Genomic DNA, 57,671 nt, shown 5'->3' with positions numbered 1-57,671 from the left:
TCCAATTCCCTAATATTGGAATTTATTCTGTCGGCGATAAAAGTAATGACATCGTCTTGGACATTATAGTTTTCCATGTTCGCTTTTTTTTGCAGAATAGCGATTCTGGTTTCATAATCAGGCGGTTGAATATCTGTTATTAATCCCCATTCAAACCGGGAGCGTAATCTGTCTTCAAGAGTTGGTATTTCCTTGGGAGGACGGTCACTTGAAATAATTATCTGCTTACTTGCCTCATACAGGGTGTTAAAAGTGTGGAAAAATTCTTCCTGTGTTCTCTCCTTACCAGCTAGAAACTGAATGTCGTCAATTAACAATGTATCAATACTCCGGTATTTTTCTTTAAATTCAACGGTTTTTTCCTCACGTATGGCACTAATCAAATCATTGGTGAATTTTTCCGAAGTTACATAGGCAACCTGGAGTTTGTTGGTTTCACTAATAAAGTGGCCTATGGCATGCATTAGGTGAGTTTTACCAAGACCTACCCCCCCGTATATGAATAAGGGGTTATAAGCTTTAGCTGGTGAATCAGCCACAGCCAGACAGGCAGCATGGGCAAATCTGTTGCTGTCTCCCACTACAAAATTATCAAAAGTGTATTTTGGGTTCAAGGGGGTGATTCTAAGCTCATAACTGGTATTTCGGTATTTTACTGCAGAATTGTCTTGGATTATTTCATCTTGCATAATAAACTGAACATCCATTATTGAGTTATCTATTTTGCTGATAATGTCTTTAAACAAAGGGGCATAACTATTATTGAGCCAGTCCCTGGAAAATTGATCTTGCACAATGATATAAAAAACGTTGTTTCTTATGGAAACAGGTTTCATTGTTTTGATCCAAGTCTCATATGATTGAGAATTTAGATGGTTTTTTAACTCTTTTACTGTTTTTCCCCAGATGGTCGTTACGTCGGCACTAATCAAAAATTGTTCCCCCTCAAACGATTTTATCTAAAAACGAAACTTTAATTAACAATTTATACACAAAGTTACCCACAGGGTGTGGATAAATAAAAAAGGGGCTAACCAAAATAATACCAAATTTTACTGATGTATTCAACAAAGACAGGGCTAAATGGAGTTAAGCAAAGCAAAATATATGCTTGACTCTAAAACAGGGCATACTATATAATGTACTACGTACGCCTAGTATTTTCCAAACAAAATAAGATCATATTAAGCTGGTTAGGGTTAACAGGGGGTGTTTAGGTGAAAAGGACATACCAGCCAAAAAATAGACAAAGAAAAAAAGTTCATGGCTTTTTAAAAAGAATGTCTACAAAAGCGGGACGTAATGTAATCAAAAATAGAAGGTTAAAAGGTAGAAAAAGACTTACAGCATAAGGCCGCTACGGGTGGCCTTTTGCTAATTGTGGAAGGTTACTGAACTGGCAGTATGAAAAAAAAATATTTGCTTAGAAAAAATAAGGAATATAGAAAAGTCTATAATAAGGGCATATCGCTGGCTAACCGACATGCAGTTATTTTTGCTATGGAAAATCATCTAGGCTATAGCAGATTCGGATATTCGGTAAGTAAGAAGATTGGTAAGGCGGTAGTGAGAAATAAGGTAAGAAGAAGGTTAAAAGACGTTTGTAAGAGATGCGAAAATAAGTTAGCCAGCGGATATGACTATATTATTATAGCTCGTAAGGGAATTGAGAAATTAGAATTTAATTCCGTCAGGGATACAATGGAAAATCTGGTGTACAGAATAAACAAGAAAACTGCAAGGAAGAATTAATGTATGAAATATTTGTTAATTAAAATGCTTAGATTTTATCAGAAGTTTATTTCGCCCTTGAAAGGTCAAACTTGCAGATTTTATCCTACGTGCTCGGAATATGCCATACAAGCATTATCCAAATATGGCATTTGTAAAGGTTTAATAAAGACTATCATTAGAATATCAAAATGTCATCCTTTTCATCCCGGCGGTTATGATCCTGTTTAAAACCCTAATTAAAATCTGTAAATTTGGATTAAACGTTTTGCAATGGGAGGCGATGGTTTGGTAGAACTATGGAATACACTGGTTAATGGCATGACCGCTTTGATTAACTGGCTTTATCATGTTACAATTATAATAGGATTGCCAAATTATGGTTTAGCTATTATATTACTCACAATATTGATTAAAGTTGTGTTATTTCCACTTACCCAGAAACAGATGGTCTCTATGAAACGTATGGCGGAAATCCAGCCGAAAATTAAGGCAATTCAGGACAAGTATAAAGGAAAAGACCCGCAAAAAATGCAGCAAAAAATTATGGAAATGTATAAGGAGCACAACGTTAATCCAATGGCTGGGTGTTTGCCGATATTGGTTCAAATGCCGATTCTTATAGCTTTGTACAGAGCGCTATACCACTTTGATTTCATTAATCACGCCCATGCCACATTTTTTTGGGTTAGTGATTTAAGTAAAGTATATCCTTTATTTCCGTTATCGGCTTCAACTATACCAAACCTGATTTTCCCTTTGTTGGCGGGAGCATCAACCTATTTACAATCAAAATTAACTACTTCTACAACCGACCAAACTCAGCGGATGATGCTTTATACAATGCCTGTTTTTATTGGATGGATATGTACTACCGTACCGGCCGGGCTGGCGTTATATTGGACAATGTTTAATCTACTGGGTTTCGCGCAGCAATATCTGGTAAATAAACAAATTGGACAGGTAAAGGAGGGTGCTCCTTCGAAGTGAATTGTGTTGAAAAAAGCGCTAAAACGATAAATGAGGCTGTAGAGAATGCTTTAAGGGAACTTAATCTTAATAAAGATCAGGTTGAAATAGTGGTTTTAGAGGAACCCACTAAAGGACTGTTTGGCATAATAGGGGGTAAACCTGCGAGAGTAAAAGTAAGTCAAAAAGAAAATCCTTCGATCAGAGCTAAAAATTTTTTAGAAAATATTATGAAAGCAATGAAACTTGATGTAGAAATTAATATTGATGAAAATGAGGAAAAAGTAAAGGTTAATATCAACGGCCCGGACTTGGGTATACTAATCGGGAGAAGGGGAGAGACACTGGATGCACTCCAGTATCTAGTAAACCTGTCGGCTAACAAAAGCTTTGAAAAAAGAAAAAGAGTATTGCTTGACATTGAGGGCTACAGAAAACGCCGGGAAGAAACATTAAAAAAATTGGCATACAGACTTGCTGATAAAGCAAAGCAGCGTGGTAGGAATGTAGTGTTGGAACCAATGAATTCGATGGAGAGAAGAATTATACACACGGCACTTCAAGATCGAGTTGATATCTACACTTTTAGTGAAGGCGATGAACCATATCGCAAAATAATAATATCACCAAAAAAATAGTGAAAGAATAAGCCCAGCGGAAGAATTAAATTCTACGCTGGGCTTTTTAAGAAGATTGGGGGAGCGACATGATTGACGACACCATTGCCGCAATTTCAACTCCATTAGGAGAAGGTGGTATAGGTATTGTCAGAATCAGTGGACCAGATGCCATTAATATAGTCAAAGCTATATTTAAACCTGTTAAAGATAGGGATCTAGATAACGAAAATTTTAAGATTATCTACGGGCATATCTATAATAACAATAATAATTCTGATACCGTAAACAGAGAAATTATTGATGAAGTTTTAGTGAGTGTAATGCGGGCACCAAATACTTACACGAAGGAAGACATTATTGAAATAAATTGTCATGGTGGATCTTTACCCGTAAGGGAAATACTAGAACTTGTTTTATCAAAGGGTGCACGATTGGCTGAACCGGGAGAGTTTAGTAAACGCGCTTTTCTAAATGGAAGATTGGATATGGCCCAGGCTGAGGCAATTATTGATATAATCAGGTCAACAACTGGAGATGCTCTTAAACTGGCTGTGGGGCAGTTAAAAGGTGGTTTATCACGGAAAATAGATTTTATACAAAATGAATTATTGGAGATTACAGCCTTTATTGAGGCTAATATTGATTTTCCAGAAGATGAAATTGAAGAGTATAATTTAACAACCATAAAGACTAAGGTAAAGAAGGTAAAGGAAGAAATAAAAAATCTGCTGGATACTGCAGATACAGGCAGAATCTACCGTAATGGTCTAAAAACTGTAATAACGGGCAAGCCTAATGTGGGAAAATCATCTTTATTAAATGTATTACTTAAAGAAAAGAGAGCTATTGTTACTGATATACCTGGCACAACCAGGGATGTTATTGAGGAAATTCTTAATTTAGGTGGTGTGCCGGTTAAAATTATTGATACAGCCGGAATAAGAGATACTGATGATATGATAGAAAAAATAGGGGTAGAAAAATCAAAATCTGCTATAGAAGAAGCTGAAATGATTCTTATGGTTTTTGATTCCAATGAAGAGTATGATTATGAAGACGAAAAAATTGTTAAGATGGTAGAAAAAAAATGCGGAATTAAAGTGTTAAATAAAATTGATTTAAAAAATAATAGAAAAAATATTAATTATAAAATAAAAGAGGTATTACCAAATTGGCCTTTAATTGAGATATCAGCTATAAAAGAAAAGGGAATTGAAAAATTAGAAAAAAAAATAGTTGATATGGTGACAGGTGGAAAGTCAATAACTAGCGACACTGCTATAATTAGTAATATTAGGCATAAAAACCAATTAAAGAAGGCGTTAATACATTTAGAGGATGTTTTAGTGGCTGTAGATAAAGGAATGCCGCTTGATATTATAGCAATTGATATCAGGGGAGCATGGGAAGCAGTTGGGGAAATTAACGGAACAGCAGTAACAGAAAATATCATTGATAAAATTTTTGCAGAATTTTGTATTGGAAAGTGAGGAAATCGTATGGAATACCTGGCCGGAAAATACGATGTTATAGTTGTGGGAGCCGGTCACGCAGGTTGTGAGGCTGGATTGGCATCAGCGAGAATGGGCCTAAAAACACTTGTTTTAACTATTAATATAGAAAATATTGCTATGATGCCATGTAATCCTGCTATGGGTGGTCCGGCCAAAGGCCAGTTGATTAGGGAAATTGATGCTCTGGGTGGAGAAATTGGAATAAATACAGACCGGTCATCAATTCAAATGCGTATGTTAAATACAGCTAAGGGACCGGCTGTTCAAGCATTGCGTGCTCAAGCTGATAAGAAATTATATCAAATTAATATGATTTGGGTTTTGGAAAATCAGCCTAACTTGGATGTTAAACAAGTAATGGTAGAAAAAATAATAGTTAAAGGAGATAAAGTTGCCGGTATTATTGGACAAACTGGTGCTGTTTTTGAGGCTGATGCTGTTATCATTACCACTGGAACTTTTTTAAAAGGTCGTATCGTCATTGGTGATTTAGCTTACCCTGGTGGGCCCAGTGGCAATTTTCCGTCGGTTAAACTGTCAGATAGTTTAAAAGGGATCGGCTTGCAATTAGATAGATTTAAAACTGGAACACCGGCACGAGTTGACAAGAGAAGCATTGATTTTAGTAAAATGGCTGTTCAACCCGGTGACGAAAAACTTTTAAATTTTTCTTTTATTTCAGATGTTCGTGCAAGAGAGCAAATACCTTGTTGGCTTACCTACAGTAATGAAAAAACTCACGGCATCATCAAAGAAAACTTGCATCGATCTCCTTTATACAGTGGTTTTATTCAAGGAGTAGGCCCAAGATATTGTCCATCCATTGAAGATAAAGTAGTTCGTTTTTCCGATAGACCTGCGCATCAGGTATTTGTGGAACCCGAAGGAAAGAAAACTACAGAAATGTATGTGCAGGGCATGTCAACAAGTTTACCTGAAGATGTACAGTTGCGCATGTTAAGATCATTACCGGGATTGGAGAATGTTGAAATTGTTCGGCCTGGTTATGCCATTGAATATGATTATGTGTTGCCGAATCAATTGAAATTAACATTAGAAACCAAAGGGATCAAAGGATTATTCACGGCCGGGCAAATAAATGGAACTTCGGGTTATGAGGAAGCTGCCGCCCAGGGTATTATTGCGGGTATCAATGCAGCCATGTACATAAAAAATAAAGAACCTTTTATATTGTCAAGATCGGAAGGATATATTGGCGTTCTGATCGATGATTTGGTTACCAAAAGTGTCACTGAACCTTACAGATTACTAACATCAAGGGCTGAATATAGATTAATGTTGAGACAAGATAATGCCGATTTAAGGTTGACAGAAAAAGGTTTTCAAATTGGACTGGTAACGCCGGAAAGATATCAAAAATATAAAAATAAGAAGAAAGCTGTTGCAGAAGAAATTGAAAGATTAAATAAAATGATGGTTACAGTTGGACCGGAATTAAAGGAAATATTAGCCAGGAAAAATTCAGCTGAGGTTCAGGGCAGTATTTTGATGGCTAACCTATTAAGGAGGCCGGAAATCCAATATAATGATTTACTAAAAATTCCAGCTGAACACCCCGGTATTGATGAAGAAATTATGGAACAAGTAGAAATACAAATAAAATATGAAGGATACATTAAAAAACAGGAAGCGCAGGTTAGAAAATTTGAGAAACTGGAAAATATGAAAATATCGCAGGAAATTGATTATAGAAAAATACAGGGATTAGCAGTTGAAGCAATGCAAAAATTAGAAAAAATAAGACCGGTTTCTATAGGACAGGCTTCAAGAATATCTGGAGTAAACCCGGCTGACATATCTGTTTTATTGGTTTACCTTGAAAAAGAAAAAAGGAAAAATGCGAGCGAGGCTTAAATGAACAAATTTAAAGAGGAGCTAATAAGAGGTTCTTTAAAAATTGAAGTTTTTTTAAATGAAGCTATGCTGGAACTTTTTTATAAACATTATCAAATAATGATTAAGGAGAACAGTAAATATAATTTAACTTCTATAACCGAAGAAATTGAGGCAGCGGAAAAGCATTTTATAGATTCATTAATGCTTTATAAAGAAATAGAAAAATATAATTATGTATATATGGTAGATATAGGAAGTGGAGCAGGTTTTCCTGGTTTGCCGTTAAAGGTATATCGTACAGAAAAAATAAATTTAGTATTAGTTGATGCAGTAAATAAAAAAGTTAATTTTATTAAAAAAGTTATAGCTGAACTAAATTTGGAAAATACCAAAGCCATTCATGCCAGAGCTGAAGAAATGGCGGTAGATTACAGAGAAAAGTTCGATGTTGCCGTGACCAGGGCTGTTGGGGAAATAAGATTACTGGCTGAATATTGTTTGCCTCTTATTAAACAAGGTGGAATTTTTATTGCGGCTAAAGGACCAAATGTCAAGGCAGAATTAAAAAAGGCCGATAAGGCGATAAAAATATTGGGCGGGAAAATTCAAACAGTAAGAGAAGAAAAACTACCTATCAGTGGTGAAGGCAGAACTATAGTGACAATAGAAAAAATCAGAAAAACTCCGCCGCAATATCCTCGACGACCGGGTATACCAAAAAAAGATCCATTATAACAAGCAGGTGTAAAATCCTGTTTGTTTTTATTTTGAACCGAAAAGCACGTAATATTTATATAATATGTATTGGAAGGAAGAAAAGATGCTAACGTGGAATTAAATATCAATTAAAGCACATCAAATTGGGGACATACCTCAGACCCCAAATTCATCATTCAAGGGGAGGTGTGTCCCCTTTCCTATAAGGGGTGCATATTGTGGGTAAAATTATTGCCATAGCCAATCAGAAGGGAGGAGTGGGTAAAACCACAACAGCTGTTAACCTTTCTGCATGGTTAGCAATACTGGGAAATAAAGTATTACTTGTTGATATCGACCCACAGGGTAACGCTACCAGCGGTCTGGGTATCAATAAGGATGCGCTGGAAAAGTGTATCTATGATTTAATTCTCGGTGGTTGTAACTTTAATGATGTTATAGTTAGTAATGTAATAGACGGCTTGGATTTAATACCTTCCTCTATTGAACTGGCGGGTTCAGAAATTGAAATGGTTGGAATAGAGGGAAGAGAAAATTTACTAAAAAATATATTAAGAAAAAATAGTGACAGATATCAATACATAATCATCGATTGTCCTCCATCCCTGGGATTGCTAACCATTAATGCGTTAGTCGCTGCTAATTCGGTCATGGTGCCAATTCAGTGTGAATATTATGCTTTGGAGGGATTAGGGCAGTTAATGAATACATTGCGTCTTGTTCAGCAGAGGATGAATCAGCAATTGGAAATTGAAGGAGTACTTTTAACCATGTTTGACGGTAGAACCAACCTTTCTATCCAGGTAGTTGATGAAGTTAAAAAGTATTTTAAAAATAAAGTTTATAGTAGCATTATACCGAGAAATGTAAGGCTGAGTGAGGCACCAAGTCATGGTAAACCAGTAATGATCTATGATAAAAGATCGAGAGGTGCAGAGCTGTATCACGAACTGGCTCAAGAGGTGATGGGCATTGAATAAAAAACGCGGGCTTGGTAAAGGACTATCTGCGCTTATACCTGAGCAGGACAATCAAAAAAATTCTGAAAATCAATTAATAGAAGTATTATTAATTGATATCTACCCCAATCCGAAACAACCAAGACAGAGAATAGATGAAAAAAATCTTAATGAATTAATGGAATCAATCAAAACACATGGCCTGATACAGCCGATTATTGTAAGGCCTGGTCAAAACAATAAATATGAAATTATTGCAGGAGAGAGAAGATGGCAGGCTTGTAAGATGCTTAAGATGGAAACAGTACCAGTCATTATCAAAAAATATTCTGACCTTGAAGCATCAGCAGCTGCTCTAATTGAAAATATCCAAAGGGAAGATTTAAATGCTATTGAAGAAGCCAGCGCTTATAAAAATTTAATGGAAAATTATAATTTAACCCAGGAAGAATTATCAATCAGGGTTGGCAAGAGCAGGCCTTTTATAGCTAACATGGTGCGTATATTGGGTTTGCCAAAGGAAATAAAAGATATGCTGGCTGAGGAATTAATTACTGCAGGGCATGCCAGGGCCCTTATACCAGTACAGGATAGCGAAATTCAGGTAAAATTAACTTTAAAAATATTAAAGCAACAATTAAGCGTAAGAAAAACTGAAGAAATGGTTAAAAAATATATAGAAAACACAGGCAAGGAAATAGGTAAGGCAGAAAACGGTAATGAAAAAAATAATAAAATAAGAAATTTAGAGCAATTTTTAAGTCAGAAAATAGGAAAGATGGTTCAAATTAAGGTAAATGTTAATGGCAGCGGTAAACTGATTATAAACTATAATAGCCAGGTAGAACTAATTAATATCATTGAAAATATAAAAATCAGTTAATTGTTTCACGTGAAACATTTTGGGAGAAAAAAATGACAGGAACAATTGTAAATGCGGTAGCCATAATCACCGGAGCTGTAATAGGTATCTCTCTAAAAAGGGGTATCTCAAACTCAATTAAAAATACAGTAATGCAGGGCATTGGCCTGGCAGTGTTATTGGTTGGTGCACAAATGTCACTTCAGGGCTCGCATCTTCTGGTTATAATTATAAGTTTGGCTTTGGGTGGAATTTGCGGTGAAGTCTTTAAAATAGAGTACAGGTTGGAACAACTTGGTATCTGGTTGGAAAATAAAGTAGGAGGGAATGGGGGAGATGTTGCCCGGGCTTTTGTTACCACAAGTCTTATTTATTGTGTTGGTGCAATGGCAGTGGTCGGTGCCATTGAAGACGGTATTCAAAGTAATCCCGATACTTTATTTGCTAAATCCATGCTTGACGGTGTAAGCGCAATTTTTTTTGCCTCAACTATGGGTATAGGAGTTTTATTTTCAAGTGTTCCAGTATTTATCTATCAGGGGACTATTACATTGCTGGCCTCAACAGTAAAAACTATATTAAATCCTTATGTGATTAATCAATTAACTGCGACAGGTGGTTTATTAATCATCGGTATAGCATTTAATATTCTTGAAATTAAAAAGATTAAGATAGGAAATCTTTTACCAGCCATACTCTTTGTCATACCACTTGCTTACTTTGCACAAAAATATAATTGGATGTAACTAAAAAATACTGAGGTTTTTTCTCAGTATTTTTTAGTTACATCCCTAAAAAAATATACAGTGCTCCGCTTGCTTTGGTAAATGTAAAAAATAAGTATAGATGAAATAAAGTAAGCGCACCTTATAGAATATTTTAAAAAGAAAAACGGGGTGATTTTGTGTGGAAAACAAAATATATAAGGACAGAGCTGATGCAGGAAGAGTTCTTGCGCGAGAGATAAAGAAAAAAGAAATTACAGACGGCGTAGTTATAGCCATACCCAGGGGAGGTGTGGTTACGGCTGCTCAGGCGGCCGAGGTACTAGAACTGCCAATTGATATTATTATTCCCAGGAAAATAGGTGCTCCCTTTAATCCGGAAGTTGCCATAGGAGCAGTGACGCAAGATGGATCAGTTATTTTAACTGATAACAAACATCTGGTGCAATTTATCAGCAAAGATGAGATAAAAGAAATAGCTCAGAAAGAAATAAATGAGATAAAAAGAAGAATGGTTAAATATCGCGGTGATGCAAATTATCCAAATTATATAGGAAAAACAGTGATTATCATAGATGACGGAATAGCAACAGGTTTCACCACCCGGGCTGCAATCATGTCAATTAAAAAAATATTAAATCCTAAAAAGACTATATTGGCGGTACCGGTTGCGCCTGTAGAGGTAATACAAACACTTAGTGCAGATGTTGATGAAATAATTTGTCCATTGGTTCCGGAGACGTTTTACGCTGTTGGACAATTCTACGAAAATTTTGATCAGGTTTCCGATGAAGAAGTAATAAATCTTTTGCATAAAAGCAGAAAAAAATAGAAAACTTAATAACGGAGGTGTTGAAATTGCTAACTATAGCATTGGATGATGATTTACAAAGGCTGCGTGATGATTTGGTAAAGGAAGGCTTTAGAGTAGTGGATAGAACGATGGTTGATCATGCAGACGCGCTTATTATTTCGGGTATGGAAAAAAACTTTATGGATATGCAAGATATTAGAACACAAAAAAAGGTTATTGACGCCAGTGGGAAAAGTATAAGGGAAATTACTGACGAATTACGCGGATTTATGTAAAAGTTAAAAGAAATATAAAACAGCCCGGCGGCTAAAACGCTCCGGGCTGTTTCTGCAATACGCTATAATGCTTCTTTTACAATATGGGTGCGTGTTATTAACCTGATTGCACTTGCTATGGTATTAGCTATTTTCATAACCAAATTTAGCCTGGTATTTTGCAGTACCAAAAACTCCATGAAGCCTCCGACATTCACAATACCGGTGATATGCATATTTCCCACTTTGGGGAGGTTTTTATTAACGCCGGCTCCTGGCTGGAGAGAGCCATCACCTACGGTAATGCAACCTACGTTTTCTACGCTGCCCAAACAAGCGTCAAGAGCAATAATAAAAGGTGCCCGGTATAATTGATTGATATGGTCTATTGTCTCCTGTAGATTGGCAGCATGTACAGGGTTATCAAGGGTACCATACACATAGATTAAATTTTGTGACTCGTGGCTTAATATATTGCCAACCAACGGCCCTAGACAGTCGCCGGTAGAACGGTCGGTGCCGATACAAAGTAATATTATACTATCGTATCCAAATGCACAGTGCGCCTTTAGTTTTTCTGACAATACCTGATAAAGTTTGTCTATAGCCAATGGATCTTCTACATGAATCCGGTTCTTTTTTGGTGAGGCATGTGTTATTAAATCATTATCTAAAAGTGCCATTTAAAATCACTCCTCAAAAAAAACAATTAATATAGTTATTACCCCGTTCTCATATGAATATTCCATCCAAAAGAAAAAATAATTAATTAATATAAAAAGACATAAATATGTTCATGACGGGGGTGAGTGATCTGTCAAATAACAAGGAAATATCATTTTTAAAAATTGTAGCTATGTATATTGGGGCTGTCATCGGAGCCGGTTTTGCATCAGGGCAGGAAATAATGCAATTCTTTGTGGTGCACGGGGAAGACTGGCTGCGTGAAGTAATTATTGTATCGGTATTATTCAGTTATCTGGGCGCTATAACTCTTTTACTATCAGTTAAACTAAGAACAGATAACTATTTAGCCTTAATTAGAACATTAATTGGTGAAAAAACCAGCAAAGTAATTGATATATTAAGTTTACTGATGCTTATGGGTGGGTTAAGTATTATGCTCTCAGGGAGCGGAGCCGTATTTAGTGAGCATTTAAATGCTTCACGATGGTTTGGTGTTGTTTTAATTGTCGTCATAAATTGTCTCGTCACAATGGGCGGACTGCAGGGAGTTTTATGGATATATGCCATTTTGGTTCCGGTAAAAATTTTGGCAATTGTTGGTTTATGCCTGCTGATTATAAATGTCCATGATGCTACAGGTTATATGTTTGAAACAACAACAGCTTCAATCACCCAACGGCATTGGCTGTGGTCCGGTGTTTTATATGTTTCCTACAACATGGTATTGGTATTGGCAGTTTTAACAACTTTGGGCAAAAGTATTTCGCCTAAAAAGGCCGTATCAGCCGGTATTGTAGGTGGCCTGGGGCTGGGCTTTACAGCCGGGGTAGTTTGTCTAGCAGGCATGTCATTATACCCGGAAATAATTGAGTATAAAGTGCCAACTTTATTTATGGCCGGAGTAATAAGTAAATCTTTAAAATATCCGATTGGTGTCTTAATCTGGATGGCAATACTTACAACTGCAATTGCCAATACGCACGGCCTAGCATCAAGGTTAGCCACACCAGGCAGTAAAAAATACAAATTAATAGGGATTGGTGTCACTTTATTGGCGATACCACTGGCTATGATGGATTTTGATCGTCTTGTAGGAACTATCTACCCAATTTTCGGTTATGCGGGGCTTTTTGTTATAACAGTTTTAATACTGTCGCCACTAATTATTTTTAAAAAGAAGCTGGCAGCAGGAAAAAAGCTTATATAATAGAAAAATAAATTAATTTTAGAAAGGTAATTAGATCTATGAATTGGTTAGACTGGCTATTCATTTTAATTATAGTATTTTCGGGCTGGCAAGGATTAAGCAAAGGACTTATACACAGCATGTCCAGGCTGCTGGGAATTATAGTGGGATTAGGGGTGGCATTTACAGGCTACAGGTCCCTGGCCAACTATCTTGATTTCCATCTAGGTTGGGGAAGTTCAGTATCAGCATTTCTTTTAGAGAGAATACCATTGACATTGCTCGAGCAGTTCAACCAAAAAATATCGTTTTTAGATTTATTGCTGACAATATTTAATGGTGAACAACAAAACCAGGCTTTACAATTTAATTTACCCAGCAATATTCAGACCATGGTTAATCATCTTGCTACTTCTCTAATTGAAGTAATAGCATTTATAGCGCTACTTTGGGGAAGTTCTATCATCATTAAAATAGTTTTACGCATAATTTCTGGTATTGTGTCAAAAACATTTTTCAGGCCTCTCGACCGGGTTGGAGGTTTGATAATGGGCCTACTTAGAGGGATATTGATTATATTGATTTTAGTGATGCTTGCCCGGCCCTTCATTACAGTTGGTGATACTGACATTAGTGGTAGGCAGGGCTTGATTAATCAAGGAATCGCCGGCTCAAAACTATATCCCTACACAACTGAATTCTTAAAAAAACTCAATCTGTCTGTTCCGGTAGGGCCTCTTCAAAATAGTTACTTTAGACAAATTTAAGTAATTACGTTTAAACCGGCCCATACTAAAAAAGAAAAAATCGATGGAGGTTTGATAATGGATATGAGTTACCTGGCATATAAAAGAAAAACAGTTTATGAGCATGTTAGTGATCAAGAAAAAGATATAGCAATGAACCTTGCTGAAGATTACAAATTTTTTATCAGTAAGGCTAAAACCGAAAGAGAGGCAGCACTGGCCATTAGCCAACTCGCCGAAGGAAAAGGCTTTTTAGCACTCGATACTATTAATCGCCCCTTAAAACCAGGCGACAGGGTTTACCGAATGGTTAGGGGTAAAGCTGTGGTAGTGGCGGTAATAGGTAATAATCCTTTGGCAACTGGCTTTAATATAATTGGCGCTCATTTAGACAGCCCTCGCTTGGATTTAAAAGCATTGCCATTATATGAAAAATCTGGTTTAGCATTATTAGACACACATTATTATGGTGGCATAAAAAAATACCATTGGCTGGCATTACCCTTGTCTCTGCATGGAATTATTATAAAAAACGACGGGTCAGTTGTCAGCGTTTGTATAGGTGAAGATATCAACGATCCTGTGTTTACGATATCCGATCTGCTGCCGCACCTGGCTAAAGACCAAATGGAGAAAAAGTTAATTGAAGCCGTTCCGGGTGAAAGCTTAAACGCTATTTGCGGAAGCCTGACAGATAATAATGCAGGCAAAGAAGACAAGGTTAAATCAAAGATATTAGGAATATTGCATCAAAAATATGGAATTACGGAAGAGGATTTTATCAGTGCGGAATTATCTCTTGTTCCTGCAGCGGCACCAAGAGATGTGGGCTTTGATAAGTCAATGATTGGCGGATACGGCCAGGACGATCGAATTTGCGCCTATGCCCAATTGGCTGCAATTATAGGGGTCAATCAGCCCGCACGCACAGCAGTAGCATTATTTGCTGATAAGGAAGAAATTGGCAGTGTCGGGAATACCGGGATGCAGTCAAGCTTCTTTGCAGAATTTATAGCTGATTTAATTGAAAAAACCACGGGCAATTATAATGAATTAATGTTTAAAAAAGCTATGAGTTCCTCCTGGGCACTGTCTGCTGACGTTAACGCAGCTATAGATCCTGACTTTGAGGACGTTATGGAAAAAAATAATTCCGCCATTCTGGGTTGTGGATTAGTAATCACCAAATACACAGGTTCAGGCGGGAAAAAGAGTGCCAATGATGCTAATGCCGAATATCTAGCGCTGATAAGAAAAATTTTTAATCAAAACAACGTGATCTGGCAAACAGGAGAATTAGGTAAAGTAGATCAAGGTGGTGGAGGGACTATTGCTTATATAATGGCAAAATATGGAATGGATGTGGTTGATTGCGGAGTGGCCCTTTTGGGGATGCACTCGCCTTTTGAAATCAGTCATAAGCTTGATTTGTTCATGGCAGTTAAAGGATATGAAGCGTTTTATAAGTCATAAGATAGTTTCGGGGTGATTGAGTTTGCTGGTTAAATATAACGTAGGGGACATTGTTAAAATGCGTAAATCTCACCCTTGCGGTGGTGATGAATGGGAAGTAATGCGGACCGGGATAGATTTTAGAATTAAATGCACCACCTGTGGCAGAGTTGTTATGGTTCCGCGCCCAAAATTTGAAAAAAGCGTAAAAAAAATTATATCACAAGCTTAACAAGAGAGGGTATATACCTCTTTTTTACGAGGGGGCTAAGGATAGAGGGCACACCTCCTTTTGGGGTCATAGCTTTAGCGTCGGAGGTATGTCCCCAATTTATTCGTGGTGGAGAAATATCCTCAAATGCAGAGTTTTATTATGCCTTTTCTTGCTCCGTTAAGGCAAATGTGTTATAATTTTGTAGCCAAAAAAATAATAATTGGCCTACCCTGCTCTACCTGTGACAGTCCCGGTTGATAAAACTTTACTGTTAGCCGTGGTTTGTTACAAATAAGTAGGGCCTTATGTCCAAAGGGAGGAGGTGAACATCGTGCGCCGATATGAAATGGTATTCATTATCAGGCCCGACCTGGAAGAAGACGCACTTGAGGCTGCTATTGCCAAGGTCAGGACTTTAGCGGAAAATAACGGTGCCGAGGTTACTAAGCTTGATAAGTGGGGCAAGCGCAGGCTGGCATACGAAATCAAGCATGTACGCGATGGTTTTTACGTTGTTATGAATTTCAACGGAGAACCGGAAGCTGCGGCTGAAATTGACCGCGTACTAAAAATCTCGGATGAAATATTGCGTCACATTATAATTCGCGAAGACGAAGATGAAAAATAGATAAAAGATAAAAGAATTACCAAGGCGGTGGTTGGTAAAAATGATGAATAAAGTTATCCTTATCGGCAGGTTAACCAGGGACCCGGAATTGCGTTATACCCCAAGTGGTGCGCCTGTTGCCGGATTTTCCTTGGCTGTTGACCGTCAATTTACAAATAGACAGGGCGAAAGGGAAACTGACTTTATCAATATTGTTGTGTGGCAAAAGCTAGCCGAAACCTGCGCCAATCACCTGAGTAAGGGACGGCTGGTGGCGGTGGATGGCAGATTACAAATCCGCTCTTATGATGACAATCAGGGTATTCGCCGTACAATCGCCGAAGTCGTTGCCAATGAAGTAAAATTTTTGGACCGGCCCAAGGAATCACAACAGGGAGTACCACCCAAAGGGAGCAGCATTGCTGAAGGTGAAAGTTTTGGCAGTGAGATAAGCTTCAACGAGGAAGAAATCCCGTTTTAGGAGGAAGTTTAAATGAAGCGTGAACGTGGACGCCGGGGTAAAAAGCGTATTTGCAGTTTTTGTGTCGATAAAATGGAAAAAGTTGATTACAAAGACGTACCCCGATTGAAGAAATATATAACTGAGAGGGGCAAAATACTGCCCCGCCGCATTTCCGGCAACTGTGCCCGGCATCAAAGAATGCTTACTGTTGCCGTGAAGCGGGCTCGCAATATTGCCTTATTGCCATTTACACTGGAATAAAGATTAAGGAAAGGGGACACACCTCGCGGGGAATGTCCCCTTCAATATAATGTTGGGGGGGAACAAATATGGTTCCCCTTCCTTTATTTTTGGGACCTGGTACGCCGGGCAACAAATAACAGGCTAAAAACTATACGTTACGGAAGGAAATGATCGTTTTATTGCAGAAGTATAATTTTTGATTCCACCATTGAGGTGATTCCTTGATTGCAAAGGATAATTATCCGGCTTTAATTGAAACAGTAGTTGTGGCCGGCTTACTTGCATTGCTTGGACTGCTTGGCTTATATATTGTTCCGGCCTTTTATCTGGTAACACTGCTTTTACCAGTGCCACTGGCCTATTTAATAATTAAAAACAATTTGTTATATGGGCTGTTATCGCTTGGCTTGGCTACTTTTATGCTAATAGTCGCCTTTGGACATATTGGTTCAGCATTAATGTTGGTTATGCAATTTGGTCCCACTGGCGTAATTATTGGTTTGCTTATCAAAAATAAGGTCTCGGTTGACAGCAGCATGGCTGTTTTATTCTTTTGGGCGCTGGCAGTGGCGGCCTTAAATTTGTTCGTCAGTTTTGTACTGTCAGGGGTCGGGTATGCCAATGTAACAACCGAATTTCGGGCCGCTATGGACCAAGTGGCTGAAATGTACCGTCAAAATGGGATGATGGATGAAATTGGAAGGCAACAATTTCAACAGGTGGCAGATCAAATAATTCATCTGGTTCAGGTATTGCTTCCGGGTACAATAGCAGTTTGGACAATTTTTATGACTATTTTTACTTATTTTATTACCAGGCTACTAATACGAAAACTTGGTTATGATGCCGCCCCTGAATTTAAGTTTTTGGAATGGAGGTTACCCTGGTATTCAATTTGGCTGGTTATTACCGGTCTAGCTATGGCAATGGCCGGTGAAGAATTCTCGTTAAGAATAGTGAATATAATCGGTAAAAATATACTGTATATATCAGCATTTATCTTTTTTGTCCTTGGAACAGCTGTGTTGATGTTTTTTTTGCGGGCCTGGAAGATGCCTAAGGTAGTGAAAATTATCATTACCGTTGCATTATTTTTATATTTACCCCTCGCCACGGCTATAATACTCTCCTTGGGTGTTGTTGACCCCGTGGCAAATTTGAGACGTCTGTCTACGGATAGTGATGAGGGATCTAAAGGAGGTTAATAGATGCAGCTAATACTCCTTGATGATGTTAAAAAGCTAGGTAAAAAAGGTGATGTCATCAATGTGGCTGAAGGATACGCCCGAAACTTCTTAATTCCCAGAGGCCTTGCTGTAGAGGCAACAGGAGGCAAACTAAAAAATCTGGAAATGCAAAAGCGCGCAGTAAATGAACAAAAGAAACAAGCTGAAGACAAGGCCAGGGAACTGGGGAGTAAAATTGAGGGTCTAAAGATTGTAATAAGTACCCGGGTAGGTGAAGCAGGGAAACTTTTTGGGGCGATCAGTAATAAGGATATTGCCGATGCCTTGCAAAATAATCACGGACTGGTTGTGGATAAGAAAAAGATCATCTTAAAAAACCCCATCAAAGCGCTTGGTGAGTATCCCGTGGTTTTAAAGCTGCACCCTGCAGTGCAGGCTCAAATCACTGTAAACGTAGTAGCGGAGTGATTTTGTGCTGAATACAGTAAATCGACAACAAGGAGCACAGACATAATGAAAGGTTTTTTTGAGAAAATCAAAGGCAAAACAGATCTGGGACCAAAGTTCAGGGAGCTTGAACAGCTTAAAAGACAAGTTAATGCTTTATATAATGTTCTTTCCGATTTATACGGGTCGGATAAAATTGTTTTACGGGCTGGGAAATTAAATGTTTTAAAAATGATGCGTTCGGAAAATCTGACGGAACAAGTATTAGCGTTGAAAAAATTGGTTTTTGAAGACCCTACTCCCGATACAGTACCGGGTATGGATGAGATACCGGCCATATTGGATGAAATTGGTGAAGAACTGGCCGACATCATAGCCAGACGAACAGTAGAAGATGATCTGGATAAAAAAATTAATGAACGCATGCAACAACGTCACGAAGAATACGTTCGTGAAATTAAGATGCAAATCATTAAAGAAAACACCGGACCCGAAAATGCCCAAACATTAAAAAAGTTGGCCATACTTGAAAAGCTGGATCAAAAAAACCTGACCAGACGTGCTCTGGATGTACTGAGACCTGCTGCCATTGACCAAATCGTTGGGCAAGAACGCCCGGTACGATCTCTTTTGTCAAAGTTGGCTTCGCCTTTCCCCCAGCACATTATTCTTTACGGACCGCCTGGTGTGGGAAAAACGACAGCAGCGAGACTGGCGCTGGAAGCAGCGCGTGCTTTACCCAACAGTCCGTTTAACCAAGATGCGCCGTTTATTGAAGTAAACGGAACTACGCTGCGCTGGGACCCGCGAGAATCAACCAACCCGCTGCTGGGTTCGGTGCATGACCCCATTTACCAGGGTGCCAGGCGCGATCTGGCCGACAGCGGCATTCCGGAACCGAAACCGGGATTGGTTACCGATGCGCACACAGGTGTGCTGTTTATTGATGAGGTAGGGGAACTTGATCCCATTTTACAAAGCAAATTGCTCAAAGTTCTGGAAGATAAAAGGGTTTTCTTTGAATCATCTTATTATGACCCGGCTGATGCTAATCTGCCCAGGTATATTAAAAAGTTGTTTGAAGAGGGCGCTCCGGCCGATTTTATTTTGATTGGGGCTACCACCCGGGAACCGGAAGAAATAAACCCGGCTATTCGCAGCCGCTGCGCTGAAATATATTTTGAACCATTAACGCCGGCAGACATTCGTGAAATCGTCTATCAGGCTGCCGGCAGGCTCGGTGTCTCTCTTCAAGAGGGAGTTGCCGAGGTTATTGCCGAATACACCATAGAAGGAAGAAAGGCTGTAAACTTTCTGGCAGATGCTTATGCTATTGCCTGCTACAAAGCCGGTGGAAACAATCAACCTGTAATTGTATTGGACGATGTGTATGAGGTTATCCAGGTCAGCCGGCTGACACCGTATACCTGCAGAAAGGCCGGTGGTGAAGGAGAAGTCGGCCGGATTTTCGGACTGGGTGTTTCCGGTTACCTGGGTTCGGCTTTGGAAATTGAAGCGATGGCTTTTCCGGCCGGTCGCAAGGGTGGCGGAGTGATCCGGTTTAATGAAACTGCGGGGAGTATGGCCAAGGATTCAGTTTTTAATGCCGCCTCAGTATTGCGCAAGCTGACCGGGCGTGATCTGCATGATTACGACGTGCATGTTAATGTGGTGGGCGGAGGGCGCATCGACGGCCCTTCGGCGGGTGTGGCAATTTTTCTGGCAGTTTACAGCGCTCTGGAAAATCGCTCAATTCCTCAGGACATTGCTGTTACCGGCGAGCTGTCCATTCAGGGTAGGGTAAAAGCCGTGGGCGGTGTTCCTGAAAAGATTTATGGTGCTAAACAGTGTGGTGTTAAAACAGTATATGTCCCCTGGGAGAACCAAAAAGATGTGCCCACTGATACCAGGGGGGTTAATGTTGTCACAGTGGTTTCAGTAGAGGAAATAATTGAGCACGTTTTTAAAACGTCGATACAACCAGATAATTGATTAGTAGTCAGGAGTCAGGAGACAGAATTCAGAATGAAAAAACGGGTTATTGTCTCTTAGTATTCTGGCTCCTGACTCCTGAATTCTGAATTCTACAAAACGACAGGTGATTAATAAATGTGGGATAAGGTACCCCCCCATAATATAGATGCCGAGCAATCCGTGCTTGGGGCACTACTTTTGGAAAACAAAGCTATATCCAAGGTAATCCGTTTTCTTAACCCGGAAGATTTCTACCTGGAATCTCACCGGGTTATTTACAATGCCATCCTTGAACTTGAAGAAAACAGTCAGGCCGCCGACCTGGTTACGGTTACAGATAAATTGCGCCGCAAGGGCGAACTGGAAAAGGTCGGCGGAGCTACTTACGTCGCCACCCTGACCAATATTTCACCCACTGCCGCCAATGTTGAATACTACGCCCGAATTGTTGAAGAAAAAGCACTGTTAAGAAATTTAATAAATTTATCAATTCGCATAGCCGATATGGGCTATGAGGGCAACGAAGACGCTGAGCGGCTGATGGAAGAAGCCGAAAAAATGCTGTTTGAACTTGGTTCACGCCGTACCTTCACTGCCTTTACAGAAATAAAGGATATTCTGTTAGAAACCTTTAAACATTTTGAGTTTCTGCAAAAACATAAGGGTGAAATAACCGGTGTTCCGACAGGTTTTAAAGAGCTTGACAATATCTGCCAGGGACTTCAGCCCGGCGATCTGATCATAGTGGCGGCCAGGCCCTCCATGGGCAAAACCAGCTTTGGTATGTGTATCGGTTATCATGCAGCGCTGCAGACGAAAAAGCCAATTGCTATATTTAGCCTGGAAATGTCCAAGGAACAGCTGGTGCAACGGATGATTTGCGCTGAGGCCAGGATAGATCAGCATAAACTGCGTTCCGGGTTTATCAGTGACACTGATTGGTCCCAGTTGACCCAAAAGGCCAGGGATATGGCCCAAATGCCTATTTTCATTGACGACTCCGGCATGCTGACAATCCGGCAATTAAGGGCCAAGGCCAGGCGGATGCACATGGAAAGAGGCCTGGCGCTAATTATTATTGATTATTTGCAGCTAATGCAGGGCAGCCGCAAGGTGGAAAACAGACAGCAGGAAATAGCAGAAATTTCTCGTTCGCTAAAAGCGCTGGGCAAAGAATTAAATGTGCCGGTTATGGCACTGGCCCAGTTAAGCCGCTCGGTGGAACAACGACAGGATAAAAAGCCGCAATTGTCTGACCTGAGGGAATCCGGAAGCCTTGAACAGGATGCTGACGTAGTAATGTTTATCTACCGCGATGAATATTATAACCCTGAGACTGAAAAGAGAGGCATTGCAGATATAATTGTCGCCAAGCAAAGAAATGGCCCTACGGGAACTGTGGAATTGGCCTTCCTTAAACAATATACTAAATTTATGGACCTCGCCCGCAGAACAGATGAACCGGCCACGAATGAATAACTTGACAGACAGCGTCTCCTTTTGATACTATAGTATTGCTGTGCTTTTATAACATAATTCGGAGAACTATTTATGAACTAATAATCTAGTTACACTTATTAATTGATGACTCAAACACCAGCATTGGTTTGGGTTATTTTTATGCCGGTAGCACAAAATATAATGAGTGGTCAACAGGAGGTTAGTATTAGTGTCGCAACAATATGACGTTGTCATTATAGGCGCAGGCCCGGCTGGTATTTTTTCAGCCTTGGAAATTACTGAACAAAATGATCACATGCGGGTATTGATACTTGAGAAGGGGCGCGATATCAAAAACCGGAGCTGTCCTTCCAGAGAAAAGGGCGGCAGTTGTTTTAATTGCAATCCTTGTTCCACTGTTTGTGGGTGGGGTGGGGCCGGTGCGTTCAGCGATGGCAAGCTAACCCTTTCATCAGAGATCGGTGGAAGCATGGAACAGTATCTTGGTGAAGACAAACTCAATAAGATGATTAAATATATTGACGATATCTATCTGAAGTTCGGGGCCCCCAATGAAGTTTTTGGCCTGGAACATCAGGAGGAGATTAGGGACTTTCAGCACAAGGCCACCAAGGCCGAGCTTAAATTAATTCCGGTATCCATTCGCCACCTGGGCACGGGCCGGTGCCAGGAGATTCTTCAGCACATGCAGGATCATCTTCTGAAAAAAGGTGTGGAAATTCGTACCCAAACGGCAGTGGATAATATTATTGTTGAAGGGCAGCGGGCCAAAGGAGTTCGCACTGTAAGCGGCGAAGAAATATTTGCGGATTATATAATCATGGCTCCAGGCCGGGAAGGTGCGGAATGGCTGGCCCGGGAAGCGTTCAGGCTCGGATTGCAGACCACTGTTAATCCGGTGGATATCGGTGTAAGGGTGGAAGTGCCGGCTGAAGTCATGGAACCATTAACCAAAGTTTTCTATGAGTCTAAGTTAATTTATTATTCAAGGACTTTTGATGACCGGGTCAGGACCTTTTGTATGAACCCGTATGGCGAAGTGGTGCTGGAAAACAATGATGGATTGGTTACGGTAAACGGGCACAGCCATGCGTTTAATAAAACCGGTAATACTAATTTTGCCGTATTGGTCAGCAAAACTTTTACGGAACCATTCAGGGAGCCCATCTCCTATGGCAAGTATGTAGCCAGCCTGGCCAATCTGCTTGGGGGTGGCGTGATTGTCCAGCGCCTGGGCGATTTGCTGGACGGCCACCGTTCCACTGAAGCGAGAATGAAGAAAAGTTTGGTGCAGCCGACACTGAAGGAAGCCACCCCGGGTGATTTAAGCCTGGTGTTTCCTTACCGGCATTTGTTGGGTATTACTGAAATGCTCAAAGCGATGGATAAAATTGCGCCCGGGGTTAATTCGCGTTATACTCTGTTATATGGGGTTGAGGTTAAATTTTATTCTTCCCGGCTGGCACTCAGCAACTGGCTGGAAACAAAATATAAAAATCTGTTTGCAGCAGGTGACGGGGCCGGGGTGACCAGAGGACTGGCCCAGGCTTCAGTTGCGGGCGTAGTGGTTGCCAGGGAAATCCTTAGAAGACAGTAAGGGGGATACCGATGTCTACGGTTATTTTGGTTGGAGCGCAGTGGGGCGATGAAGGCAAGGGCAAAGTTACTGATTTTTTAGCTCAGCAGGCCGAAATGGTGGTTCGTTACCAGGGAGGTAACAATGCAGGCCACACAGTGGTGGTTGGAGATAAAGTTTACAAGTTGCACCTGATTCCCTCCGGTATACTTTACAGCGACAAAACCTGCCTGATCGGCAACGGGGTTGTCATTGACCCGGAGGTTCTGCTGGAAGAGATTGATTCATTGGAAAAACAGGGTGTGAGCACTGCTAACCTGCGGATTAGCCCGCGTGCCCACGTGATCTTTCCTTACCACAAGAGTATGGATATGGCTGAAGAAGATCGCAAGGGCGAACAGAAAATTGGAACAACCTGCCGGGGCATTGGTCCTGCTTATACCGATAAAGCTTCACGTATCGGGATACGCATGATTGAACTGGTAGACCGGGAAGAGTTGAAAGCCAAACTAAAAGATGTTATTGAACACAAAAATGACGTTCTTGCCAAGGTCTATAACTTTAAAGAACAGCATGACTGTCAACAGGTTTTAGAGCTTTATAGCGGCTTTGGCGAACGACTGAAAAAACATGTGTCCAATGTCTCAATCTTAGTTAATGAAGCTGTTGACCAGGGTAAGAAAGTGCTGTTTGAAGGCGCTCAGGGAACACTTTTGGATATAGATCACGGGACTTACCCGTTTGTCACCTCCAGTTCCCCGATAGCTGCGGCCGCCTGCCTGGGAGCGGGATTAGGGCCCACCAAGATCAATACTGTTGTTGGTGTAGCCAAGGCGTATATAACCAGAGTCGGTGAAGGTCCTTTCCCAACCGAACTACAGGGCGAACTGGGAGATCAGATCAGGGATCGTGGACATGAGTTTGGGACCACTACCGGGCGGCCGCGCCGCTGCGGCTGGTACGATGCTGTTATTGCCCGTTACGCGGCCAGGGTCAACGGCCTGAGCTATCTGGCCATTACCAAACTTGACGTGCTCACGGGACTGGAAACGTTAAAAATATGTACGGGATATAAATATAAAGGCGAGATTCTTAAAGAATTCCCTGACAGTTTAAAGGTTCTGGCCCAGTGTGAGCCGGTGTATCAGGAGTTCCCCGGCTGGCAGGAAGATATATCGTCAATAGACGATTATCACCAGCTGCCTAAAAATGCCTTGGAATATATGAAACAGCTTGAGCAATTATCAGGTGTGCCGGTTGCTATAGTTGGCGTTGGACCGGGCAGGGCGCAAACATTGGTGCTAAAAGAGATTTTTTAGGCTTGATTTAATTTTGGAGCTAACGGGCGGCGTATTAGCGCCGCCCGTTAAAAGCAATTTACAAAACTGGAATTATAAGATTGTTGACACATCAGTTAATCTAATGTAATATATAGAACTGTAGGATTTGTGAGCCATTAGCTCAGTCGGTAGAGCACCTGACTTTTAATCAGGGTGTCCCGCGTTCGAGTCGCGGATGGCTCACCAACCACCAAAATGGCCCCATGGTCAAGAGGCCTAAGACACCGCCCTTTCACGGCGGTAACCCGGGTTCGAATCCCGGTGGGGTCACCAATAAAACACCTTCTTCATTTATGTTGAAGGTGTTTTTTTTGTGCCCGCTTTCCGCTTTGCCCATAACTGATGATTTTGAGTATCAAAAGTGCGCACTTTTTTAATTAATGGATTGTGTATGCACCTTTTTAATAATGCTGCCATATTATGCAAAATAAAGTAAGGTAAGGCAATCACAATATATTTCAAAAGAGAGGGACGAGATTTTGGCTGGGCACAAAAAAAAGGTGTTAATAGTCGGCGCAGGTGTAGCCGGGGGAATTGTGGCGGAAGTGCTGAAGCAAAGGGTAAACAGTGAATGGGTGCCGGTAGCCTTTGTGGACGATGATCCTAAGAAACAAACTACCATACTCCATGGCCTCCCGGTTTTAGGCAATAGGCATTGTATAACCAATATAGTAAAAAAACTAAAAATAAATTACATAGTTATAGCTATGCCATCTGTGTCTGGTGAAGTAATAAAGCAAATTGTGGAGATATGTCAAAAAACAAAAGTTCAATTAAAGATTTTACCCGGGATTTATGATTTGATCACCGGAAAAATTAAAATTAGCGATATCCGGGACATTGAGGTTGAAGATTTACTTGGTCGCAGTGCAGTAACGTTAAATATTAACGAGATAGCCAACTATCTAACAGACAAGGTAGTTCTGATTACAGGTGCTGGAGGATCAATTGGCTCGGAAATATGTCGCCAGATAGCCGTCTTTGAGCCTAAAATGATTGTTTTGCTCGGGCATGGTGAAAACAGTATTTATGAAATTGAGCGGGAGCTTAAGCAAAAATACCCGGATGTGCCTTTAGCCGCGGTTATTGCAGATATTCGGGATTGCCGGCGGGTCAGCCAAATTTTTAATCAATTCCGTCCCGCTGTTGTTTTTCATGCTGCGGCCCATAAGCATGTGCCTTTGATGGAAAAAAATCAAGAAGAAGCTGTAAAAAACAACATTCAGGGAACCAGGATACTAACTGAAGCTGCTCATTTAAACAATACGGAAATTTTTGTGCTAATTTCAACTGACAAGGCGGTGAACCCAACCAGTGTTATGGGAGCCACTAAAAGGGCGGCGGAAATGGTTATTCAGTGGATGAACGGTGTAAGCACCACTAATTTTGTAGCAGTTCGGTTTGGAAACGTACTTGGCAGCAGAGGCAGTGTAATTCCTTTATTTAAAAAACAAATTGCCTCCGGTGGGCCGGTTACCGTAACCCACCCGGCTATGAAGCGTTATTTTATGACTATATACGAGGCGGTACAGCTCGTTATTCAGGCCGGAGCTTTGGCACGGGGAGGTGAAATATTTGTTTTAGACATGGGTCAGCCAATTTATATAACTGATCTTGCTAAAAACTTAATTAGGTTGTCCGGTTATGAACCGGGAAAAGATATAGCGATACAATATACTGGCATTCGTCCGGGGGAAAAATATGAAGAAAAGCTTTATTCAGATGAAGAACAGATTATGCCCACGAAACATGAGCGAATTTTCAAGATAGCTTCGAAAAAGAATAATTTTATTGGACTGATTGATATGTTGGAGATTGTAGATCAGTGCAATTATTCAAATCAGGAGCTGCTGGCATATTTGATGAACGTTGTGGGTCTAAAACAGAATTAAAGGGCGGTGTCTGCGAATGTTTGGCACTAAACAGGGGAAATTAGCCGAACAACTTATTGCAAAATTTATTAATAAAACAGCGAGTATTGCTGTAATTGGCCTGGGTTACGTGGGGCTGCCGATGGCAGTGCAGCAAGCTAAAGCAGGCTTTAAAGTTATGGGCATTGATATTGATGATTCGCGCATTAACATGCTCAAAGAGGGCAAAAATTATATCCAGGATGTAAACGATAAAGATCTGGGTGAGATGATCAAGTCGGGGCGGCTAGGTGTAACTACGGGTTTTAGTTGTCTGCCCCAAGCCGATGTAGTAATAGTTTGTGTTCCCACTCCGCTTTCAGAAATGCGCCAGCCTGATTTATCCTACATCAAATCAGCCGTTCAGGAAATAGCCCAAAACCTTAGAGTCGGTCAATTAATTAATTTGGAAAGCACTACTTACCCCGGAACAACCAGGGAAATAGTTTTACCTATGTTGGAAGTCAGTGGACTTAAAGCAGGTCTTGATTATTTTCTGGTTTTTTCTCCGGAAAGGGTTGATCCAGGCAATAAACTGTACCATCCAAAAGATATAGCCAAGGTAGTGGGCGGTATAACACCTCTTTGCAGTCATGTAGCGGCTATGTTCTACAAGCAAAGTTTAAACACTTTGGTTATAGTTAGTTCACCTGATGCGGCTGAAATGACCAAAATATTCGAAAACTCTTATCGAGCGGTGAATATTGCCCTGGTCAATGAATTCATGCTTTTATGCAATCGTATGGGCTTGGATATATGGGAAGTATTAGACGCTGCGGCTACAAAGCCATATGGTATTCAAGTATTTTACCCCGGCCCGGGTGTGGGAGGGCATTGCATACCCATAGACCCTGCTTACTTGGTCTGGAAGGCCAGGGCCTATGGCTTTCAACCGCGATTTATTGAATTGGCGGAAGAATTAAATAACCAGATTCCAGAATACATTATCCAAAAAATCACAACAGTGTTAAATGATAACGGTAAATGTCTGAACAGCTCTAAAATTTTAATTTTAGGGGTGGCCTATAAGAAAGATATTAATGATATACGGGAGTCCCCAGCCTTAAAAATTATTAAGGATTTACAAGACAAAAAAGCAGTTGTTCAATACTTCGATCCCTATATACCACAGCTGTCCTTACCGGATAACAAATGCCTGCTGCATTGTACTGAGTTAACCGGGGAAAACATTGCTAAAGCTGATCTGGTATTAATAGTAACTGATCACTCCAGTGTTGATTATCAATTCGTTATTGACCATGCCAAATTGGTTATGGATACCCGTAATGCTACCAGGCAAGTGCAAAAGGGCAGGGAAAAAATTATTAAAATTTAAACCCTTCCTTTTATTCCGGTAATTAACGAGAAGGTGGTCTGTAACCTGATGAAAGAAGGCTTAAAAAATCGTGGCCTTGAACTGGCTCTGTTTTTGGCTTTGGCTATACTGGCCGGACTTTTGGTGTATGACAAAATGGTTATTTTTTCAGTAGTGGCACTTACAGCTGTGGCAGTGTTCTTTTTAGCCGGTGGTTACCGTATTCACATTGAGGACCGCTCGATAATCTGGACCTTGGCTCTGGGCGCCTTGTTATTAAGAGTTGTTTTTATCATCGCCACCCAGGCATTTGATAATCCATTTTTAAAGGCCGATGGCATAACTTATGCGCGTATAGGCAATGAAATCGTTCAAACCTGGCATGCCGGCGATCAGTATATCATCGGCAAGGCTAATTATGGATATTATTATTATAATGCTTTTATTTTTTATGCCACCGGTTATTACCCTGATGTTGTTCGTTTGATAAACAGTATTATAGCTATTGGAGCAGCGCTGAACCTCTATTTTATTTCCCTTAATTTAAGCGGTAGAAGAGCAGCCAGGTATACTTTTGCGTTAACGGCTTTTTTCCCTTCCTTTGTTGTATGGTCGGCACTTAATTTAAAAGAAAGCCTCTGTGTTTTTCTAATTACCTATATTGTAAAAAAAATTATAGAAATAATTCAGGAATTTCACTTTACTAAATTATTTGCCATAGCTTTGGCCCTGTTGCCCCTGGTTACTTTACGGTTTTATGTGGGCATATTACTGGGCGTTGTTATGGCGCTTACCTATATTTTTTCAGCAGTTAATTTTAACTGGAATAAAAGAATTATTTATACGCTGTTATTGGTTTTGGTTGTGGGTGTTTCCCTGCTGCAAATGGGCTATGGGTTTTTAGGAAAAGACTATCTAGCCAGTCAGAGCCTGGAAACTATAGGGGAACAGCATAATGCGGGAGCGACAGGCGATTCAGCCTACTCACAAGAGGTTGACTTTAGTTCACCTGTAAAAGCCTTGATGTATCTGCCGCTGGGGTTGTTTTACTTTGCTTTCGGGCCGCTGCCATGGCAATCAGGAGGGCTATTAAAAATTATTAGTATGCCTGAAATGTTTATGCTGTATATTTTATATCTGTCTGTATGGCCGGGCATTTACAGATTGTGGCGGCATAGGCGGGGCGAGTGTTTATTTCTGTTGATTCTTATTTCATGTTTTACTTTAATCTACGCCCTTGGCGGGTCGAATATGGGTGGCATTTACCGAGTTCGGTTTCAGGTGCTGTCGATCCTGTTTATATTTATCAGTCATGGTTTGTGGGGCCAAAAACAGCAGCAAGAAGCACAATTAACGAGGAGTGATTAATTTGGGTGTCTTAATTTTCTTGTCTTCTTCCGGAAGGGGGGGGAGGGAATTAAACACCATCAGGCTGTTGCCGTATTTACAGGAACGCGGTTTGAAAATTGTGGTCTTGGTACTTGATTGCGGGGGATACGTTACTCAATGGTGCTGTAATAACGGGGTTAATTGCCACTCTCTTGGTTTATGGCCCAGCAAGTTGAATTTTATCGCAGTAGCCTGGCGGTTTTTCCTTATAATAGTTAAAACTCAAACTGATTTGATTCAGGTTTATGGCTTTACTGCAAGTATGCTCTGCCGTTTTATCGCCAGGCCAATGAGGGTTAAAGTTGTGGTGGGCATTGTGGGAGCCGGGCACTTTATTGGATTAAGACCTTTGTATGAACGGCTAACCAAAAAATTGGTTAATTGTTATGTAGCCAATTCCTGCGCCGGGAAAAATACACTGTTGCAAATATTTGGCGCTTATCCTACCTGGATTGCCGTAATTCATAACGGGGTACCTGAGCTAAAGGCCCCGCCGCCTTTAATAGCAAAGAAATATTTTACAATAGGGACCGTGGCTAATTTAAGACCTGAAAAGGGCTATGATGTAATGCTTAAAGCATTGGCACAAGTTAAATCCGAATTGGGCGGGGAAATTATTTTTAAATATTTAATAGTTGGCGATGGCGCGTTGAGAAAAGCACTGACGGAGCAAATTCATAACCTGGGATTGACGGAGCAGGTTTATTTATTGGGACTGGTCGAGAATGTGACAGAACTGCTTTATCAATTGGATTTATTTGTTCTGCCCTCTTATACGGAAGGGTTCCCCAATGCCCTGCTGGAGGCGATGATGGCCGGCAGGTGCGTGATTGCCACTAATGTTGGAGGTGTACCGGAAGTTATCGAAGATGAATATAATGGACTAATGGTTGAACCCGGCAACCCGGCAGAATTATCCCGGGCTATTAAAAAAGTTATTTTAAATTCTCAATTGCAAAAAAGCATGGCTCTAAAAGGCCGGGAAGTAATTTGTAATAATTTCACTTTAACTCGCCAGGCTGAGGAGACGATCAGGGTCTGGCAAGAGGTTTACCAGGAAGGCAAGGAGGTGAGCCGGTGAAGGCACTTATATTATCCGGGGGAAAAGGAACACGCCTGCGGCCTCTTACGCATACCACGGCAAAGCAGCTGATACCGATAGCCAATAAGCCCATTATCTATTTTGTCATCGAACAGATATTAGGGGCCGGAATAACCGATATCGGAGTAATTATTTCTCCTGAAACGGGGGAGAGAGTGCGTGCGGTAGTAGGTGACGGTGAGCGCTGGGGTTGCCAAATTACTTATATTATTCAGCAAGAGCCTCTGGGGCTGGCCCATGCGGTTAAAACGGCCCGGGGTTTTTTAGGGCGGGAGCCTTTTCTAATGTTCCTGGGGGATAACTTAATTCAGGGTGGTGTTAAACACCTGGTGGACAGTTTTGAGCAATCGGACAGCGAAGCAATCATTCAGCTGAAAGAAGTTGAAAATCCCCAACAATTTGGCATAGCCGTACTGGGTGAGGGCGACCAAATTGTCAGGCTGATTGAAAAACCCCCCCAACCACCCTCCAACCTGGCTTTAATTGGCATTTATTTGTTTAAATCCAGTATTTTTACGGCTATCGATCAAATTAGCCCTTCCTGGAGAGGTGAACTGGAAATAACCGATGCTATACAAAAGGTAATTGATTTGGGATACCGGGTAGAAGCCCGTCGCCAGGAGGGATGGTGGCTGGACACCGGTAAAAAAGATGACATTTTGGAAGCCAACCGGGTGGTATTGGACGAATATATGCGCAGTATCAATAAAGGTTATGTTGATCAAACGAGTAAAATCATTGGGCGGGTTGAAGTCGGATTAAACAGTAAAATCATTAACAGCACTGTGCGCGGCCCGGTATGCATAGATGAAGGTGTAATAATTAAAGATTCCTTTATTGGCCCTTTTACCACTATCGGCAAAAACTGTTGCTTTGAAAAAATTGGGGTTGAGCATTCTGTAATTTTGGAAAATTGCCATCTTTATCATGTGGATCGGATTGAAGACAGTTTAATCGGTTATAACACTCATGTACAAAAAGGCAGTACACAAAGGCAGGCCATACGCCTTTTTGTGGGAGATGATTCGCAAGTTATGGTCTGACTTTCGCGAAGGGGGCTGTTGGCTGGTATGAATTTAATTGACGGGGTAATTGTTAAAAAGTTAAAGGTGATACCTGATGAGCGTGGTTATCTTATGGAAATGCTGCGCCGGGATTGGCCTGAGTTCATGACCTTTGGGCAGGCTTATGTCACTGCGGCTTATCCGGGAGTAATTAAGGCCTGGCATTATCATCAGCGGCAGTGGGACCATTTCGTTTGTGTCAGCGGCATGGCCCGGGTGGTACTGTATGATGCGCGTAAAAACAGTTCAACCTTTGGCGAGGTAAATGTATTTCACATGGGATATCTTAATCCCGTGCTGCTAAAAATTCCTCCCGAAGTATATCACGGCTTTACCGCTGAGGGCAGCGAAGCAATATTAATAGTCAATGTACCTACCGAAGTTTATAACTATCAGCAGCCGGATGAATACAGGCTGCCTTATAACGATCCGTCTATTCCCTATTCCTGGGAGGTATTGCACAGGTGACAGTATTAGTAACCGGTGCGGCGGGTATGTTGGGTCAGGATGTGGTTGCTGAATTCCGGTCCCGCCAACGCCAAGTAATTGCTAAAGATCACTTAAATCTGGATATAACCAATTTAGAACAGGTCCAGCAAGCAATTGACCATTATCAGCCGGCCATTGTGGTAAATTGCGCCGCTTACACAGATGTGGACAGAGCTGAGGCTGAACCGCAAAAGGCTTATTTAATTAACGGGCTGGGTCCCCGTAATTTAGCCCTGGCCTGCCAAAAAAACAAGGCCGTATTGGTACAAATCAGTACGGACTATGTTTTTGACGGCAGCCAAAACCGTCCGTATGGAGTTTATGACCCGGCCAATCCTTTAAATGTTTACGGCGCCAGCAAGCTGTGGGGCGAAAATGCGGTTCGGGAAATTTTAAAGTCATTTTATTTAATTAGAACCAGTTGGCTATTTGGTTTGCATGGAAAAAACTTTGTGGACACGATGCTGCGGCTGGGGCAAAGTAAAAGGGATATTAAAGTTGTCGACGACCAGTTTGGCTGTCCCACTTTCACAGAGGATTTGGCCCGGGCGGCAGCTGATCTGGTAGCAACCGGTTGTTATGGCACCTACCATATTACCAATCAAAACTATAGCACCTGGTTTGGTTTGGCTGAAAGTATATTTAAAAAATGCAATAGCTCAATTAAATTAGTCGCATGTAAAACCAAAGAAATGAATCGCCCGGCCCCAAGGCCCGGCTTTTCGGTATTAGATCCTTTTCCCTTAAAAGAAACAACAGGCTGCCTGTTGCCGGGGTGGGATGATGCTTTATCCCGGTACCTGGCTAAAAGGGGGAAGTTAAAGTTATGAAAATACTAGTAACCGGTGGCGCCGGCTTTATCGGTACAAATTTTATCAAGCACATTGTTGCAGAGCAACCGGTTTGGGAAGTCATCAACGTTGATAAGCTGACTTACGCGGGAAATTTAGAAAACTTAATGGATTTAAATGAACAGGCTAAGTATACTTTCTACCGTGGTGATATAGCGGATAAAAGCTTTATGGAGCCTTTTTTTCAACGGGGCATCGATGTTTTAATTAATTTTGCCGCGGAGTCACATGTCGACCGCAGTATCCAAGATGCCGAACCATTCATAAAAACCAATATTGCAGGCACCTACGTTTTATTGGAATTGGCAAGGAGTTATGGGATAAAAAAATTTATTCAGGTATCCACTGATGAAGTCTATGGTTCTTTGGAGTCTGAAGGTAAATTTAGCGAGGAATCACCCCTTTGTCCCAATAGCCCGTACTCGGCCAGCAAAGCTTCGGCCGATCTCATATGCCGGTCTTATTACGAGACTTATAACCTGCCGGTAACGGTTACCCGGTGTTCAAATAATTTCGGCCCGTATCAGTTTCCGGAAAAGTTTATACCACTGATAATAACCAATGCAGTTGAAGGTAAAGCGATTCCTGTTTACGGTGATGGTTTAAATGTGCGGGACTGGATTTACGTAAACGATCACTGTCGGGCTTTGGAAACGGTAATTTTAAAAGGGCTGGGTGGTGAGGTGTATAATATTGGAGGTAATAATGAACTGAGTAATCTGGAATTGGTAAAAAAAATTTTGTACTTGCTGGGTAAGCCGGATACACTCATTCAATTCGTAAAAGACCGGCCCGGGCATGATCAACGGTATGCTATAGACAGTGCTAAAATGACCCGGGAACTGGGTTGGCAGACCGCATATTCTTTTGAGGATGCTTTAATGGTTACGGTTAACTGGTATTTAAAGCAGCCGGATTGGTGGAAGCGGATTAAAACAGGTGTCTATCAGGATTATTACAATAAATGGTATGGCCGGGTTTAGGGGGAGTAAGCGGTGAAAGTCTTATTTTTAACCAATACCCCCATCAATGGACCATCGGCAAGGTACAGAGTTTACCAGTATATACCGCTCCTGAAACAAAAAAATATTGATGCCGGCACGCACAGTGCCTTAACCCCTTTTCTTTATGGCAAATTTTCGCCGGCCAAAGGAAGCTTGCATAAAATTATTTATTTTGTCTTATCAGCTCTATCCAGGATGGTTGCTCTTTTTAGAGTGCCGTTTTATGATGTGATATTTATTCAAAAACTGGTATTGCCCCACGTTTACCCGTTACCTGAAATATTGCTGTGCAAATTGGGCAAATGGTTAAAAAGAAGAGTTATCTTTGATTTCGATGATGCCATTTATACTGTGTCAGAAGTGCGGGCCAAAACATTATTTGAAAAATTAACCTACAACGGGCGAGTGCGGAAGATCATCAGTCTATGCGACAGTGTTGTGGCGGGCAACGACTATCTTGGTCAGTTCGCGCGTAAGTATAATCAACGAGTTTATGTAGTGCCTACCTCGATTGATCTGGCCAAATATCCTGTGCGAATGTTGCAGGGCAAGAAAAGTATCCCGGTTGTCATTGGTTGGATCGGTACACCCAGTACTACACCGTACTTAAATGTTATAGTTCCTGTTTTACAAGAAATCGCTGCGCAAAGGGAAATTATTTTCAGAGTTATAGGTGGCGGGTCTTTTGAGTGCCCGGGGGTAAAAGTTGAATATTGGCGCTGGTCTTTGGAAAGCGAAGTGGAGGATATCAGTTCGCTGGATATTGGGGTCATGCCGCTTTCCGATGATCCGTGGACCCGTGGTAAATGTGGATTAAAGCTATTGCAATATATGGCGGCGGGTGTTCCGGCAGTGGCCTCACCGGTAGGGGTTAACAACAAAATTATTGTGGACGGTATCAATGGTTATCTGGCAAAAGACACCAAAGAATGGGTAGCCAAAATTGAAAAAATAATCAAATCACCTGCTGCTCATCTGGATATGCTGCAGCAGGCACGCAAAACTGTTGAAAACGAATATTCAATTGCTGTAAACGTGAATAAGTTGATTGAAATATTAGGGATGAAATAAATGACTATTCAATTGTTAGAACGGGTTGAAAAATGCTATATATGTGGAAGCGGGCAATCTAAACTATTAATGCCCGTCAGAGATTGCTGGTATGGTTTGCCCGGTGAGTTTAATATTGTGCAATGTACGGACTGTGGATTAATCTATTTAAATCCCCGTCCTAAACCTGAAGCAATCAGTTTCTATTACCCCAAAACTTATGCGCCTCATCAGCACGCTGGTTACGAAGGAAGCAGAAACGGCAAAATAAAGGCGATAATTAAGTCTTTATTTGATATAAGAAGCCATTATTTGCCGCCACCAGGGAGCCCGGACGCCCGTTTATTGGAAATAGGTTGTTCTTACGGAGGTTTTCTGGATCAAGCCCGCGCTAAGGGCTGGGAAGTCTATGGGGTTGAAATTGCAGATGAACCTGTAAAATACGGTAGAGAGTTTCTGGGATTGAATATTCATCATGGTATACTTGAAAGTGCGCGCTTTCCGGATGATTTTTTTGATCTGGCGACCGGGTGGATGGTATTGGAGCATTTGCCTGATCCGCTGGAGACACTTCAAGAAGTTGGGCGCATTACCAAAGCGGGAGGTCAAGTGGCCTTTAGTGTGCCTAATATAGGAAGTTGGGAATTTAGGCTGTTTGGTCCCAATTGGTTTGCCCTGGAGGTACCCAGGCATTTTTCTCATTTTACCAGCAGCTCGATCGGACAATTATTCACCAGAAGCGGTTTAAAGTTGGAAAAAATTTATTACCAAAAAAATATCAGTAATATTCCTGCCAGTATGGCCTTAACCATTGAGAAACAATATGGTCAAAATATGTTAACCAAGAGTTTAAGAAATATTTACCATTTAAATGTATTTAATAAGTTGAGTTTTCCAATTGCGGCCATGATGTCCTGGTTTAAAATGACGGGCAGGATAACTGTTATTGGCAGAGTAATAAAATAACATACCAAATTTAATAGCAATAAATAAATTTAAAATGAAGTTACTGGAGAGAGGTTTTTTACCTGTCTCTATTTTTTTCTAAAGTGTCATTTTTTAGAAAAATGCATATGATGTTATACAAGGATATCTGTTTATTGTTTTAAAAAGGGAGTTAAAAAGTGAAAGCTATCATTTTGGCAGGAGGCATTGGTACTAGATTATGGCCTCTTAGCAGAACAAATTTCCCCAAACAGTTTATAAAATTAAAAAATATGGATAAATCATTTTTTCAATTGACATTTGAAAGATGTTTAAACTTAACAACTGTTGAGACAATTTTTATAGTAACTACTAGCAGGTATAAATTTCTGATATTAAATCAAATTAAAGAAATTGGTTATTGCTTAAATGAAAAACAAATTTTAATTGAGCCAACAGGCAAAAATACTTTGCCGGCCATATGTTACGGAGTAAAAGAAATACGAAAACTAGGAGAGGATATTATAGCGGTTTTTCCCTCCGACCATTTAATAAATAATCTGCAAGAGTTTACCCGTAGTATTAATCAAGGTAAACAATTAACTGACAAATATATCATAACCTATGGTGTTAAGCCGTATAAGCCAGATACGGGTTATGGATATATTAAACCAAAAGCATCCTTAATAACTGGTTATCAGGTTGATGAATTCATTGAAAAACCCGATCTTCAGGCAGCGTTAGATTATATTAACAAAGGTTATTTCTGGAATAGCGGCATATTTATGTTCAGGTCGGATATTTTTATGGAGGAGGTGCGTCAATGTAACCAGGAAGTTTATGAGGCTTTTGAAGCCGGTGATATTAATAAAGTTTATCAAATGACGCCGAGCATCTCGGTGGATAAGGGCATTATGGAAAAATCCCGCCGGGTTGCCGTTATCCCTCTGGACATTAAATGGAACGATCTGGGTAGTTTTGATAATTTTTATGAAGAATTTATTGGTGATGGTGAGGATAATATTGGATTTGGCCAAGAGATTGCAATTGACGCGCAGGATAACCTATTGTATGCGGATAGAGACAAAGTTGTTGCTTTAATAGGTGTTGATAACTTAATTGTCATTGATCAAGAAAATGCTCTTTTAATATGTAAAAAAAATCATTCCCACCGGGTAAGGGAGATAGTAAAAAAATTATCGGAAAGCCATGATCCCAGAGCAGATGTTCATTTAACCGCTTACAGACCCTGGGGTTCCTACACAATACTTGCGGAGGGGGCTTCTTACAAAATAAAACGTATTACTGTTTTGCCGGGAAAAAAATTAAGCGATCAATTACATTATCACCGCAGTGAACACTGGATAGTGGTCAGCGGGACAGCCGGAGTTACCGTGGATGACAGGGAATATCTTTTATTAAACGGCGAGAGCGCCTTTGTAAAAGCCGGGTCCAGGCATAGATTGGTCAATCCCGGTGCAATTTCATTAGAAGTGATAGAAATTCAGATTGGCCAGTATCTGGAAGAAGATGATATTGTCAGATTTGAAGATGACTTTGGAAGATGTTAGTTTTAAGGTTGATCACTCAGCGAGGGGATTGTAAATGAAAAAAGTGGCGTTAATTTCCGGTATTACCGGGCAAGACGGAGCCTATCTGGCTGAATTACTGTTAAGCAAAGGCTATCAGGTACATGGCATCAAAAGGAGATCGTCCAGTTTCAATACAGCCAGAATAGATCATCTATACCGTGATCTGCACGAAAAAAATGTTGATTTTTTTTTACACTATGGAGACTTAACCGATTCTACAAATTTAATCAGAATTGTCCAGGAAATACAACCGGACGAAATTTATAACTTGGCTGCACAAAGCCACGTAAAAGTTTCATTTGAAACCCCCGAATATACAGCCAATGCGGATGCCCTTGGCACGCTGAGATTATTGGAAGCCGTCAGAATATTGGGATTGACGGGGAAAACCAAGTTTTATCAGGCTTCGACCAGTGAACTATACGGCCAAGTGCAAGAAATTCCCCAAAATGAAAAAACACCGTTTTACCCGCGCAGTCCATATGCAGTTGCTAAATTGTACGCTTATTGGATTACGGTAAACTACCGCGAGGCATATAATATTTTTGGGTGCAATGGAATTCTATTTAACCACGAGTCTCCGCTGCGAGGAGAAACCTTTGTTACCAGAAAGATAACCAGAGCTGTTGCCAGGATAAAATTTGGGTTGCAGCAGAAAATTTATTTGGGCAACCTGAATGCTAAGAGAGATTGGGGTCATGCTGCGGATTATGTTGAAGCTATGTGGCTGATTTTACAACAGGAAAAACCTGACGATTATGTAATTGCCACGGGAGAAACCTTTTCGGTAAGGGACTTTGTAGAACTTGCTTTTTCGGAAGTCGACATTAGGATAGACTGGCAGGGCGAGGGATTGGAGGAGAAAGGAGTTGATAAGGACACAGGAAAGGTATTGGTGGCAGTAGACCCTAACTATTTTAGGCCGGCGGAAGTAAATTTTCTGTTGGGAGACCCGGCAAAAGCCAAGAATAAACTGTATTGGAAACCAAAGGTTACGTTTAAAGAATTAGTTAAAACAATGATCAATGCCGACATGAAAGAAGTTGAAAAAAGCCTGCTATGCCAGAGACCTGGCAAGGAAAAAATATAAATGGGTAATACGGAAAAGTTGGAAAACATTAGCACCATATTTAAGGGAGGCAGCATTTTATTTTTAGGTAATGTGCTAAGTAAAGGTCCGGCATTGCTCTTTCTTATTGTTGCGACACGCATTTTGGGAGTAGACGGTTTTGGCACTCTGGCTCTGGCATTATCTATCTATGCAGTTAGTCAAAATATTGCTTTATTAGGTTTATCCAATACGATACAGAGATTTATTTCAGGTAATAACGAACAGGTGCGGGCCTATTACGGAGCAGTAATATTAATTGGCCTGCTTGGGACGATATTTTTTTCGGGTGTGCTTTTTTTTTCGGGCGCTTTTATAGCCAATGCTTTATTTAAAAATAAAGCATTGGCAGAGATTCTTCCCTGGTTTGGCCCGATCCTATTGATAACGGTACCGGTGCAGTTGTTGTCCGCCGTGTTGCGCGCACAAGGAAATATGAAGCAGGCGGCGGCGCTTAATGTAATCAACAGTGCCGGGAGATTATTTTTTGTTTGTATTTTAGCTTTTCTCGGCTCACTTGGGGGTGTTATTGCAGCCGTTGGCCTGGCTTCAATTGTTCAGCTATTTTTTGCAATTTTATTTATTATAAGAGTCAAACTGCGACCTGATTTGAAAACCGGCTGTAGGCTTATACCCAAAGTATTCAACTATTCGCTTCCCCTGTTAGTAGCTGGTTTTGGTTATTTTCAGGTACAGCAAACAGGCAGGTTAATGCTTGGTTACTATGGATACACTGCAGGAGTTGGGCAGTATACCGCTGTAAGCAATATTATTCAAACCGCGGGGCTGTTTCATGGTTCCGTAATTTCAGCTTTTATGCCACCTATAGCACGTGCTTACGAAGCCAAAGAGTTCTGTGAATTAAAAAAAAATTATCATATTACTCGCAAGATGTTGGCAAGTGTAAGTGGCATTGTTGTTATTTTAGTAGTGGTTTTGGGGAGTTACGTATTAAACCTATTTGGTCCTGATTTTACGTCCAGAAACGGCTATCTAGTTATGATATTGCTTGGCGCCTCAAGTTTTGTATCTTCTTGGTTTGGCCCGACCGGCGCACTTTTACAGATGACAGATGGTAATAAACTGGAATTTTTAAACACAATACTATTAATGTTATTAAATGTAATTCTAAACTTAATCTTAATTCCCCATATGGGAGTAATTGGTGCTGCTGGTGCTATTTTATTAAGTAACATTATGACTAACATATTGCAGAGTGTGCAGATTTACCTTCGCATAGGGATCACGTATCTTCATTTTGACATGGTAATCTGGTTTATTTCCGTAATAACGTGTCTTTACCTTTTAGGGACCGGTTTATGGTGGGGAAAAGTTATATCCCTGTTTGTAGCAGGTATGGGGATAATTTATATCTTAATAAAACTGAACTCGGTGCGAAAACATTTATAGCAGGAGTCAGTATTCAGGAGCCATAATGAAAAAACGGTTTATCGTCTCGAAGTATTTAAGAATTCTGACTCCTGACTCCTGAATGCATAACATTGTTTTTGGAGGCCGCCTGGCATGGCTCAAAAAAAATTACCGTTGGAGTACCGGCTCAAAAGAGTTATTAAGAAAATATTAGGTCGCCCTGTTCGAGAAGGAAATGCTTTGAAAGTACGGCATGATGACCGGTTTATTGTATCTTATCCGAAGTCAGGAAATACCTGGATGCGCTTTCTTGTAGGTAATTTGCTCAGTAACGAACCGGTAAACTTTTTCAACGTAGAATATTTGGTGCCTGATATGTACTGGAATACTGATAAACATATGCATGCTCTGCCTTCGCCAAGGTATATTAAGAGCCATGAACCATATGATCCTCGTTATAACAAGGTTGTTTATCTCATTCGCGATGGCAGAGATGTAGCAGTATCCTATTACTACCATTTAAAAAGGGAAAACAGAATGGATTTGGAATTTAGCGATTATCTCAAAAAATTTGCCGCAGGCAAACTGGATGATTTTGGCACATGGGGGGATAACATCAATAGCTGGATGCAGAATGTAGGAGAGCAATCAAATCGATTTTTAATGATTCGATACGAGGATTTAATAAGAGATGCGCAAGCAGAATTGTTTAAAGTTTGTCAATTCCTGGGGTTGCCGAAAAGTATCGAACAAATTGATCTTGCAGTACAAGATAGTTCATTTGAAAAAATGGCTGAACACGAGAAAAGAACAGGGAAAGAAAATATGTTCAAAAATACAAATCAAAAGATAAAGTTTATACGAAGTGGTAAAGTCGGGAGCTGGCGAGATATGTTTACCGAGCGTGATAAAGATCTGTTTAAAAGTTGCTTTGGTTTTACTTTAGTCGCGCTTAAATATGAGGAAAATCAAAATTGGTAAAATGTTAAAGCCGAGGTTTCATAATGAAAAAAGAGCAATGTAGATTATGTGGTGGCTATCAGTTGGAATATATATTTTCACACTTAATATTAAAAAAATATAATGTGAAATATTACATTTGTAATAATTGCCAATTACTGCAGACAGAAAAACCTTATTGGCTTGAAGAAGCCTATGTTTCTTCAATTAGTACTTCATTAGATACGGGTATAATGTCGCGCAATATAAATTTATGCAAAATTTCTTCTGCATTTATATATTTTTTACTGCCTAAAGATGAAAAATTTATTGATTATGGTGGCGGATATGGAATTTTTACAAGATTAATGCGAGATGTAGGTTATGATTTTTATTCATATGATAAATATAATAAAAGTTTATTTGCCAAAGGCTTTGAGGCAGTCAGTTGTCAAGAGTATGTAGGGGCAACTGCTTTTGAAGTTTTTGAACATCTTGATAACCCAAATGAAACACTAGATGATATATTTTCATATTTACAAAATAAGAATGTTTTATTTTCAACAGTTCTGTACGGTAATTGGCCTCCCAATCCGGATGATTGGTGGTATTACGTTTTTGATACAGGACAACATATTGCATTTTATAATATTAAAACATTACGCTGGATTGCAGAAAAATACAATTTAAATCTTTGGAGTAATGGTCGTTCATTACACTATTTATCAGAAAATAAAATATCTACCTGGAAACTAAATGCTTTAAGTAGAATTAATAAGGTTCTTTTCCCTTATATAACTAGAGTAATGCCTTCTAAAACAACGGAAGATCATAATACATTGCATAATTTAAATTCAACTATTCAAGATTAAATATAAGATAGCAGGTTGCGCTGCACCTGAATTTATGGGGTTATTAAATTTATCCGCATTAGTAAGGTACTATCGAAGGTGAAATTAAGTGAAGAATGCAAAAATATATATTGCGGGACATAAAGGGCTTATTGGTTCGGCCATTAAGAGAAAGTTTGAAAAAGACGGGTATACAAATTTAATTTATAAAACCAGTAAGGAATTGAATTTAACAAATCAGCAAGCAGTGGATGAGTTTTTTGTTTCAGAAAAGCCTGAGTATGTATATTTATCTGCTGCCAGAGTAGGTGGAATTCATGCTAATAATACTTATCCTGCCGAATTCATTTATCAAAACCTGGCGATTCAAACAAATGTTATTCATGCCTCATACCGGTACGGGGTAAAGAAGTTGCTTTTCCTTGGTAGTTCTTGTATTTATCCTAAATTTGCTCCGCAGCCAATGAAAGAAACATACCTGTTGAACGGGGAACTGGAGCCTACTAACGAACCTTATGCCATTGCCAAGATTGCCGGAATTAAAATGTGCCAGGCTTATAACAGACAGTATGGTACTAACTTTATTGCAGTAATGCCTGCAAATATTTACGGGCCAAATGATAACTTTGATCTAAATAGCTCCCACGTTTTGCCGGCACTCATTAGAAAATTTTACGAGGCTAAAATAAAAAACAAGTCTGAGGTAGAAATTTGGGGAACAGGGCAACCAAAAAGAGAATTCTTGTATGTAGATGACCTGGCTGATGCCTCTGTTTTCCTGATGAACAATTATGATTATAAAGATATTGGTGCCATTATCAATATCGGAACAGGTGAAGACCTAACTATCAAACAATTAGCCGAGATGGTAAAAAATATTGTTGGGTTTGCAGGAAGATTAAAATTCAATGCGGACAGATCGGATGGCCCCCCCCGCAAGTTGCTGGATGTTTCCAGGTTGCGGGCACTGGGTTGGCAAGCGAAAACGGTCTTGGAAGATGGAATAAAGAAAACTTATGAGTGGTTTGCTGGGAGCTGTGGTAAGGTCCGGGGAATGGAAGGAGAATTTGATGAAAGAGATATTTGATTCTTACGTTGAGAATACTTTTGGTAGATACGAACAAGCTTCGCTAAAATTTATTCAATTCGAAAAGAATTATAAGTGTTTTTTTCCTTCCAATAACAATGCCAAACTCTTGGATATCGGTGTCGGAAGAGGTGAAATGCTCTCGTGTATGAAAAATTGGGGATATGAACAATACTTCGGTGTAGATATTTCTCCAAGCACAATTAGTTTTTGCAAATCGCTTGGGTTAAATTGTTTGTTAGTTGAGGATTCCACGGCCTGGCTTAAAGAGAAAAATAATGAGTTTGATTTAATTACCCTGCTTGATGTTTTAGAGCATATTAAAAAGGAACATACGATTGAATTTCTGAAAGCAATTAAATTGTCGCTTAAAGACAATGGAACTTTAATTATTCAGGTTCCCAATCTCCAGGCACCGGATGGACAGCTGCACAGGTATAATGATTTTACTCATGAAGTTGGATTCATTGAGCATAGTTTTCAGCAAGTTTTAATGGCAGCCGGTTTCAAGAATATACATTTTGACGGTTTTGAAGAGTATGTTTGTGGCGGGTGGAGGGAAAATGTAAAAAAAACATTAAGAACATGGTATTGGAAATATATAAGATTTACTCGGTTAATTAATAGAAACATTAACCCGCAAATTCTGCATCCTATTTTTTATGCTGTAGTTAAAAATGATGTTTAAAGAAGTTATAGTTGATATTATGGAGGATATATATGAATGAAAAAAGCGTTAATTACAGGGATAAGTGGCCAGGATGGCTCTTATCTGGCTGAATTATTGCTAGAAAAAGGTTATGAAGTGCATGGTATTATACGAAAAGTTTCTTTTGAAGACGCCAGACACCGGTTGATGAATATTGCTCACATACAAGATAAAATTTACCTGCACGGTGCGTCTTTAGAAAACCAGTTGTCCCTTTATAAAGTTGTTAAAGATGTTCAACCCGATGAATGTTATCATTTAGCTGCCATGAGTTTTGTTAATTACGGCTTGGAAGAAGCATCAATTTTAACAACTAATTTTAATGGAACACATTATTTATTGGAAGCGATTCGGGAAATAGTTCCATTCTGCCATTTATATTTTGCCGGTTCCAGCGAAATGTTTGGTTATGCCGATATATCCCCACAAAATGAGTTGACACCATTTAGGCCACGTTCAATGTATGGTATTTCAAAATTGGCAGGTTATCATTTAGTTAATATATATAGAAAAAGATACGGCATATTTATTTGTACGGGGATTTTATATAATCATGAATCCCCCAGGCGGGGTTTTGAGTTTGTTACCAGAAAAATCACGTCAACTGCCGTCAAAATTAAGATAGGGCTTGAACACAAACTTATTTTAGGTAACCTGAATGCCAGGCGTGACTGGGGTTATGCTCCTGATTATGTTCGGGCCATGTGGATGATGCTGCAGCAAGATATGCCTGATGATTACATTGTTGCAACCGGTAAAACGCATTCTGTGCAAGATTTTGTAAAAATTACTTTCAAGATGTTGAATTTGAATTATAAAGATTATGTAGTGACTGATCAAAAGTTTTATAGAACGGCGGAAGAAGTACCTTTGAGTGGCGACAGCCAAAAAATTAGGGCTGGATTGGGTTGGAAAACAACAAAGAACCTGACGGAAATTATCGAAGAAATGGTTAAAGAGGACTTAAAAATAGAAGGTTTAAAGTGTCGTTATGATTCGAGTATTATATGATCATAAAATTTGGGAACAGCAGAAATATGGAGGTATTTCCAGATATTTTTATGAGATAATTAAAAGAAATACTGAAAATCATTGGATTAAAGCCGATGTATGTGCGGGATTTCATAAAAATGATTATGGGCTTGAAGTATTATCTAATAAAAATCTTATGGTATTGGGAAAAAAACTTTCAGAGTTATCTAAAATAGGGACTGTATGGCGAGCAGTAAATGTAGTAAATAAATCTTTATTTACCGGTTGGTATATGCTTCACAAAAACTTATACGATATCTACCATCCAACTTATTATCATATCGAAAAAAGAAGATTTAAGGCAAGACAGGTGGTAACTGTTTATGATATGATTCATGAACTTTATCCGCAATATTTTTCAAAAAATGACCTTACTTCTATAGCTAAAAAGCATACGGTGGAAAATGCTGATATAATAATTGCTATTTCTAAATCCACAAAGCAGGATTTAGTTAATATATTAGGCGTGGATAAAAAAAAGATTTGTGTTATATACCTGGCCAATTCCCTCGCCTATGATGCGGCTGGTAGTGAAGCTATAATTAAGAAGCCCTATATTCTATATGTTGGCTGGCGAAGAGGATATAAGAATTTTGTTAATTTTATCAAAGCGTATGCTTCTAATAGTAAAATATGCTCGGATTTCCTGGTAGTAGTTTTTGGCGGGGAAAAGATTAACCCGGAAGAGCGAAATGTATTTAAGGAATTGGGGATTAGTGAAAAAATTGATCAAATCTTTGGTGATGATGCAATTTTAATTAATTTATATAAAAATGCATCTTGTTTTGTATACCCGTCCTTATACGAAGGTTTTGGCCTGCCCCCCTTGGAAGCAATGCATCATGGCTGTCCCGTTATTGCCAGCAATGTTAGTTCTATTCCCGAAGTTGTCGGAGAGGCGGGACTTTTATTTAATCCCGGCGAAGTGGCGGAGATTTCTTATACCCTGGAAAAAGTGCTTTATGATGAGGAATTAAAAAAAACGCTAATAAATGCAGGTTACCGGCAGGAAAAAAAGTTTAGTTGGGAACAATGTGCACGGGAAACTTTTGAAATCTATTCACAGCTTTCTATATAAGTATCAACAGGATATCGGAGGTATAAATTGCTGGAAGGAAAATTATTTTCTATTATTACACCGACATATAATTGTACAGCAAAAATTGAAAAAACAATACAATCAGTATTAAGCCAAAATATGACGCTATTTGAATATATTATTATAGATGGTTTATCAACTGATGGCACTATGGAAAAGGTTAAAAAATATAGCAGCTATATAAAACTAATCTTTGAAAAAGACAACGGCGTTTATGATGCCATGAATAAAGGAATCAATATTGCTTCAGGTAAGTATTTGTATTTTTTGGGTGCGGGAGACCAGCTAAAAGATGGCGTATTGGAAAAAATTAATTTAATAGTACCGCGAAGCAACTTAAATTTTATTTATGGCAATGTGTATAGATTGGATCAAAATGTTATTTATGACGGGTTATTCAATAAATCTAAATTAAACAAGAGAAATATCTGCCACCAGGCTATATTTTATGAAAGAAATATCTTTAATATTATTGGCAAATTTGACCTGAAATATAAAATTAAAGCCGATTATGCTTTTAATTTGAAATGCTTTGGTTGTGAAGAAATTAAAAAGAATTATATTAATGAAGTTATCGCCGATTATGAAGGGTTTGGGCTAAGCTCCAAGTATGTAGATGAGAATTTTACAGAAGATCGGCCAAGGCTAATTAAGGATAATTTAGGTATTAAAGAATATTTTCTTTTTAAGCTAAGAAAATGTTTTTGGTATTGATAATTATAAATTGGGGGTAATGTTTTGCTATATGAAAATGTTAAAAAAAATAATTGATAATTTTCGTGGATTTTTGCTTGGAGAATTTTCGTATAAAGTGGATGTAACACTTAAAAATACAGAAGTTAATTCTTTGCTGTTGGCTAAGTTGCATATGCAAAAAATTAAGGAGCAAAGCAATATAAATTCCTTGAAAGATGTTGAATTTAAGGTTTTTTCGCAGTGGGGCGAAGATGGAATTATACAATATATTTTAAGTAAAATTCCAATTGAAAACGAAATTTTTATTGAAATTGGTATGGAAAATTATACTGAATCCAACACCAGATTTCTACTTATTAATGATAACTGGAAAGGGCTCATTATTGACGGCAATTCTAAAAGTATTAAGTACATAAAAAGCGACCCCATTTACTGGAAACATGATTTAACTGCAATTTGTAAATTTATAACCAGAGAAAATATTAACGATTTAATTGCTTCAGCTGGAATAAGCGGAGATATCGGCCTACTTAGCATTGATATAGATGGAAATGATTATTGGATTTGGGATGCTATTACAATGGTGAGCCCGAGAATTGTCATATGTGAGTATAATACTGTTTTGGGAGATGACTATGCCATTACAATTCCCTATGATCCTCATTTTATTGCAACACAGGCACATTATTCCGGTTTATATTTTGGTTGCTCTTTGCCGGCTCTTTGTAAGCTGGCTGATGCCAAGGGATATGATTTTATTGGTTCTAATAGTGTGGGTGTTAATGCATTCTTTGTTAGAAAAGATCTATCACAGCCATTTAAGGTAGTTACTCCACAAGAAGGATATATAGAAGGCAAGTTCAGGATATCAAAAGATAAATATGGTAGTTTGAGCTATGTATCCGGTAGAGACAGATTAGGTGTTATTGCTGATTTAAAAATCTATGATCTTGAATTGGGTGCCACCCGCCCGCTTAGGGAAGTAGGGGGAGATTAACTACAATATTTAGTAAATGTTAGCCTGCGGGGAGAGATTATCTTGCAGAACTATAGAATTTCTGTGGCTCTATGTACATTTAACGGTGGTCATTTTATCGGGCCACAGTTGGAAAGCATATTAGGACAATCACTACCGCCACAAGAGGTGATTATTTGTGACGATGCGTCAGCGGATAACACTGTTGATATAGTGAAACGCATAGCTTCTAAATGCTCAACCGATATTAACATTATTTTAAATAAACCCCAATTAGGTTGCATAAAAAATTTTGAAAAAGCAATTCAGCAAACAACCGGGGATATAATCTTTTTAAGTGACCAAGATGATTTTTGGTTTAAAGAAAAAATAGCAACAATGCTGGAGCCTTTTCAAAATGATGAAACAGGTTTGGTATACTGCAATGCTATTTTGACAGATGATGCATTGCGGCCAACTGGCTGCAGCCTTTTTGGCTGTCGCCGCCATATGCATATTAATGAACAGCGGTTTGCTCACCAGTTAGTGGCCGGGGTCGGGGTAAATGGTTGTACCATGGCTTTTCGATCAAGTTTAAAAGAACTTATTTTGCCCATTTCTAAAGAATGGGGGCATGATCATTGGATAGCCTTTATTGCCCATGCTGTTATGGGCAGCAGGGCGTTGGACACCCCGTTAATGTTTTACCGCAGACACGAAAATAATTCCGGCAATGATGTTTTCTTTGAAACCGGATGGCTTAACAAATGGAGAATGGCATTAAAGGTGGCGGGGATTGCGGATTACACCAAGGATAGAAGACACTGGGAAACAATGCTGCAGCGCCTGGTTGAGATTTCTAAAAATAAAAGTTTAGGCTTAAGTAACCGTACCAGGCTTAATGAGTATTTGATAGAATGTGAAAAACGGTTGGAATTTGCGCAATTAAGGGAGCAGACGAAAAAGATCGGGCGCTCCCGCCGTCTACTCCCATTATTAAAGGGCTTAATTACAGGTAATTACCACCGGTATCTGCATGGCATGAAAAGCTTTTTTAAAGATTTATTGATAAGTTAAAGGGAAAGGTTAATCCTTTCCCTTTAAACACTTCCTTTGACAATGGTTTTCTCTCTGGCCCAGTACAGGTAAAATCCATCATAGATCTTAACGTTAGCATAGCCAAGCAGTCTATTTAAAACAAAATGAATATAAGAAGCTCTAATGGAGTTATTGGAATAGATTACTACTTGTTTTTCGGGGGTGATTCCATTATCTGTGAACAATTCTTTTAAGTCGGAGGCGTTTTTAAAAGTCATATCTTCGTTGATGAGCTGATCCCAGGTTATGTTTATCGCCCCCGGTATATGGCCTCTGCCGCTGAATTCTTCAGCCGAGCGGGCATCAATTACAGCGATGCCCTCTGAGTTTTGCAGCAGTGCTTCTGCTAAAGTAGCCGTTTCTATGATGAAATTAGCTTTTTGTTGTTCGCCTGCTAAATTAAATGCCCCCAGATTACCCCTTCTTACCCTTCCGGTCTCCATTTCGTACCCCTTGGCCAGCCATTGCTCCAGCCCGCCGTTTAGCATTTGAACATTCAGCCCATACATATTTAAAAAAAACCATAAAGCTGCATGATTGTAGTTATCACTGTAAACGACGATGTGGTCCGAGCTGTTTACCCCGTACTCCCGTATGGTTAAACTGAACAGCTTGGGGGAGGTAAACCTGCCCCGGCGGTTGGGGTCCATCAGCGACTTAACGTTAAAGCAGATTGCTCCGGGTATATGGCCCTGTTCGTAAATGTCTCTGGTTCTGGTGTCCAAAATAGTTAAATTGGGCTGGCTTAAGATTTTCTTTAATTGGTCTGCACTGATCATGGCTTCCGGATGGGTATAAGGCACGGCCGGTTCCTTGGCATTAACAGTATTTAAATCCTGGTCTTTATTGCCGCACCCGATAAGTAAACCTGCCAGTAGGGTTAATAGCACCCCCAAAACAAGATATTTTTTAACACTCAATAAAAAAACCCTCCTTGTTATATAAATTACAAATAATTACAGATAAGTACATTTTCACCTCCGTATTAAAACTGCTTCCAAGACTCCCGCTGCTATAGTGGGAGTTCCTCTTTATGTTCAGCTTTGACTGAACGGTTTCACTGAGCTTTTGGGCACAGTTAACTTTATAATATGTTATTAATTTCAGGTTGTTACACATATATATTATTAATTAGTCATTGGGGGAGGTAAAAATGAAAAAAACCACCTGGTTAATAATGGCGATATTTTTTTATATTGTTACATTAGTCCCTGCTGCTGTTGCCAATCCGCTGAATGATGTAGCCGGACATTGGGCGGAAGGGTATATTACAAAGTTGGCGGATACATCCGTCATGGGGGGCTACCCTGACGGAAGCTTTCATCCGGAAGCTAATGTGACGCGGGAGGAATTTATCAAGTGCCTGATATTAGCTTTAAAAATTCCCGTATACGGTGCGGTGGAATCCTCTTACGCCGATGTTGGCAACACATCGTGGTCTTTTCCGTATATTGAGACGGCTGTGGTGTCCGGTATACTAAAACCCGAGGAAAGCGTTAATGGCATACTAAAGCCCGGAGAGCCGATTCCCAGGGTGGAAGTGGCAAGGTTGATAGTCCGGGCGCTTAAACTTGCTGTTGAGTCGAATTATACAGGTTATGATGATGGTATTAATATTCCGCCGGCATACCGGGGGTATGTCAGTATTGTTTATGAGCGTAATTTAATGTCGGGTTATCCCGATGGAACCTTTCGCCCCTGGAATCCGGTTACCCGGGCCGAAGCCAGTGTAATTTTGGTGCGGTTGATCTACGAATCGGGTAAGGGTACCGGATTAGTGACCATATGTTATGATCACAGTTCGAAATCAATATTTGATAATGCCTTTCCATTGCACCAAAGCTATGGCTACCCGGGGGTTAATTATATCTTGCCGTCCAATGTGGGCAGCCGCGGCATGATGACCATAGCGCAGTTGCAGGAAATGGAGCAGGCCGGGTGGGAGACCGGTTCTCATTCAAAGAATCATATTCATTTTAAGGATTTAAGGGATCGTGAGATCAGGCAGCAGCTGTTACAACCAAAAGAATGGCTGCAGAAAAACGGTTTGCAGTATGCAAGTTTTGCTTATCCTTTTTGGTTTGATACCGATCCTTACCCGGTAGTAAGTGAATATCACGAGTCCGCTGTTAAATGCTTTGGCAATAAAATTAATATTCCGCCAATTAATCGTTATAATCTGGAAAGGATTATGCTGGATTCCGGGTTGGCCAATGATGAATTGACAGATCTGCTGGATCAGGCGGTTATTCAGGGAGGATGGGTGATTTTTTATACCCACTCTGTTACGGAAGCAAATCAAACCCCTGCCAATCACGGTATCAACCAGCAGAGGCTGAATGAGCTATTTCAAGAGATTAAAAATCGCGGCTTAAAAGTTGTGACTGTCAGCGAGGGAGTAAGCTTGAAATGTTTGGACTAGATGTGCCGGATACAAGTAACTTAAAGACTTTTTCAGGATAATAAACTAGTTATTAAAATAGCCATGGTCTTCTAAATAACTAATTATTTGCCTGACGCACTCCTGTAGCGGCTGTTGATCCGTCTCAATAATTAATTCAGGGCTTATAGGAGCTTCGTAAGGAGAGCTGATGCCTGTAAAGTTTTTAATAATTCCATGCCGGGCTTTTTTATATAAACCTTTGGGGTCTCGCCGCTCACATTCGGCCATAGCGCATTTGACGTATATTTCCAAAAACTCGCCCTGCTGAAATAGGCTGCGTGCCAACCGGCGATCTTTTCGATAAGGAGATATCAATGCCGAAAGCACAAAAAAACCGGCATCAAAAAATAATTTGGCCACCTCGCCGATCCGGCGAATATTCTCGCGGCGGTCCTCCGGGTTAAAACCCAGATCATTATTTAAGCCGCTGCGGATAGTGTCGCCATCCAGCACATAAGCATGTACTCGGCGCCGATAAAGCTCGGCTTCCAATTCTGCGGCTAAAGTCGACTTACCCGCGCCGGACAGCCCGGTCAGCCAAAGCACGCAGCCCCTGTGTCCATTTAAAAGATAACGGTCTTCCTTGGTAATTTTACAGTTATGACTCAAGCAATTCACCTGCCTTAATGTTCTAAAGTATGTAATCCCACCGGAGCCGGACACAGGTAACGTGAGATTTTTGGGGGATTTTTTAACGAAACAGGAAGGTTAAAATAAACCCGGCACCTAAAATTAAGCCGGTTTAAACATAATTAGCATTTAAAAACTATTTAAAAACAAATAGAAGTTAAAAACAATAGAAGCAGAGGACCGTCGACTTTTAGGCGGTCCTTATGCTGTGATTATGTAGTGTTGCTTATGGAAAATAAAAGTCCGGCTGCTCACATCTTCATGGGAAAAAATTATGGATTCTATCAAAAAATAAGTTAAGAAAATTTAATGCAATGGGAAGAGGAGAATCTATGAAAAGATATAGACGGTGCTTTTTGATCATGGCGCTTATCGGTTGTTTGCTTTTGACCATGCATTTAGACGGCTCCGTAAAACAAAATAAGCCGGCCCTGGCGTTCAATGGTGTACGGGGGAAAACCGTTGTTATTGATCCCGGACATGGGGGGCGGGATTTAGGATGTAAAGCCGGCAAGCAAGTTGAAAAAGATATCAACCTTAAAGTAGCCCAAAACCTGGCTAAAATGCTAAAACTTGAAGGGGCCGAGGTCAAACTGACCAGGAACGGGGATTACGAACCGGGCCGGTGGTTCTTTAAGCGGAAAAATGAACTTGATGCAAGAATCGCCCAGGCAGCTAAGTACGAAGCCGACATATATGTAAGCCTGCATGTGAATGCTTCTTCCAAGAACAGTAAGGCCGGGGCGGTGGTCTTCCACAATGATGCCAATTATTCCGCCGGGGACTTGGCTCAAAACATCCAGCGGGAGTTGCGGCGCATACCTGCAATGGTTAAAAGAACAAGCCACGCCAGAAATTATTATGTGCTTACCCATCTGGACATACCTGCCGTGGTGGTTGAAATGGGGTACTTGTCCAATACTCGCGATTTTAAACAACTGCAAAATTCCCGTTATCAAAAAGAAATCGCCCATGCTATTGGCACGGGCATCAATAATTACTTTAATCGAGCCAACCCGGTTAAAACAGCCGGGGATTTGCCGGCACAGAAAGAAAAATACGTTGGACAAGCAGGTGAAAATAAACCTGGCGCATTTTTTTTACCTAAAAATCCAAGTAAATTACTAATGCTGTCCGAGGAAGTTGAAGCAGGTGACGAAAGCTTCGAAGACAAGAGCCTGGCGGAAAAAGCCCGGCTGTCTCTAAAAAAACTAGCGGAAGGGCCCAGAAACAATTCGGAATTAAGCTCTTGTATACCCCGTGGTGTCAATATCCAGGACGTACAGGTGTTGGGTACCCTGGCCCGGGTGGACCTGAAAATAGATAATGTAAATCTGGACAGCATCGGGAGCGAAGAGGAATGGATTGCTCTTAGTTCGATAGCATACACCCTTTTTGAACTGCCTCAATTGCACAGTGTCAAACTGACCGTAAATGGTGCAGAAGTGCGTACTTTAGCCAGGCATATGGATATCAGCAAACCGCTGGACCGCAATAAAATGTCACTTACCAGAGTGGCCGGCGGTTTAATGGAAGGCAAAAAAGCCAAAGTGGCCATTGTTATTGATGACTTTGGTTCCAGTGATCGGCATGGCGTAAAGGAAATGATGCAAATAGACAGGCCGCTGACTTTTGCGGTTATGCCCAACCTGGAGAATACTACAGCCGAATCCAAACAGGCGGCCCAGCGGGGTTATGAGGTCATTGTCCATCTACCCCTGCAGCCGCTAAAGGGTAAAGCCAGCTGGCTCGGTCCGGGGGCGATAACTTCCAACATGACCCCGGTGGAAATACGTGAACAGGCAATAAAGGATTTTAACCAGGTGCCTTACGCCACCGGGTTTAACAACCATACCGGGTCATTGATCACATCCCGGGAGGATTTAATAACTCCCGTGCTGGAAGCTGCCAAAGATAGGGGCTTTATGGTTCTGGACAGCAAAACTTCGGAAGGCTCCAAGATGCTTGAAATAGCCCAAAATATGGGCATCGCTTGTACGCAAAGGGATGTTTTTCTTGATGACATCAAAAATGTAGCTAAAATCAAAAAACAGCTCAATCTTTTGGCGGAAAAAGCATTGGCCCAAGGCAGCGCTGTCGGCATTGGACATGTAGGGAATGGCGGGGATAAGACGGCCCGGGCGATTAAGGAAATGATACCTGTTATGGAGGCCCGGGGCATCGAATTTGTCTACCTTTCTGAACTGGTACATTAATTGGGGGAGGCCATTTATGAGAAGAATTTTTTTGGCGCTGCTGGTACTGGCAATTTATTTGTTGCCGCTGAGCACGGCGTGCGCCAGTCCCAAGGCGAAAAAATCATTGCCTTTAAACTCAAAAATCATTGCCATTGATCCGGGACACGGTGGTTATGACCCGGGGACACTATGGGAAGACCTTTATGAGAAGGACATCAACTTGATAGTAGCCAGAAAGGTGGCCGATAATCTGAAAAAAAACGGCGCACAAATAATATTAACCCGCGATGGAGATTATAATTACGCTCTGCCGGGGATGCGGGGACGTCAAGCGAAGCGCTATGACCTGAACCAGCGGATAGAAATAGCTAAAGCCCATAAGGCCGATATTTTATTAACCATTCACGTTAACGGCTCGCGTAAACGCGGTTATGAAGGCGCGGAAACCTTTTACCATGCCAAATCAACCGATGGCAAAATCCTGGCGCTGGCGATACAGCAGGAATTACGGAGTATTCCCGGCATGACCCAAAGAATCGCCAAGATCACCAATTGCTATATGGTCAGGCAAACCAAAATTCCAGCCGTGCTGGTGGAGGTGGGTTATTTAAGCAATGCCCATGAAAGAAAACTTCTGCAGGAAGCGCGATATCAAGAACTATTGGCTCAGAAGATTGCTGAAGCCATAATATTGTACTACAATTCTCCCGAAACCATTAAAAGCAACATGATACATGATACCCTGGCCAATGCCAACTATGTTCTAAGAGTAATGGGATATACAATCCTGGGGGAAAGCGAAGAGCAGGAGCTTATTGAGTAAGGTCATAATACCCAAAATAGTAGGGCGGTTTTGTTCACTGAAACAAAACCGCCTTCTTTTTTGGAACACTTTTAAAAAAGAAACATAAAATAACAGGTATAACAAATTATATCTGGGGAGTTCCCAGGGAAGGCATTTATGAATAAAAACACCCGGGAGGATAAAACTTTTAAAACTTCTTTGGCCGTGGCTCGCCATGGTGGCATAGCAATTGTCGGTTCGTTTCTGGGCAATATGATCAGGTTTTTAACACAAGTATTACTGGTAAGATTACTTGGGCCTGAAAAATACGGTTTATATACGATCGGCTTTAGCATTTTTACTATAGCCGGTCAAATTTCCCAATTAGGTTTGTCGGAAGGGATTATTAAGTTCGGCAGTGTGTATAGCACCGAAAAAGATCAGCCCAGATTAAAAGGTTTATTCAAGCTGGCCAGTATACTCACGGTTATAGTCGCCGCACTAACAGCTATTTTTATATTTATATCAGCATCTCATATTGCCAAGAATATCTTTGATAAAGAGGAATTGGAATTTGTTTTAAAATTTTTTGCCGTTTCCATACCTTTTTATGTCTTTGCGGCTATCTTAACCGCGTCTGCCAGGGCTACGCAAAGTATATTTTACTATTCATTAATGCAATATATATTACACCCTGCAATATATATAATTTGCCTTGTTGTTTCTTGCCTGGTGGGATTAACTATTATCCATGCGTTAAAATCCTTTGTCTTAGCGTGGGTATTGGTTGCTGTTTTTGGCGCCATAGCTATATTTAAAATCAGTCGGGTTTTGCTTTTTAAAGGCAAACCTATTTATGAGCCTCAAAAATTATTTCGTTTTGCCATGCCTGTTTATATAGCCAGGTTTTTGCCGCTGGTAATCAATCAGTTTGATAAAGTAATTTTGGGAAAAATGGTGCTGGCCGGTGATATAGGCGTATATGCCGCCGGGGGTAAAATTGCCGCTCAAATAGTGATATTTATGCAGGCATTTAATTTAATAGTTGCTCCGGTTATTGCAGAACATTTTCACAATAACAAGCTTAAAGAATTAAATTCACTCTTTAAAACAGTTACAAGGTGGACAATATCCTTAACCTTACCGTTTGTTTTATTTATTATTATTTATGCAGAACTGATTATGGGCATGTTTGGGGTGGAATATGTAGTTGGTAAAAATATTTTAATTCTATGTTGTCTGGCGCAGTTTGTAAATGTATGCACCGGACCCCTTGAATATATGTTAATTATGGGTAAGCAGGATCTGGATTTGATTAATAACTGTGCCTTTGTTTTGATAAATATAATTTTAAATTATTTATTTATAAAAAATTATGGTATTTTAGGTGCTGCTTTGGCTCTTGGCTTATCCATGATGATTATTAATCTGGTTCGCTTGTTGGAAATGTATATTTTATATCGCTTATGGCCTTACTCGGCAAATGTATTGAAGAGTTTCCTGGCTGCCTTTATAACCTATGGTTTGGTAATAATGTTGAATAAATTTTTCCCCAATCTTAGCTGGCCGATAATGTCATTGTTGCTTTTGGGAAGTTATGCGGGATTGCTGTGTTTTATGGGGTTTAACCATGAAGAACGGGAGATTTTAGTGCTGATAAAAAGAAAGGTTGGTGGTATTTTTGTGAGTCGTGATAACCCGTAAGGGTAGTTGGTTAACTATAATTATAAATTCGGTGACACCCTCTTTAGTTTAAGGGGAGTTTTCTAAAGGAGAGGGTTTGTAGATGTGGTCATGGCTGATTATTATATTGATTACTTTAAGCTGTCTTTTTTGTTTCTTCAGCATTGTACAGCTGGAGTTAAAAAGACCTTACGCTAAAATGTGGATAATTTTAACTTGTTTTACTATTATCGCAGTGGTAGGTACCTTATTAAGTGTTCCTTCTCCAATTTTGCAAAAATATTCATATGAGCCCAAACCGGCCGAAATCAAATTAAGAGAGCTAAAAGATTTTGAAGAGCCATTCTTAGAGGTACAAACAACAGAAGAACAAAATTCTGAACAAAATGATGCTCAGGAAGAAACAATTGCTGAGGATGGAACAGAAGATATTAGTTTATCAGCTGAAACACCGCCTGAGGGCTCAGCTGATAAAAAGCTGATTGTAATGGTCCCCGAACTTAATGTCCGGTCAGATGCCGATAACAATGCTGAAATAATCGGCAATGTGCAATATGGCCAAATTGTAACCGAAGTGGAAGTACCTGAGGGTTCTGAGTGGGTCAAAGTAAGAATGGACAACGGATTGGACGGATGGGTATCCAAAAGGTACTTAAATTACTTAACGGAATAGCGATAAGATTAGCATTACGGATATTGTTATGATTGCGGGGGGGTAGCTTTTTTTGAGGGCTAAAGAATTTACAAGTGTACTAAGTGAGTTAAAATTGGCTTTGGTGGCAGTTCCTATTTTGGCCATGATATTTAGCGCAGTAATTAGTTTATATGTTTTATCTCCTGTCTATAAGGCATCAACAACTTTAATGGTGTTTAATCAGCCAACAGCTTCTTCTCCTTATGAGGTAAGGGTCGGAACCATTATGTTAAACCAAAGGCTGGTTAGGACTTATTGTGAGCTGGCCAAAAGCACCATGATTTTTGAAGAAGTGATTAAGCAGAATAACCTTAAAATGTCGGTTGATGATTTAAGGAAGAGAGTTAATATTGAGCTGCTGGGTGAGACGGAATTCTTAAGAATAACTGTAAATAGTACGAATCCAACACTTTCTGCCATGTTGGCCAATGAGGTGGCGCGGGTATTGCTGGAAAAGGTGGCCGAATTAATGGTTTTGGATAATATTCAAATTATTGACCCTGCTTCACCGCCTAATACCCCGGTTTGGCCAAACCATAATTTAAATATTTTATTGGCGGGTGCAGTTGGTTTGCTGTTGATTGTCGGAGTAGCATTATTCAGAGCTTCTATTAGAGCTGAGGATGGAGAACAGGATCGCCCAATTAATAATGCAACCGGTCAATCCGGAAGTAACGATTAATGCATACCACGGTGGAGAATGGCTGGGTGAACGAGGATTTATATAACGTAATGGGGGGATGCAGACTTGAGATGTTTGGTTACAGGCGGTGCCGGTTTTATCGGGTCAAATTTGGTGCACGCTCTGGTAGCTGAGGGCTATGAAGTGCGCATTTTGGATAACTTTGCAACAGGAAAATTTGAAAATATACAGCCAATAATAAAAAAAATTGATCTGGTAGTAGGGGATTTATCCCAAAGGGAAGATGTTTTAAGGGCTGTGGAAGGTATGGATGTGGTATTTCACCAAGCTGCTCTTCCTTCCGTGCCCAGATCGGT

General features: G+C 40.2%; 59 protein-coding genes and 2 tRNA genes (2 of these 61 cut by a window edge). 57 read left to right on the top strand and 4 right to left on the bottom strand.

Annotated elements, in window-relative coordinates:
- Positions 1-929, bottom strand: the 5' portion of a protein-coding gene (gene dnaA / locus BM056_RS15310) for a chromosomal replication initiator protein DnaA (protein WP_435050969.1). The gene continues 400 nt to the left of window position 1, outside the view; the window shows 929 of its 1,329 coding nt (coding positions 1-929); it begins with the start codon at positions 927-929; the stop codon falls past the left edge of the window.
- Between the two features lie 288 nt (positions 930-1,217).
- On the opposite strand from dnaA, the gene rpmH reads away from it, so the two are divergent.
- The 13 genes from rpmH (at position 1,218) to BM056_RS15245 (ending at position 11,043) form a co-directional block, all read left to right on the top strand.
- Complete coding sequence (gene rpmH, locus BM056_RS15305; RefSeq protein ID WP_092472296.1) at positions 1,218-1,352, top strand: 50S ribosomal protein L34; 135 nt, start codon at positions 1,218-1,220, stop codon at positions 1,350-1,352.
- Positions 1,353-1,404: 52 nt separating this feature from the next.
- On the top strand, positions 1,405-1,752 hold the full coding sequence (rnpA, locus tag BM056_RS15300; protein ID WP_092472295.1) for a ribonuclease P protein component: 348 nt from the start codon (positions 1,405-1,407) through the stop codon (positions 1,750-1,752).
- A 3-nt stretch (positions 1,753-1,755) separates the two neighbouring features.
- A complete protein-coding gene (yidD, locus tag BM056_RS15295; protein WP_092472294.1) occupies positions 1,756-1,962 on the top strand; it encodes a membrane protein insertion efficiency factor YidD in 207 nt (68 codons plus the stop codon).
- 90 nt (positions 1,963-2,052) lie between these two features.
- Positions 2,053-2,721: a YidC/Oxa1 family membrane protein insertase gene (locus tag BM056_RS15290; protein ID WP_238456477.1), complete on the top strand. Its 669-nt coding sequence runs from the start codon at positions 2,053-2,055 to the stop codon at positions 2,719-2,721.
- Positions 2,718-3,338, top strand: coding sequence for an RNA-binding cell elongation regulator Jag/EloR (gene jag, locus BM056_RS15285; RefSeq protein ID WP_092472292.1), 621 nt, complete (start codon positions 2,718-2,720; stop codon positions 3,336-3,338). The genes BM056_RS15290 and jag overlap by 4 nt, the downstream gene beginning before the upstream one ends.
- Positions 3,339-3,406: 68 nt before the next feature.
- The gene (gene mnmE, locus BM056_RS15280; protein ID WP_092472291.1) at positions 3,407-4,810 is read left to right on the top strand and encodes a tRNA uridine-5-carboxymethylaminomethyl(34) synthesis GTPase MnmE; all 1,404 of its coding nucleotides are present in this window, start codon (positions 3,407-3,409) and stop codon (positions 4,808-4,810) included.
- Positions 4,811-4,819: 9 nt separating this feature from the next.
- The gene (mnmG, locus tag BM056_RS15275; protein WP_092472290.1) at positions 4,820-6,709 is read left to right on the top strand and encodes a tRNA uridine-5-carboxymethylaminomethyl(34) synthesis enzyme MnmG; all 1,890 of its coding nucleotides are present in this window, start codon (positions 4,820-4,822) and stop codon (positions 6,707-6,709) included.
- Positions 6,710-7,426: a 16S rRNA (guanine(527)-N(7))-methyltransferase RsmG gene (gene rsmG / locus BM056_RS15270; protein WP_092472289.1), complete on the top strand. Its 717-nt coding sequence runs from the start codon at positions 6,710-6,712 to the stop codon at positions 7,424-7,426. It abuts the gene before it with no gap.
- Positions 7,427-7,626: 200 nt separating this feature from the next.
- Complete coding sequence (locus BM056_RS15265) at positions 7,627-8,388, top strand: ParA family protein (protein WP_092472288.1); 762 nt, start codon at positions 7,627-7,629, stop codon at positions 8,386-8,388.
- Positions 8,381-9,250, top strand: a complete 870-nt coding sequence (locus tag BM056_RS15260) for a ParB/RepB/Spo0J family partition protein (protein WP_092472287.1) — start codon at positions 8,381-8,383, stop codon at positions 9,248-9,250. Before BM056_RS15265 ends, BM056_RS15260 begins: the two co-directional genes overlap by 8 nt.
- A gap of 32 nt (positions 9,251-9,282) precedes the next feature.
- Positions 9,283-9,975, top strand: coding sequence for a DUF554 domain-containing protein (locus BM056_RS15255; protein ID WP_092472286.1), 693 nt, complete (start codon positions 9,283-9,285; stop codon positions 9,973-9,975).
- A gap of 160 nt (positions 9,976-10,135) precedes the next feature.
- On the top strand, positions 10,136-10,786 hold the full coding sequence (locus BM056_RS15250; RefSeq protein WP_207648197.1) for a phosphoribosyltransferase: 651 nt from the start codon (positions 10,136-10,138) through the stop codon (positions 10,784-10,786).
- Positions 10,787-10,812: 26 nt separating this feature from the next.
- A complete protein-coding gene (locus BM056_RS15245) occupies positions 10,813-11,043 on the top strand; it encodes a YkuS family protein (protein ID WP_165613552.1) in 231 nt (76 codons plus the stop codon).
- A 62-nt stretch (positions 11,044-11,105) separates the two neighbouring features.
- Here BM056_RS15245 and yyaC read toward each other — a convergent pair whose 3' ends face one another.
- Entirely contained in the window at positions 11,106-11,705 is a 600-nt protein-coding gene (gene yyaC, locus BM056_RS15240) for a spore protease YyaC (protein ID WP_092472284.1), read from the bottom strand.
- Between the two features lie 122 nt (positions 11,706-11,827).
- On the opposite strand from yyaC, the gene BM056_RS15235 reads away from it, so the two are divergent.
- The 37 genes from BM056_RS15235 (at position 11,828) to BM056_RS15055 (ending at position 48,219) form a co-directional block, all read left to right on the top strand.
- Complete coding sequence (locus BM056_RS15235; RefSeq protein ID WP_131820770.1) at positions 11,828-12,916, top strand: YkvI family membrane protein; 1,089 nt, start codon at positions 11,828-11,830, stop codon at positions 12,914-12,916.
- A 38-nt stretch (positions 12,917-12,954) separates the two neighbouring features.
- Complete coding sequence (locus BM056_RS15230) at positions 12,955-13,662, top strand: CvpA family protein (RefSeq protein WP_092472282.1); 708 nt, start codon at positions 12,955-12,957, stop codon at positions 13,660-13,662.
- A 57-nt stretch (positions 13,663-13,719) separates the two neighbouring features.
- Complete coding sequence (locus tag BM056_RS15225; RefSeq protein ID WP_092472281.1) at positions 13,720-15,114, top strand: aminopeptidase; 1,395 nt, start codon at positions 13,720-13,722, stop codon at positions 15,112-15,114.
- Positions 15,115-15,139: 25 nt separating this feature from the next.
- A complete protein-coding gene (locus BM056_RS15220; protein WP_092472316.1) occupies positions 15,140-15,325 on the top strand; it encodes a DUF951 domain-containing protein in 186 nt (61 codons plus the stop codon).
- Between the two features lie 313 nt (positions 15,326-15,638).
- Positions 15,639-15,935 carry a 30S ribosomal protein S6 gene (rpsF, locus tag BM056_RS15215; RefSeq protein WP_092472280.1) on the top strand — a complete coding sequence of 99 codons (297 nt, stop codon included), beginning with the start codon at positions 15,639-15,641 and terminating at the stop codon, positions 15,933-15,935.
- A 40-nt stretch (positions 15,936-15,975) separates the two neighbouring features.
- Positions 15,976-16,395: a single-stranded DNA-binding protein gene (locus BM056_RS15210; RefSeq protein ID WP_092472279.1), complete on the top strand. Its 420-nt coding sequence runs from the start codon at positions 15,976-15,978 to the stop codon at positions 16,393-16,395.
- Between the two features lie 12 nt (positions 16,396-16,407).
- Positions 16,408-16,638, top strand: coding sequence for a 30S ribosomal protein S18 (rpsR, locus tag BM056_RS15205; protein WP_092472278.1), 231 nt, complete (start codon positions 16,408-16,410; stop codon positions 16,636-16,638).
- Between the two features lie 203 nt (positions 16,639-16,841).
- On the top strand, positions 16,842-17,825 hold the full coding sequence (locus BM056_RS15200; protein WP_092472277.1) for a DUF2232 domain-containing protein: 984 nt from the start codon (positions 16,842-16,844) through the stop codon (positions 17,823-17,825).
- A gap of 3 nt (positions 17,826-17,828) precedes the next feature.
- Complete coding sequence (gene rplI, locus BM056_RS15195; RefSeq protein ID WP_092472276.1) at positions 17,829-18,275, top strand: 50S ribosomal protein L9; 447 nt, start codon at positions 17,829-17,831, stop codon at positions 18,273-18,275.
- Between the two features lie 45 nt (positions 18,276-18,320).
- The gene (gene lonC, locus BM056_RS15190; protein WP_092472275.1) at positions 18,321-20,246 is read left to right on the top strand and encodes a Lon family ATP-dependent protease; all 1,926 of its coding nucleotides are present in this window, start codon (positions 18,321-18,323) and stop codon (positions 20,244-20,246) included.
- A 117-nt stretch (positions 20,247-20,363) separates the two neighbouring features.
- Positions 20,364-21,707, top strand: coding sequence for a replicative DNA helicase (gene dnaB, locus BM056_RS15185; RefSeq protein WP_092472274.1), 1,344 nt, complete (start codon positions 20,364-20,366; stop codon positions 21,705-21,707).
- A 190-nt stretch (positions 21,708-21,897) separates the two neighbouring features.
- Positions 21,898-23,286: an NAD(P)/FAD-dependent oxidoreductase gene (locus BM056_RS15180; protein ID WP_092472273.1), complete on the top strand. Its 1,389-nt coding sequence runs from the start codon at positions 21,898-21,900 to the stop codon at positions 23,284-23,286.
- A gap of 11 nt (positions 23,287-23,297) precedes the next feature.
- Positions 23,298-24,584 (top strand): adenylosuccinate synthase, encoded by a 1,287-nt coding sequence (locus BM056_RS15175; RefSeq protein ID WP_092472272.1) that lies wholly within the window; start codon positions 23,298-23,300, stop codon positions 24,582-24,584.
- A 131-nt stretch (positions 24,585-24,715) separates the two neighbouring features.
- Positions 24,716-24,791, top strand: a tRNA-Lys gene (locus BM056_RS15170).
- An 11-nt stretch (positions 24,792-24,802) separates the two neighbouring features.
- Positions 24,803-24,878: transfer RNA gene (locus BM056_RS15165), tRNA-Glu, on the top strand.
- Positions 24,879-25,084: 206 nt separating this feature from the next.
- Positions 25,085-26,497 carry a polysaccharide biosynthesis protein gene (locus BM056_RS15160; protein ID WP_092472271.1) on the top strand — a complete coding sequence of 471 codons (1,413 nt, stop codon included), beginning with the start codon at positions 25,085-25,087 and terminating at the stop codon, positions 26,495-26,497.
- Between the two features lie 16 nt (positions 26,498-26,513).
- A complete protein-coding gene (locus BM056_RS15155) occupies positions 26,514-27,851 on the top strand; it encodes a nucleotide sugar dehydrogenase (RefSeq protein WP_092472270.1) in 1,338 nt (445 codons plus the stop codon).
- A 48-nt stretch (positions 27,852-27,899) separates the two neighbouring features.
- Positions 27,900-29,198, top strand: coding sequence for a glycosyltransferase family protein (locus BM056_RS15150; protein WP_092472269.1), 1,299 nt, complete (start codon positions 27,900-27,902; stop codon positions 29,196-29,198).
- 1 nt (position 29,199) lies between these two features.
- Positions 29,200-30,300, top strand: a complete 1,101-nt coding sequence (locus tag BM056_RS15145; RefSeq protein WP_092472268.1) for a glycosyltransferase family 4 protein — start codon at positions 29,200-29,202, stop codon at positions 30,298-30,300.
- Positions 30,297-31,364 (top strand): glucose-1-phosphate thymidylyltransferase, encoded by a 1,068-nt coding sequence (locus BM056_RS15140; RefSeq protein ID WP_092472267.1) that lies wholly within the window; start codon positions 30,297-30,299, stop codon positions 31,362-31,364. The genes BM056_RS15145 and BM056_RS15140 overlap by 4 nt, the downstream gene beginning before the upstream one ends.
- A gap of 27 nt (positions 31,365-31,391) precedes the next feature.
- The gene (locus BM056_RS15135; RefSeq protein ID WP_092472266.1) at positions 31,392-31,853 is read left to right on the top strand and encodes a dTDP-4-dehydrorhamnose 3,5-epimerase family protein; all 462 of its coding nucleotides are present in this window, start codon (positions 31,392-31,394) and stop codon (positions 31,851-31,853) included.
- Complete coding sequence (gene rfbD, locus BM056_RS15130) at positions 31,850-32,704, top strand: dTDP-4-dehydrorhamnose reductase (RefSeq protein WP_092472265.1); 855 nt, start codon at positions 31,850-31,852, stop codon at positions 32,702-32,704. Before BM056_RS15135 ends, rfbD begins: the two co-directional genes overlap by 4 nt.
- Positions 32,701-33,708, top strand: a complete 1,008-nt coding sequence (gene rfbB / locus BM056_RS15125) for a dTDP-glucose 4,6-dehydratase (RefSeq protein WP_092472264.1) — start codon at positions 32,701-32,703, stop codon at positions 33,706-33,708. The genes rfbD and rfbB overlap by 4 nt, the downstream gene beginning before the upstream one ends.
- Before the next feature lie 12 nt (positions 33,709-33,720).
- Positions 33,721-34,800, top strand: a complete 1,080-nt coding sequence (locus BM056_RS15120; RefSeq protein ID WP_092472263.1) for a glycosyltransferase family 4 protein — start codon at positions 33,721-33,723, stop codon at positions 34,798-34,800.
- Positions 34,801-35,745 (top strand): class I SAM-dependent methyltransferase, encoded by a 945-nt coding sequence (locus tag BM056_RS15115; protein WP_092472262.1) that lies wholly within the window; start codon positions 34,801-34,803, stop codon positions 35,743-35,745.
- 158 nt (positions 35,746-35,903) lie between these two features.
- The gene (locus BM056_RS15110; RefSeq protein WP_092472261.1) at positions 35,904-37,274 is read left to right on the top strand and encodes a mannose-1-phosphate guanylyltransferase/mannose-6-phosphate isomerase; all 1,371 of its coding nucleotides are present in this window, start codon (positions 35,904-35,906) and stop codon (positions 37,272-37,274) included.
- A gap of 34 nt (positions 37,275-37,308) precedes the next feature.
- Positions 37,309-38,385 carry a GDP-mannose 4,6-dehydratase gene (gene gmd / locus BM056_RS15105; protein WP_092472260.1) on the top strand — a complete coding sequence of 359 codons (1,077 nt, stop codon included), beginning with the start codon at positions 37,309-37,311 and terminating at the stop codon, positions 38,383-38,385.
- Positions 38,386-39,813 (top strand): oligosaccharide flippase family protein, encoded by a 1,428-nt coding sequence (locus tag BM056_RS15100; protein ID WP_092472259.1) that lies wholly within the window; start codon positions 38,386-38,388, stop codon positions 39,811-39,813.
- A 114-nt stretch (positions 39,814-39,927) separates the two neighbouring features.
- Positions 39,928-40,755, top strand: a complete 828-nt coding sequence (locus BM056_RS15095; RefSeq protein ID WP_092472258.1) for a sulfotransferase domain-containing protein — start codon at positions 39,928-39,930, stop codon at positions 40,753-40,755.
- Positions 40,756-40,778: 23 nt separating this feature from the next.
- Entirely contained in the window at positions 40,779-41,585 is an 807-nt protein-coding gene (locus BM056_RS15090; protein ID WP_092472257.1) for a class I SAM-dependent methyltransferase, read from the top strand.
- An 88-nt stretch (positions 41,586-41,673) separates the two neighbouring features.
- Positions 41,674-42,651, top strand: coding sequence for a GDP-L-fucose synthase family protein (locus tag BM056_RS15085; RefSeq protein WP_092472256.1), 978 nt, complete (start codon positions 41,674-41,676; stop codon positions 42,649-42,651).
- A complete protein-coding gene (locus BM056_RS15080) occupies positions 42,635-43,339 on the top strand; it encodes a class I SAM-dependent methyltransferase (RefSeq protein WP_165613551.1) in 705 nt (234 codons plus the stop codon). The genes BM056_RS15085 and BM056_RS15080 overlap by 17 nt, the downstream gene beginning before the upstream one ends.
- 36 nt (positions 43,340-43,375) lie before the next feature.
- Positions 43,376-44,371, top strand: a complete 996-nt coding sequence (locus BM056_RS15075) for a GDP-mannose 4,6-dehydratase (RefSeq protein ID WP_092472254.1) — start codon at positions 43,376-43,378, stop codon at positions 44,369-44,371.
- Complete coding sequence (locus BM056_RS15070; RefSeq protein ID WP_092472253.1) at positions 44,352-45,470, top strand: glycosyltransferase family 4 protein; 1,119 nt, start codon at positions 44,352-44,354, stop codon at positions 45,468-45,470. Before BM056_RS15075 ends, BM056_RS15070 begins: the two co-directional genes overlap by 20 nt.
- A gap of 27 nt (positions 45,471-45,497) precedes the next feature.
- Positions 45,498-46,205: a glycosyltransferase family 2 protein gene (locus tag BM056_RS15065; RefSeq protein ID WP_092472252.1), complete on the top strand. Its 708-nt coding sequence runs from the start codon at positions 45,498-45,500 to the stop codon at positions 46,203-46,205.
- Positions 46,206-46,236: 31 nt separating this feature from the next.
- Positions 46,237-47,184 (top strand): hypothetical protein, encoded by a 948-nt coding sequence (locus BM056_RS15060; RefSeq protein WP_092472251.1) that lies wholly within the window; start codon positions 46,237-46,239, stop codon positions 47,182-47,184.
- A gap of 42 nt (positions 47,185-47,226) precedes the next feature.
- Positions 47,227-48,219 (top strand): glycosyltransferase family 2 protein, encoded by a 993-nt coding sequence (locus BM056_RS15055; protein WP_165613550.1) that lies wholly within the window; start codon positions 47,227-47,229, stop codon positions 48,217-48,219.
- A gap of 23 nt (positions 48,220-48,242) precedes the next feature.
- On the opposite strand, the gene BM056_RS15050 is transcribed toward BM056_RS15055, so the two are convergent.
- Positions 48,243-49,160, bottom strand: a complete 918-nt coding sequence (locus BM056_RS15050) for a sulfurtransferase (protein WP_092472249.1) — start codon at positions 49,158-49,160, stop codon at positions 48,243-48,245.
- Positions 49,161-49,417: 257 nt separating this feature from the next.
- On the opposite strand from BM056_RS15050, the gene BM056_RS15045 reads away from it, so the two are divergent.
- On the top strand, positions 49,418-50,662 hold the full coding sequence (locus BM056_RS15045; RefSeq protein WP_165613549.1) for an S-layer homology domain-containing protein: 1,245 nt from the start codon (positions 49,418-49,420) through the stop codon (positions 50,660-50,662).
- Between the two features lie 45 nt (positions 50,663-50,707).
- On the opposite strand, the gene cysC is transcribed toward BM056_RS15045, so the two are convergent.
- Entirely contained in the window at positions 50,708-51,301 is a 594-nt protein-coding gene (cysC, locus tag BM056_RS15040) for an adenylyl-sulfate kinase (protein ID WP_092472247.1), read from the bottom strand.
- Between the two features lie 344 nt (positions 51,302-51,645).
- Between cysC and BM056_RS15035 the strand changes: the two genes are divergently transcribed.
- The 6 genes from BM056_RS15035 to BM056_RS15010 all read left to right on the top strand — a co-directional run.
- Complete coding sequence (locus BM056_RS15035) at positions 51,646-53,529, top strand: divergent polysaccharide deacetylase family protein (protein ID WP_165613548.1); 1,884 nt, start codon at positions 51,646-51,648, stop codon at positions 53,527-53,529.
- 16 nt (positions 53,530-53,545) lie between these two features.
- Positions 53,546-54,334, top strand: a complete 789-nt coding sequence (locus BM056_RS15030; RefSeq protein ID WP_092472245.1) for an N-acetylmuramoyl-L-alanine amidase family protein — start codon at positions 53,546-53,548, stop codon at positions 54,332-54,334.
- Between the two features lie 138 nt (positions 54,335-54,472).
- Positions 54,473-55,999: a flippase gene (locus BM056_RS15025; RefSeq protein WP_092472244.1), complete on the top strand. Its 1,527-nt coding sequence runs from the start codon at positions 54,473-54,475 to the stop codon at positions 55,997-55,999.
- A 106-nt stretch (positions 56,000-56,105) separates the two neighbouring features.
- Positions 56,106-56,651 (top strand): SH3 domain-containing protein, encoded by a 546-nt coding sequence (locus BM056_RS15020; protein WP_165613547.1) that lies wholly within the window; start codon positions 56,106-56,108, stop codon positions 56,649-56,651.
- A gap of 52 nt (positions 56,652-56,703) precedes the next feature.
- The gene (locus BM056_RS15015; RefSeq protein WP_092472242.1) at positions 56,704-57,354 is read left to right on the top strand and encodes a YveK family protein; all 651 of its coding nucleotides are present in this window, start codon (positions 56,704-56,706) and stop codon (positions 57,352-57,354) included.
- Positions 57,355-57,420: 66 nt separating this feature from the next.
- A protein-coding gene (locus tag BM056_RS15010; RefSeq protein WP_092472241.1) for an SDR family oxidoreductase crosses the window boundary here: on the top strand, positions 57,421-57,671 show its 5' end (the start). Its footprint extends 691 nt past the window's final position; 251 of the gene's 942 nt are visible here — the first part of the coding sequence; it begins with the start codon at positions 57,421-57,423; its stop codon lies off the right edge, out of view.

This window comes from Desulfotruncus arcticus DSM 17038 (genome assembly GCF_900113335.1).
GTDB lineage: Bacteria > Bacillota > Desulfotomaculia > Desulfotomaculales > Desulfallaceae > Desulfotruncus > Desulfotruncus arcticus.
Note: the sequence above shows the minus strand (reverse complement) of the source record. Positions and strands in the feature narration are given on the sequence as shown.

What these genes read in the sequence shown, in the direction of transcription:
- rnpA (WP_092472295.1), top strand. Translation starts at nt 1,405, where the DNA reads ATGAAAAAAAAATATTTGCTTAGAAAAAATAAGGAATATAGAAAAGTC.
- yidD (WP_092472294.1), top strand. Translation starts at nt 1,756, where the DNA reads ATGAAATATTTGTTAATTAAAATGCTTAGATTTTATCAGAAGTTTATT.
- BM056_RS15290 (WP_238456477.1), top strand. Translation starts at nt 2,053, where the DNA reads ATGACCGCTTTGATTAACTGGCTTTATCATGTTACAATTATAATAGGA.
- mnmE (WP_092472291.1), top strand. Translation starts at nt 3,407, where the DNA reads ATGATTGACGACACCATTGCCGCAATTTCAACTCCATTAGGAGAAGGT.
- mnmG (WP_092472290.1), top strand. Translation starts at nt 4,820, where the DNA reads ATGGAATACCTGGCCGGAAAATACGATGTTATAGTTGTGGGAGCCGGT.
- rsmG (WP_092472289.1), top strand. Translation starts at nt 6,710, where the DNA reads ATGAACAAATTTAAAGAGGAGCTAATAAGAGGTTCTTTAAAAATTGAA.
- BM056_RS15255 (WP_092472286.1), top strand. Translation starts at nt 9,283, where the DNA reads ATGACAGGAACAATTGTAAATGCGGTAGCCATAATCACCGGAGCTGTA.
- yyaC (WP_092472284.1), bottom strand. Translation starts at nt 11,705, where the DNA reads ATGGCACTTTTAGATAATGATTTAATAACACATGCCTCACCAAAAAAG.
- BM056_RS15230 (WP_092472282.1), top strand. Translation starts at nt 12,955, where the DNA reads ATGAATTGGTTAGACTGGCTATTCATTTTAATTATAGTATTTTCGGGC.
- BM056_RS15225 (WP_092472281.1), top strand. Translation starts at nt 13,720, where the DNA reads ATGGATATGAGTTACCTGGCATATAAAAGAAAAACAGTTTATGAGCAT.
- BM056_RS15210 (WP_092472279.1), top strand. Translation starts at nt 15,976, where the DNA reads ATGATGAATAAAGTTATCCTTATCGGCAGGTTAACCAGGGACCCGGAA.
- rpsR (WP_092472278.1), top strand. Translation starts at nt 16,408, where the DNA reads ATGAAGCGTGAACGTGGACGCCGGGGTAAAAAGCGTATTTGCAGTTTT.
- rplI (WP_092472276.1), top strand. Translation starts at nt 17,829, where the DNA reads ATGCAGCTAATACTCCTTGATGATGTTAAAAAGCTAGGTAAAAAAGGT.
- lonC (WP_092472275.1), top strand. Translation starts at nt 18,321, where the DNA reads ATGAAAGGTTTTTTTGAGAAAATCAAAGGCAAAACAGATCTGGGACCA.
- dnaB (WP_092472274.1), top strand. Translation starts at nt 20,364, where the DNA reads ATGTGGGATAAGGTACCCCCCCATAATATAGATGCCGAGCAATCCGTG.
- BM056_RS15175 (WP_092472272.1), top strand. Translation starts at nt 23,298, where the DNA reads ATGTCTACGGTTATTTTGGTTGGAGCGCAGTGGGGCGATGAAGGCAAG.
- BM056_RS15155 (WP_092472270.1), top strand. Translation starts at nt 26,514, where the DNA reads ATGTTTGGCACTAAACAGGGGAAATTAGCCGAACAACTTATTGCAAAA.
- BM056_RS15150 (WP_092472269.1), top strand. Translation starts at nt 27,900, where the DNA reads ATGAAAGAAGGCTTAAAAAATCGTGGCCTTGAACTGGCTCTGTTTTTG.
- BM056_RS15135 (WP_092472266.1), top strand. Translation starts at nt 31,392, where the DNA reads ATGAATTTAATTGACGGGGTAATTGTTAAAAAGTTAAAGGTGATACCT.
- rfbB (WP_092472264.1), top strand. Translation starts at nt 32,701, where the DNA reads ATGAAAATACTAGTAACCGGTGGCGCCGGCTTTATCGGTACAAATTTT.
- BM056_RS15115 (WP_092472262.1), top strand. Translation starts at nt 34,801, where the DNA reads ATGACTATTCAATTGTTAGAACGGGTTGAAAAATGCTATATATGTGGA.
- gmd (WP_092472260.1), top strand. Translation starts at nt 37,309, where the DNA reads ATGAAAAAAGTGGCGTTAATTTCCGGTATTACCGGGCAAGACGGAGCC.
- BM056_RS15100 (WP_092472259.1), top strand. Translation starts at nt 38,386, where the DNA reads ATGGGTAATACGGAAAAGTTGGAAAACATTAGCACCATATTTAAGGGA.
- BM056_RS15095 (WP_092472258.1), top strand. Translation starts at nt 39,928, where the DNA reads ATGGCTCAAAAAAAATTACCGTTGGAGTACCGGCTCAAAAGAGTTATT.
- BM056_RS15090 (WP_092472257.1), top strand. Translation starts at nt 40,779, where the DNA reads ATGAAAAAAGAGCAATGTAGATTATGTGGTGGCTATCAGTTGGAATAT.
- BM056_RS15080 (WP_165613551.1), top strand. Translation starts at nt 42,635, where the DNA reads ATGAAAGAGATATTTGATTCTTACGTTGAGAATACTTTTGGTAGATAC.
- BM056_RS15075 (WP_092472254.1), top strand. Translation starts at nt 43,376, where the DNA reads ATGAAAAAAGCGTTAATTACAGGGATAAGTGGCCAGGATGGCTCTTAT.
- BM056_RS15070 (WP_092472253.1), top strand. Translation starts at nt 44,352, where the DNA reads ATGATTCGAGTATTATATGATCATAAAATTTGGGAACAGCAGAAATAT.
- BM056_RS15060 (WP_092472251.1), top strand. Translation starts at nt 46,237, where the DNA reads ATGAAAATGTTAAAAAAAATAATTGATAATTTTCGTGGATTTTTGCTT.
- BM056_RS15045 (WP_165613549.1), top strand. Translation starts at nt 49,418, where the DNA reads ATGGCGATATTTTTTTATATTGTTACATTAGTCCCTGCTGCTGTTGCC.
- BM056_RS15035 (WP_165613548.1), top strand. Translation starts at nt 51,646, where the DNA reads ATGAAAAGATATAGACGGTGCTTTTTGATCATGGCGCTTATCGGTTGT.
- BM056_RS15030 (WP_092472245.1), top strand. Translation starts at nt 53,546, where the DNA reads ATGAGAAGAATTTTTTTGGCGCTGCTGGTACTGGCAATTTATTTGTTG.
- BM056_RS15025 (WP_092472244.1), top strand. Translation starts at nt 54,473, where the DNA reads ATGAATAAAAACACCCGGGAGGATAAAACTTTTAAAACTTCTTTGGCC.